The organism is Shimia sediminis, from assembly GCF_003990645.1.
GTDB lineage: Bacteria > Pseudomonadota > Alphaproteobacteria > Rhodobacterales > Rhodobacteraceae > Shimia > Shimia sediminis.
In genome coordinates this window covers 113,091-169,006 of the sequence record NZ_RYZK01000005.1, presented here as the reverse complement: position 1 = coordinate 169,006, position 55,916 = coordinate 113,091, and the positions used below count along the sequence as shown (strand labels likewise).

The 55,916-nt window shown below is 62.0% G+C and carries 57 protein-coding genes and 1 other RNA gene (2 of these 58 cut by a window edge); 25 read left to right on the top strand and 33 right to left on the bottom strand.

The features are described 5' to 3' along the window. The 5 genes from EK369_RS12870 to hmgA form a co-directional block, all read right to left on the bottom strand. Positions 1-1,029, bottom strand: the 5' portion of a protein-coding gene (locus tag EK369_RS12870) for an FAD-dependent oxidoreductase (RefSeq protein WP_127114665.1). The gene continues 585 nt to the left of window position 1, outside the view; 1,029 of the gene's 1,614 nt are visible here — the first part of the coding sequence; its start codon is at positions 1,027-1,029; its stop codon lies off the left edge, out of view. Positions 1,030-1,224: 195 nt separating this feature from the next. Next, complete coding sequence (locus tag EK369_RS12865) at positions 1,225-2,175, bottom strand: MBL fold metallo-hydrolase (protein ID WP_127114664.1); 951 nt, start codon at positions 2,173-2,175, stop codon at positions 1,225-1,227. Between the two features lie 5 nt (positions 2,176-2,180). Then, entirely contained in the window at positions 2,181-2,717 is a 537-nt protein-coding gene (locus EK369_RS12860; RefSeq protein WP_164726992.1) for a dihydrofolate reductase family protein, read from the bottom strand. A 4-nt stretch (positions 2,718-2,721) separates the two neighbouring features. Next, a complete protein-coding gene (gene fahA, locus EK369_RS12855) occupies positions 2,722-3,978 on the bottom strand; it encodes a fumarylacetoacetase (protein WP_127114662.1) in 1,257 nt (418 codons plus the stop codon). Between the two features lie 13 nt (positions 3,979-3,991). Continuing rightward, positions 3,992-5,353, bottom strand: coding sequence for a homogentisate 1,2-dioxygenase (gene hmgA / locus EK369_RS12850; RefSeq protein WP_127114661.1), 1,362 nt, complete (start codon positions 5,351-5,353; stop codon positions 3,992-3,994). A 79-nt stretch (positions 5,354-5,432) separates the two neighbouring features. Between hmgA and EK369_RS12845 the strand changes: the two genes are divergently transcribed. From EK369_RS12845 to EK369_RS12835, 3 genes are all read left to right on the top strand, one after another. Further along, positions 5,433-5,870, top strand: coding sequence for a MarR family winged helix-turn-helix transcriptional regulator (locus tag EK369_RS12845; protein WP_127114660.1), 438 nt, complete (start codon positions 5,433-5,435; stop codon positions 5,868-5,870). Between the two features lie 171 nt (positions 5,871-6,041). Then, positions 6,042-7,502 (top strand): pyridoxal phosphate-dependent decarboxylase family protein, encoded by a 1,461-nt coding sequence (locus EK369_RS12840; protein WP_127114659.1) that lies wholly within the window; start codon positions 6,042-6,044, stop codon positions 7,500-7,502. Then, positions 7,486-8,361: a DMT family transporter gene (locus tag EK369_RS12835; protein ID WP_127114658.1), complete on the top strand. Its 876-nt coding sequence runs from the start codon at positions 7,486-7,488 to the stop codon at positions 8,359-8,361. Before EK369_RS12840 ends, EK369_RS12835 begins: the two co-directional genes overlap by 17 nt. Here the strand turns inward: EK369_RS12835 and EK369_RS12830 are convergent. Then, positions 8,358-9,167, bottom strand: coding sequence for a division plane positioning ATPase MipZ (locus EK369_RS12830; RefSeq protein WP_127114657.1), 810 nt, complete (start codon positions 9,165-9,167; stop codon positions 8,358-8,360). The genes EK369_RS12835 and EK369_RS12830 overlap by 4 nt on opposite strands. Before the next feature lie 190 nt (positions 9,168-9,357). Here EK369_RS12830 and EK369_RS12825 point away from each other — a divergent pair, with 190 nt between their 5' ends. The 4 genes from EK369_RS12825 (at position 9,358) to EK369_RS12810 (ending at position 19,951) form a co-directional block, all read left to right on the top strand. Next, positions 9,358-10,788 (top strand): sulfatase family protein, encoded by a 1,431-nt coding sequence (locus EK369_RS12825; RefSeq protein WP_127114656.1) that lies wholly within the window; start codon positions 9,358-9,360, stop codon positions 10,786-10,788. 206 nt (positions 10,789-10,994) lie between these two features. Beyond that, a complete protein-coding gene (locus EK369_RS12820; RefSeq protein WP_127114655.1) occupies positions 10,995-13,355 on the top strand; it encodes a FecR domain-containing protein in 2,361 nt (786 codons plus the stop codon). Positions 13,356-13,381: 26 nt separating this feature from the next. Next, entirely contained in the window at positions 13,382-18,235 is a 4,854-nt protein-coding gene (locus tag EK369_RS12815) for a PKD domain-containing protein (protein ID WP_164726991.1), read from the top strand. Positions 18,236-18,238: 3 nt separating this feature from the next. Further along, a complete protein-coding gene (locus EK369_RS12810; protein ID WP_127114653.1) occupies positions 18,239-19,951 on the top strand; it encodes an adenylate/guanylate cyclase domain-containing protein in 1,713 nt (570 codons plus the stop codon). 126 nt (positions 19,952-20,077) lie between these two features. Here EK369_RS12810 and EK369_RS12805 read toward each other — a convergent pair whose 3' ends face one another. Continuing rightward, on the bottom strand, positions 20,078-20,662 hold the full coding sequence (locus EK369_RS12805) for an rRNA large subunit pseudouridine synthase E (protein WP_127114652.1): 585 nt from the start codon (positions 20,660-20,662) through the stop codon (positions 20,078-20,080). Between the two features lie 108 nt (positions 20,663-20,770). Here EK369_RS12805 and EK369_RS12800 point away from each other — a divergent pair, with 108 nt between their 5' ends. The 4 genes from EK369_RS12800 (at position 20,771) to EK369_RS12785 (ending at position 25,932) form a co-directional block, all read left to right on the top strand. Next, complete coding sequence (locus tag EK369_RS12800; protein ID WP_127114651.1) at positions 20,771-21,910, top strand: trans-sulfuration enzyme family protein; 1,140 nt, start codon at positions 20,771-20,773, stop codon at positions 21,908-21,910. Positions 21,911-21,974: 64 nt separating this feature from the next. Then, positions 21,975-23,195, top strand: coding sequence for an MFS transporter (locus EK369_RS12795; RefSeq protein ID WP_127114650.1), 1,221 nt, complete (start codon positions 21,975-21,977; stop codon positions 23,193-23,195). 71 nt (positions 23,196-23,266) lie between these two features. Further along, entirely contained in the window at positions 23,267-23,992 is a 726-nt protein-coding gene (locus EK369_RS12790) for a BUD32 family EKC/KEOPS complex subunit (RefSeq protein ID WP_127114649.1), read from the top strand. A gap of 107 nt (positions 23,993-24,099) precedes the next feature. Then, on the top strand, positions 24,100-25,932 hold the full coding sequence (locus EK369_RS12785) for an adenylate/guanylate cyclase domain-containing protein (protein ID WP_164726990.1): 1,833 nt from the start codon (positions 24,100-24,102) through the stop codon (positions 25,930-25,932). On the opposite strand, the gene EK369_RS12780 is transcribed toward EK369_RS12785, so the two are convergent. From EK369_RS12780 to EK369_RS21805, 4 genes are all read right to left on the bottom strand, one after another. Continuing rightward, complete coding sequence (locus EK369_RS12780; RefSeq protein ID WP_127114647.1) at positions 25,929-27,665, bottom strand: adenylate/guanylate cyclase domain-containing protein; 1,737 nt, start codon at positions 27,663-27,665, stop codon at positions 25,929-25,931. The genes EK369_RS12785 and EK369_RS12780 overlap by 4 nt on opposite strands. A 139-nt stretch (positions 27,666-27,804) precedes the next feature. Then, positions 27,805-28,026, bottom strand: a complete 222-nt coding sequence (gene rpmE / locus EK369_RS12775) for a 50S ribosomal protein L31 (RefSeq protein ID WP_127114646.1) — start codon at positions 28,024-28,026, stop codon at positions 27,805-27,807. Between the two features lie 11 nt (positions 28,027-28,037). Next, positions 28,038-28,412 (bottom strand): 50S ribosomal protein L19, encoded by a 375-nt coding sequence (gene rplS, locus EK369_RS12770; RefSeq protein WP_127114645.1) that lies wholly within the window; start codon positions 28,410-28,412, stop codon positions 28,038-28,040. A gap of 179 nt (positions 28,413-28,591) precedes the next feature. Continuing rightward, entirely contained in the window at positions 28,592-28,768 is a 177-nt protein-coding gene (locus tag EK369_RS21805) for a hypothetical protein (protein WP_164726989.1), read from the bottom strand. 58 nt (positions 28,769-28,826) lie between these two features. Here EK369_RS21805 and EK369_RS12765 point away from each other — a divergent pair, with 58 nt between their 5' ends. Next, complete coding sequence (locus EK369_RS12765; RefSeq protein WP_127114644.1) at positions 28,827-29,711, top strand: hypothetical protein; 885 nt, start codon at positions 28,827-28,829, stop codon at positions 29,709-29,711. 84 nt (positions 29,712-29,795) lie between these two features. Here the strand turns inward: EK369_RS12765 and EK369_RS12760 are convergent, their stop codons facing one another. The 12 genes from EK369_RS12760 to EK369_RS12705 form a co-directional block, all read right to left on the bottom strand. Further along, complete coding sequence (locus EK369_RS12760; protein WP_127114643.1) at positions 29,796-30,128, bottom strand: YegP family protein; 333 nt, start codon at positions 30,126-30,128, stop codon at positions 29,796-29,798. Between the two features lie 76 nt (positions 30,129-30,204). Next, complete coding sequence (gene trmD, locus EK369_RS12755) at positions 30,205-31,011, bottom strand: tRNA (guanosine(37)-N1)-methyltransferase TrmD (RefSeq protein ID WP_127114642.1); 807 nt, start codon at positions 31,009-31,011, stop codon at positions 30,205-30,207. After that, positions 31,001-31,828, bottom strand: coding sequence for a hypothetical protein (locus EK369_RS12750; RefSeq protein WP_127114641.1), 828 nt, complete (start codon positions 31,826-31,828; stop codon positions 31,001-31,003). Before EK369_RS12750 ends, trmD begins: the two co-directional genes overlap by 11 nt. Continuing rightward, the gene (gene rimM, locus EK369_RS12745; protein WP_127114640.1) at positions 31,829-32,332 is read right to left on the bottom strand and encodes a ribosome maturation factor RimM; all 504 of its coding nucleotides are present in this window, start codon (positions 32,330-32,332) and stop codon (positions 31,829-31,831) included. A 98-nt stretch (positions 32,333-32,430) separates the two neighbouring features. Further along, positions 32,431-33,060 carry a 5,6-dimethylbenzimidazole synthase gene (bluB, locus tag EK369_RS12740; protein WP_127114639.1) on the bottom strand — a complete coding sequence of 210 codons (630 nt, stop codon included), beginning with the start codon at positions 33,058-33,060 and terminating at the stop codon, positions 32,431-32,433. A 17-nt stretch (positions 33,061-33,077) separates the two neighbouring features. Then, the gene (gene rpsP, locus EK369_RS12735) at positions 33,078-33,458 is read right to left on the bottom strand and encodes a 30S ribosomal protein S16 (protein WP_127114638.1); all 381 of its coding nucleotides are present in this window, start codon (positions 33,456-33,458) and stop codon (positions 33,078-33,080) included. A 99-nt stretch (positions 33,459-33,557) separates the two neighbouring features. Further along, complete coding sequence (locus tag EK369_RS12730; RefSeq protein WP_127114637.1) at positions 33,558-33,854, bottom strand: chorismate mutase; 297 nt, start codon at positions 33,852-33,854, stop codon at positions 33,558-33,560. Continuing rightward, on the bottom strand, positions 33,847-34,452 hold the full coding sequence (locus tag EK369_RS12725) for a GNAT family N-acetyltransferase (RefSeq protein WP_127114636.1): 606 nt from the start codon (positions 34,450-34,452) through the stop codon (positions 33,847-33,849). The genes EK369_RS12730 and EK369_RS12725 overlap by 8 nt, the downstream gene beginning before the upstream one ends. Further along, on the bottom strand, positions 34,452-34,970 hold the full coding sequence (locus tag EK369_RS12720) for a GNAT family N-acetyltransferase (protein WP_127114635.1): 519 nt from the start codon (positions 34,968-34,970) through the stop codon (positions 34,452-34,454). Before EK369_RS12720 ends, EK369_RS12725 begins: the two co-directional genes overlap by 1 nt. Continuing rightward, on the bottom strand, positions 34,967-35,518 hold the full coding sequence (locus EK369_RS12715) for a GNAT family N-acetyltransferase (RefSeq protein ID WP_127114634.1): 552 nt from the start codon (positions 35,516-35,518) through the stop codon (positions 34,967-34,969). Before EK369_RS12715 ends, EK369_RS12720 begins: the two co-directional genes overlap by 4 nt. Positions 35,519-35,522: 4 nt before the next feature. Next, on the bottom strand, positions 35,523-37,034 hold the full coding sequence (gene ffh / locus EK369_RS12710) for a signal recognition particle protein (protein WP_127114633.1): 1,512 nt from the start codon (positions 37,032-37,034) through the stop codon (positions 35,523-35,525). 204 nt (positions 37,035-37,238) lie between these two features. Further along, on the bottom strand, positions 37,239-38,273 hold the full coding sequence (locus EK369_RS12705; protein WP_235871420.1) for a hypothetical protein: 1,035 nt from the start codon (positions 38,271-38,273) through the stop codon (positions 37,239-37,241). 123 nt (positions 38,274-38,396) lie between these two features. On the opposite strand from EK369_RS12705, the gene EK369_RS12700 reads away from it, so the two are divergent. Then, entirely contained in the window at positions 38,397-38,951 is a 555-nt protein-coding gene (locus tag EK369_RS12700) for a prolyl-tRNA synthetase associated domain-containing protein (RefSeq protein ID WP_127114632.1), read from the top strand. Positions 38,952-39,211: 260 nt separating this feature from the next. Here the strand turns inward: EK369_RS12700 and EK369_RS12695 are convergent, their stop codons facing one another. Then, entirely contained in the window at positions 39,212-39,754 is a 543-nt protein-coding gene (locus tag EK369_RS12695; RefSeq protein ID WP_127114631.1) for an FMN-dependent NADH-azoreductase, read from the bottom strand. A 112-nt stretch (positions 39,755-39,866) separates the two neighbouring features. Between EK369_RS12695 and EK369_RS12690 the strand changes: the two genes are divergently transcribed. Together EK369_RS12690 and EK369_RS12685 are read left to right on the top strand one after the other, a co-directional pair. Then, positions 39,867-40,751 carry a LysR family transcriptional regulator gene (locus tag EK369_RS12690; RefSeq protein ID WP_127114630.1) on the top strand — a complete coding sequence of 295 codons (885 nt, stop codon included), beginning with the start codon at positions 39,867-39,869 and terminating at the stop codon, positions 40,749-40,751. After that, positions 40,748-41,635 carry a DMT family transporter gene (locus EK369_RS12685; RefSeq protein WP_127114629.1) on the top strand — a complete coding sequence of 296 codons (888 nt, stop codon included), beginning with the start codon at positions 40,748-40,750 and terminating at the stop codon, positions 41,633-41,635. The genes EK369_RS12690 and EK369_RS12685 overlap by 4 nt, the downstream gene beginning before the upstream one ends. Before the next feature lie 145 nt (positions 41,636-41,780). On the opposite strand, the gene EK369_RS12680 is transcribed toward EK369_RS12685, so the two are convergent. Further along, a complete protein-coding gene (locus tag EK369_RS12680) occupies positions 41,781-42,110 on the bottom strand; it encodes an ArsR/SmtB family transcription factor (RefSeq protein WP_127114796.1) in 330 nt (109 codons plus the stop codon). 231 nt (positions 42,111-42,341) lie between these two features. Here EK369_RS12680 and EK369_RS12675 point away from each other — a divergent pair, with 231 nt between their 5' ends. From EK369_RS12675 to EK369_RS12650, 6 genes are all read left to right on the top strand, one after another. Continuing rightward, positions 42,342-42,671 (top strand): AtpZ/AtpI family protein, encoded by a 330-nt coding sequence (locus EK369_RS12675; RefSeq protein WP_127114628.1) that lies wholly within the window; start codon positions 42,342-42,344, stop codon positions 42,669-42,671. Positions 42,672-42,674: 3 nt separating this feature from the next. Then, complete coding sequence (locus EK369_RS12670) at positions 42,675-43,433, top strand: F0F1 ATP synthase subunit A (protein WP_127114627.1); 759 nt, start codon at positions 42,675-42,677, stop codon at positions 43,431-43,433. A gap of 52 nt (positions 43,434-43,485) precedes the next feature. After that, on the top strand, positions 43,486-43,710 hold the full coding sequence (locus EK369_RS12665; RefSeq protein WP_022572950.1) for a F0F1 ATP synthase subunit C: 225 nt from the start codon (positions 43,486-43,488) through the stop codon (positions 43,708-43,710). Between the two features lie 89 nt (positions 43,711-43,799). Beyond that, positions 43,800-44,345 carry a F0F1 ATP synthase subunit B' gene (locus EK369_RS12660; RefSeq protein ID WP_127114626.1) on the top strand — a complete coding sequence of 182 codons (546 nt, stop codon included), beginning with the start codon at positions 43,800-43,802 and terminating at the stop codon, positions 44,343-44,345. A gap of 5 nt (positions 44,346-44,350) precedes the next feature. Further along, complete coding sequence (locus EK369_RS12655) at positions 44,351-44,908, top strand: F0F1 ATP synthase subunit B (protein ID WP_206198086.1); 558 nt, start codon at positions 44,351-44,353, stop codon at positions 44,906-44,908. A 190-nt stretch (positions 44,909-45,098) separates the two neighbouring features. Next, on the top strand, positions 45,099-45,293 hold the full coding sequence (locus tag EK369_RS12650) for a hypothetical protein (RefSeq protein WP_127114624.1): 195 nt from the start codon (positions 45,099-45,101) through the stop codon (positions 45,291-45,293). Positions 45,294-45,679: 386 nt separating this feature from the next. Here EK369_RS12650 and EK369_RS12645 read toward each other — a convergent pair whose 3' ends face one another. Further along, complete coding sequence (locus tag EK369_RS12645) at positions 45,680-46,318, bottom strand: ribonuclease T2 family protein (protein ID WP_127114623.1); 639 nt, start codon at positions 46,316-46,318, stop codon at positions 45,680-45,682. Positions 46,319-46,451: 133 nt separating this feature from the next. Between EK369_RS12645 and EK369_RS12640 the strand changes: the two genes are divergently transcribed. Continuing rightward, positions 46,452-47,207, top strand: a complete 756-nt coding sequence (locus EK369_RS12640) for a DUF1013 domain-containing protein (protein WP_127114622.1) — start codon at positions 46,452-46,454, stop codon at positions 47,205-47,207. Between the two features lie 198 nt (positions 47,208-47,405). On the opposite strand, the gene EK369_RS12635 is transcribed toward EK369_RS12640, so the two are convergent. From EK369_RS12635 to EK369_RS12625, 3 genes are all read right to left on the bottom strand, one after another. Beyond that, a complete protein-coding gene (locus EK369_RS12635) occupies positions 47,406-48,323 on the bottom strand; it encodes a DMT family transporter (RefSeq protein WP_127114621.1) in 918 nt (305 codons plus the stop codon). A 144-nt stretch (positions 48,324-48,467) separates the two neighbouring features. After that, complete coding sequence (recR, locus tag EK369_RS12630) at positions 48,468-49,058, bottom strand: recombination mediator RecR (RefSeq protein WP_127114620.1); 591 nt, start codon at positions 49,056-49,058, stop codon at positions 48,468-48,470. A gap of 199 nt (positions 49,059-49,257) precedes the next feature. Next, complete coding sequence (locus EK369_RS12625) at positions 49,258-49,602, bottom strand: YbaB/EbfC family nucleoid-associated protein (protein WP_127114619.1); 345 nt, start codon at positions 49,600-49,602, stop codon at positions 49,258-49,260. 145 nt (positions 49,603-49,747) lie between these two features. On the opposite strand from EK369_RS12625, the gene EK369_RS12620 reads away from it, so the two are divergent. Beyond that, on the top strand, positions 49,748-50,872 hold the full coding sequence (locus EK369_RS12620; protein ID WP_127114618.1) for an aminotransferase: 1,125 nt from the start codon (positions 49,748-49,750) through the stop codon (positions 50,870-50,872). Between the two features lie 52 nt (positions 50,873-50,924). On the opposite strand, the gene EK369_RS12615 is transcribed toward EK369_RS12620, so the two are convergent. After that, a complete protein-coding gene (locus tag EK369_RS12615; protein ID WP_127114617.1) occupies positions 50,925-52,676 on the bottom strand; it encodes a DNA polymerase III subunit gamma/tau in 1,752 nt (583 codons plus the stop codon). A gap of 177 nt (positions 52,677-52,853) precedes the next feature. On the opposite strand from EK369_RS12615, the gene ypfJ reads away from it, so the two are divergent. Next, positions 52,854-53,690 (top strand): KPN_02809 family neutral zinc metallopeptidase, encoded by an 837-nt coding sequence (gene ypfJ / locus EK369_RS12610; RefSeq protein WP_127114616.1) that lies wholly within the window; start codon positions 52,854-52,856, stop codon positions 53,688-53,690. Then, a complete protein-coding gene (locus tag EK369_RS12605; RefSeq protein WP_127114615.1) occupies positions 53,687-54,166 on the top strand; it encodes a phosphatase domain-containing putative toxin in 480 nt (159 codons plus the stop codon). The genes ypfJ and EK369_RS12605 overlap by 4 nt, the downstream gene beginning before the upstream one ends. Positions 54,167-54,172: 6 nt before the next feature. Here the strand turns inward: EK369_RS12605 and rsgA are convergent, their stop codons facing one another. From rsgA to EK369_RS12590, 3 genes are all read right to left on the bottom strand, one after another. Continuing rightward, positions 54,173-55,195, bottom strand: a complete 1,023-nt coding sequence (gene rsgA / locus EK369_RS12600) for a ribosome small subunit-dependent GTPase A (RefSeq protein WP_127114614.1) — start codon at positions 55,193-55,195, stop codon at positions 54,173-54,175. A 239-nt stretch (positions 55,196-55,434) separates the two neighbouring features. Continuing rightward, an RNA gene (ffs, locus tag EK369_RS12595) (signal recognition particle sRNA small type) lies at positions 55,435-55,533 on the bottom strand. A 45-nt stretch (positions 55,534-55,578) separates the two neighbouring features. Further along, on the bottom strand, positions 55,579-55,916 hold the 3' end of the coding sequence (locus EK369_RS12590) for a bifunctional 2',3'-cyclic-nucleotide 2'-phosphodiesterase/3'-nucleotidase (protein WP_206198085.1). The gene runs 1,615 nt beyond the window's last position; only the last 338 of its 1,953 coding nucleotides appear in the window; its start codon lies beyond the right edge, outside the window; its stop codon occupies positions 55,579-55,581.

Below are 55,916 nucleotides of genomic sequence, written 5' to 3'. Positions count from 1 at the left end.
AAAGATCAGCTTCATTTTCCAGACAAGGTTGTCGGTGTCCTGCAGTCCCGAGTTGGCACCACGCGCGCCAAACGGCGACACCTGGTGGGCGGCATCCCCGGCAAAAAGAACGCGACCCTTGCGGAAGGTTTCCATGCGACGGCACTGGAAGGTATAGATCGACACCCACTCTAGCTCGAACTCGACATCGTCGCCCAGCATCGCCTTGAGGCGCGGGATGACGTTTTCGGGTTTCTTCTCTTCTTCCTTGTCGATGTCCCAACCCAGTTGCAGGTCGATGCGCCAGACGCCATCGGGTTGTTTGTGCAGCAGCGCCGACTGACCTTTGTTAAAGGGCGGATCGAACCAGAACCAACGCTCGGTCGGGAACTCGGCCTCCATGATCACGTCGGCGATCAGGAAGTTGTCCTCAAAGATGCGCCCAACAAAGTCCAGCCCCATCATGCCGCGAATGGGCGAGGTGGCACCGTCGCAGGCAATCAGCCAGTCTGCCTCGAGGTGATACTGACCTTCCGGCGTGTCGACGAGGATCGCAGCGTGGTCGGTTTTTTCCTCTACTTTCAACACCTTGTTGCGGCCACGGATCTCGATCGGCGCGCCCTGTTCCTGCAATTCGCGCACACGGTTCACCATGTATTCTTCGAAATAGTATTGCTGCAGGTTGATGAATGCGGGGAACTCATGACCGTCTTCGGGGAGCAGGTCGAACTGATAGACCTGACGCTCGTCAAAGAATACCTTGCCGATGTTCCACTCGACGCCCTTGTCGACCATGGGCTTGCCACAGCCCAGACGGTCCAGGATTTCCAGCGGGCGTTTGGCGTAGCACACGGCGCGGCTGCCAAAGCTTACCTTGTCGTTGTCATCCAGCACGACGACTTCGATGCCTTGCTGGGCAAAGTCGATGGCCGCGCCAAGGCCGATTGGGCCGGCACCCACCACGACCACCTTGCGGCGGACGGGGGTCTCAGCATCCTGATCCGCGCTGCGCTCATAGGCGTAAAGCGGGATTTCAAAGATCTTGTTCATGGGGTCTCCTCCCGTAAATGGGCAAATCTTCCTCGTGCCCCGGCGCGGGGATTGCGCCGGAACGATTGCGTTTAGTGTCTCATGACCCGGTCTGGCGTCACACGATCTGAATCAAATGCGACGACCGGGGGTGCTCCTCAGCCCTTGCGGGCCTCCTCGCGAGGAAAGCCCGTCAGGGCTTGAAGAGCGTCCTGTTCAGCCCTGCAGGGCTTCCCACATCTCCAGATCGCGCTGGGCGGTCCAGATGCGGGGGTGCGCGATGCCGCGCGCTTCGTCGTAGGCGCGCGCAACATTGAAGGGCAGGCAATGCTCATAGATGGCATAGTCTGCGAATTTCGGATCACAGCTCTCGCGGACGGCGTCCCATGCCTCTTTCAGGCTACCACCGCGGGCGGCCACGCGGGCCGCGGGCAGATAGGTGCTCTGGACAAAGTCACGGGTGCTTTCGATGGCGCGGCCCACGGCCTCTTTGCCAACCAATGCCCCACCACGACCCGGCGCGATGGCGTCGACGTCATAGGCCATGATGTTGTCCAGCGTCTGACCCCAATCGGCAAAGTGACCGTCACCGCAATAGCAGGCCGAGTGATCTTCGACGATGTCGCCGGTGAACATGACGTTCTGGTCCGGCACGTGGATCACGGCGTCACCGGCGGTGTGCGCACGGCCGATCTGTTTGATGTTCACGCGGCGCTTGCCCAGGAACACGGTCATTTCGTCGGTAAAGGTGGTGGTCGGAAAGGTCAGGCCGGGGATCGACTCGTGACCCTCGAACAGGCGCGGGAAGCGTTGGAACTCGCTGTCCCAGTCTTCCTGACCGCGTTCCAGCACCATGTTATAGGCGGTGTTGGACATGATGACCTGTTGTGCGTTGAACGCAGATGCGCCCAGAACGCGGACCGCGTGATAGTGGGTCAGCACGACATGGGTGATCGGCTTGTCGGTGACGGTGCGCACGCACTCGATCACCTTGTTTGCCAGGCGCGGGGTGGCTTGCGCTTCGACGATCATCACAGAGTCATCCCCGATGATGACGCCCGAGTTCGGGTCGCCCTCGGCGGTAAAAGCGTAGAGGCCTTCACCGATCTCATCAAAGGTGATTTTCTTTTCGGTCATGTCCCCTTGGGACGCGAATGCTTTTGCCATTTTGGTCAGTCCTTGATCGCGTAGTCGAGTTTCAGGATGCCGCCCGGCAGGGTGCGCGAGGCGGTCAGAGTCAGGTTGTGTTGTGGTCCGGGGGCAAAGCACGGCAGGCCTTGGCCCAGCAGGGTCGGCATGATGAAGACGCTGAGCGTGTCGAACATACCCGCGTCGAGTGCGGCACGTTGGGCCTCGCCGCCGCCCATGATCCAGATATGCTGGTGGCCATTGGCTTTGATCGCGGCGCGGAGGTGTTCAACGTCGCCTGCCGCGCTCACGTGCTGTCCTTCAAAGCCCGGATTGCGGGTCAGGACATAGCCCGCCCGCGCGCCATAGGGCCAACCCCAGCCCAACACCTGTTCATAGGTGCTGCGCCCCATCACCAAGGCGTCGACCAGTTCGATGAAGGCCGCATAGCCTCCATCTTCGCCAGCATCGCCAAGGGCGGCGTTGAACGGATCGAGCCACTCAACACTCCCTTTGGCATCCGCAATAAAGCCATCCAGGCTCATGGCGATATAGCCAACATATGTGGGGCGGTTGCTCATCAACTTACCGGGCGTAGGGGTCATCAAGTGCGGCAATCACGGTGCCAACACAGTCACCAAAGCCGATGGTGTAGCCGTCACCTTTGGCCGCACCTTTGAGGGTCAGCGTATCGCCATCTTCGATGAACGAGCGCTCTTCGCCGGTGTCGAGCGTCATCGGCTCTTTACCGCCCCAGCTCAGCTCCAGCAGCGAGCCGCGGTTTTCCTTTTCCGACCCCGAGATCGTGCCCGACCCGAGGAGGTCACCCACGTTCATCGGCGAGCCCGCCGTGGTGTGATGCGCCAGCTGCTGTGCGGCTGAGTAATACATCTCGTTATAGTTGGTGCGGGCAATCGTGGTCGGTTCTTTGCCGGCAGGGGCCATGGTGACCTCAAGGTCGATGTCATAGAGCATCGGGCCGCAGTCTTTGATGTGGTCCAGCAGTTCGAACTCACGCTCGGGCGTGTCCGTGCGGAAAGGCTCCAGCGCGGCTTTGGTCACGATCCAGGGGCTGATTGTCGTAGCGGTTGCCTTGGCCTGGAACGGGCCCAACGGCTGGTATTCCCAGGCCTGGATATCGCGTGCAGACCAGTCGTTCAGCAGGACATAGCCAAAGATGTTGTCATCCGCTTCCTGCACGGTGATCGGCGCATCCGAGGCCGTGCCAACGATAGCGCCCATCTCAAGCTCGATGTCGAACCGGGCACATTTGCCCCAGCGCGGCAGGTCATCGTTCGGGCCTTTCAGCTGACCCCAGGGGCGGCGCACATCGGTGCCCGAGACGATCACTGACGAGGCACGACCGTTATAGCCGATCGGGATGTGTAGCCAGTTGGGGGGCAGAGCGTTGGCCGGATCGCGGAACATCGAACCCACGTTCACGGCGTGGTGCCGACCTGCGTAAAAGTCGGTGTACTCCGGCACCACCAGCGGCATGTGCAGCGTGGCATCGGCCATCGGAACCAGCAGCGCCTCAACCGCGGCGCGGGCCTCGCTGCCGTCGGACAAAAGCGCGATCAGGCGCGCGCGCAGCTCATCCCAGGCGTCCGACCCGAGATCCATGAACTCGTTCCAGTAAGGCGCGTCAAAGACCGGGATCTCCGAAATCTTGATCAGGCCGGTTTCCTCTGCCGCGGCCATGTCGAGGATCATGTCCCCGATAGCGACGCCGCAGCGTTCTTCGGTGCCCTCGGTCGAGAATACGCCATAAGGCAGGTTGTTCAGCGGGAAGGGGTGGTTGGCGTCGTTGGCCGAAGCCACCCAGCTTTTCATCAATGGCATTGCTTTGTGTTCCTTATTTCTTGCCCGGAGTGCCGTCGAATTTCTTTTCGATATCGGACCAGCAATCAATGTAATCATCCTGAAGCGGCGCTTCATCTGCGGCAAATGTGGTCAGATGCTGCGGGAAACGCGTTTCGAACATAAAGGACATGGTGTTGTCCAGCTTATCCGGTCCCAGGTTTGCGTTCGATGCGCCCTCAAAGGCGTTCTTGTCAGGACCATGCGGCAGCATCATGTTGTGCAAGGACATGCCACCGGGGATGAATCCCTGCGGTTTGGCGTCGTACTGGCCATAGATGTTGCCCATCAGCTCGGACATGATGTTCTTGTGATACCACGGCGGGCGGAATGTGTCTTCTGCCACCATCCAGCGTTCCCGGAACAGGACAAAGTCGATGTTCGCGGTGCCCGGCTGGCCCGAAGGTGCCGTCAGTACGGTAAAGATGGACGGATCGGGATGGTCAAACAGGATCGCGCCAACCGGGCAATAGGTGCGCAGGTCGTATTTCACCGGCGCGTAGTTGCCGTGCCATGCCACCACGTCCAGCGGCGACTGGCCGATCTGTGTTTTGTGGAACTGACCACACCATTTCACGGTCACGGTCGAGGGCACTTCGCGGTCTTCATAGGCCGCCACCGGCGCCTTGAAGTCGCGCGGGTTGGCCATGCAGTTGGCACCGATGGGGCCGCGGCCCGGCAATTCGAATTTCTGGCCGTAGTTTTCGCAGACAAAGCCGCGCGCGGGACCTTCGAGCACTTCCACGCGATAGAGCAAGCCGCGCGGGATAATGGCGATCTCTTTCGGCTCCAGATCGATGATGCCCAACTCGGTCGAAAACCGCAGCACGCCCTCTTGCGGCACCACCAGCAGTTCGGAATCGGCCGAGAAGAAATAGTCATCCTCCATCGACGTGTTCACGAGATAGATATGCGACGCCATGCCCACCTGAGTGTTCACATCGCCTGCCGTGGTCATGGTGTACATGCCATTGATCCAGGTCAGCGCCTGGTCGCTGTGCGGCACCGGATCCCAACGGTATTGACCCAAAGAGGTCACATCCGGGTCGACATTCGGGGCCGACTTCCAATGCGGCACGTCGATCTTTTCGTACCGATGCGAATGCTTCACCGAGGGGCGGATGCGATAGCACCACGTCCGCTCGTTCTGATGGCTGGGCGCGGTAAAGGCCGTGCCCGACAGTTGCTCGCCATAAAGACCATAGTTGCATTTCTGGGGCGAGTTCATGCCCTGGGGCAGGGCGCCCGGCAGGACTTCGGTTTCATAATCATTGCCGAATCCCGGCATGTAGCCCTCGTGCGGCCCTGCAATCGACGGGGCCATCTGCATTCGGGTCGGAACAGTATGTTTTGTCATTTTTCGCGCGCTCCTGTTTCGAATTTAGTTGCTTTGGTAATAGTTCTTTTTGTAACTAACAAGGCGAAGGAGACGCAAAATGTCTAAAAAAGATGATTTCGACTTACAGGTCTTTCTGCCCTACCTGCTGAACCAAGCGGCCGAGGAAAGCAGCCTCGCCTTCACACAACTCTATAAAAACAAATACGGAATGCTGCGGACCGAGTGGCGGGTTTTGTTCCATCTCGGGGCTTTTGGACAGATGACCGCCACCGACATCGTGATCCGCGCGAAGATTCACAAAACCAAGATTTCGCGTGCTGTGACCAAACTGGTCGAGAAACGATTCGTCACCCGCGCACGATCCGAGGATGATCGCAGACAGGAATACCTGACCCTGACGCAGGCCGGCACGGCGGCCTATCTCGACCTGCGCAGCGTGGCCGAGCGTTATGACGCCGAGATCAGCAAAAAGTTCACCGATGGAGAGGTGCGCCTGTTGCGGATGATGCTCAAGCGGTTGGCCGGGATCAGTTGATTGATGCGTGGGCGTGCCTCTGGCCACGATGGTCCTACGAACCATCACATTTTTGAAATCGACAATGTGTTGAAGCCAATGTTGCGCCGTGTCCGAGGACAGGGGGTTTACTTGGCCCAAAGGAAAGGCGACTGAAATGGCAGTCGCCTTTTTCGTTCGGGACATAACGCCATGACCACCCCCATTCCCCCTGTAAGCCTTGACCCAGAGAACTGGGAGGATTTTCGCGCCTCTGCCCACGCGATGCTCGAGGCGGCGCTGGACAGGTTAGAGGGCGCAGGCCAGGGGCGGGTGTGGACGCCGCTGCCAGAGGATCAGAAAACCGCTTTTCAAGCACCCTTGCCACGTACGGGGCACGGGAACGACGCGGTGCAGGATCAGATCACCGCGCTTTTGCCGCATGGGGTGGGCAATACGCATCCGCGTTTCTTTGGCTGGGTGCATGGGGCCGGTACGCCGTCAAACATGATCGCCGAGATTGCAGCCGCCGCCATGAACGCCAACCTCGGCGGACGTGATCACGGCGCGATCTATGTCGAAAGACAGGTGGTGGACTGGTGCCGCGAGATGTTCGGGTTTCCCGAAACCGCCAGCGGTTTGGTGGTGTCCGGCACGTCCATCGCCACGGTGATTGCGCTCAAGGCTGCGCGGGACCGGGCCTTGGGGTTTGCCACGCGCACTGCGGGACTGAACGGCGCCAGGCTTGTCGGGTATACTTCGGATCAAACCCATTCCTGCGTGGCGCGCGCCTTTGACATTCTTGGCCTCGGATCGGACGCCTTGCGCAAGATTCCCACGGACGCGGAGTTTCGTATCGACCTCGCGGCTCTGCGCGCCGCGATCGCCAGGGATCAGGCGGCGGGACTCACCCCCTTTGCCCTGATCGGCACGGCCGGCGCGGTGAACGTCGGGTCCATCGATGATCTCGACACCATGGCCGACATCGCGCGGGACACTGGCATGTGGTTCCACGTTGACGGCGCCTTTGGCGCTACCGCCATGCTGAGCACCACAAGGCGCCCGTTGCTCCGTGGGCTGGAGCGCGCCGACTCGCTGGCCTTTGATTTCCACAAATGGATGCAGGTCAACTACGACGCGGGATTTGTGCTGATCCGGTCCGAAGAGGACCATCGCAGCGCCTTTTCCGAGCGCCCCGACTATCTGGTGGCCACGTCGCGTGGCCTCTCAGCTGCCAATCCATGGCCAACTGAATACGGCCCCGAACTGTCGCGCGGCTTTCGGGCGCTGAAGATCTGGGCGCAGATTGCCGAACATGGCACGGAAAAGCTGGGCAGGGTTGTGGATCAGAACTGTGCGCAAGCGGCCTATCTGGGCGACAAGGCAAGAGCCAGCACCGCGACCGAGTTGATGGCGCCCGTGGCGCTCAACATCTGTTGTTTCCGGGCATTGCGCGCAGGCTTGACCGAGGCGCAGCTGGACAGTCTCAACACAGAAATCGTGCTGCGGCTGCAGGAAAGCGGCATCGCAGCGCCCTCAACCACAAAGCTCTACGGCAAGACGGCGATCCGCGTGAACATCACCAATCACCGCACACGTATGGAAGATATCGACATCCTGTTTGAAGCCGTGGCACGGCTCGCGGACGAGGTGGCCCGTGACCTCGCAGTTTAAGGGCCTGTTGATCACATTTGCCGGTGTGTTGTTCGTGGTGCCGGACTCGCTGTTTGTGCGGTTGATTGATGCCGACCCGCTGGTGATCGCCTTTTGGCGCAATGGCCTTGCCGGGGGGCTGATCCTGATTGGCCTGCTTGCCCTGAAGGGCAGCGCGCCGTTTCGCGAGGTGCTGTCGACGGGTCGTTACGGGGCGCTCTACATCGTCACCCTGGCCCTGAGCGGTGTTCTTTTTGTGATGGCCATCAGCCTGACCAGCGTTGCGAACGCCGTGTTCATCATTGCCGCGATGCCGATTTTTGCGTCGATTTTCAGTTGGATCTTTTTGGGCGAAAGGATCAGCCTGCGGATGGTTTTGACCATTGCAGCGGTGTTGCCGGGGCTGGCGCTGATTGCCTATGGCTCGGGCGAAACCGAACACGCCTCGTGGCGCGGAGACCTGGCGGCGGTTCTGGTCGCGGCCAGTTTTGCCGCCGGGTTGACCGCGGCCAGACGGGTGCGGCACGTGTCGATGGTGCCCGCGGTGCCGATGGCCTATTGCGGGTCCGCGCTGGTGCTCTTGCCGTTTATCGAACCGATGACGATCCCTGCTGACCAGCTTGTATTTCTACCCTTTTACGCGGTCTTCATCGTGTTCAGCGCGTCACTTCTGGCGCTGGGTCCCCGGTACATCACCTCGGCCGAGGTCGCCTTGCTCATTTTGCTGGAGTCGGTTTTGGCGCCGCTCTTGGTCTGGGTGGTGCTGGGGGAAAATCCCGGCTCATGGACGTTGATTGGCGGCACCATCGTGATCGGCGCGCTGGCCGCGTCAAACCTTGTGGTTCTGATGCGAAAAAGGTCCGCCGGCGTGCGCTCTTAGAAATTCACCTCGACACCGGGCAGGTTCAGCGCTTTCAACAGGTCACGCAACTCCTGACGCGCGGCGACGTTCGAGATGTTGAGTTGCTTTACGCCAATGTCGCGCAGGTCCAGCAGGGTCAGCCCGCGTGGGAACAATTCGCGAAAGATCACCCGCTCGTTGAAACCCGGTGCCACGCGGAAACCGATGCGCCGCGCGAGGTTGTCCAGCGCCTTGCCCATCTTTTCCTTGTTGACCATCTGCTGCGCGCCCATCCGGTTGCGCAATACCACCCAGTCGATGGGCTTCAGCCCGGCCTGGGCCCGCAGCTGACGCGCGTTCCAGACCATTTCGGAATAGACCGACGGCCCGAGGATCTTTTCGCCCAGCGGGTCCGTGTGCGCCAACAGGTCGAAATCGACGAAACTGTCGTTCAGCGGCGTGACCAGAGTGTCGGCCAGCGAATGCGCCACCTGGCTCAGTCGCGTGTGTGACCCGGGACAGTCGATCAGGATAAAATCGCTGTCCGGCTCCAGCGTCGCAACCGCGGCGGACAGGCGATGATCATAGATGTTCTCGCCCGGTTTCAGCGTCGCTGGGTCGATCTCGGGCAGGTCGTGGTAGTCGGGGCTGGGCAGGTCCAGCCCTTTCTCCGCAAGGAATGCGCGGCGGTTTTCGACATAACGGCCAAAGGTTTTCTGGCGCAGGTCCAGGTCCAGCGCACTGACCTTGTGGCCCAGCCGCGCAAGCGCCGTGGCGATATGCATGGACATGGTAGACTTGCCCGCACCGCCCTTTTCATTGCCGACCACGATGATATGCGCCATTGCTCTGGTCCCCGCTTACCCTTTGAAACCTCAAAACCCGCGCTCTTTGGCGCGATTGCGGTCTTATGCACACTATATGTTGTGTCTGGCAAGAGGGGAAGCGCCGCCGCTCACCTGTCCTCGGAGATGTCGCTTTCGCGCGATACTTTTGCAGCAGTGCTGCCTAATCTGGCAAAAAACGGAGGCTCAGATGACCCGGCAGAACCTGTTGATCGTGATTTCGGATGAACATCGTCGCGATGCGATGGGTTGTATGGGGCATCCGATTGTGCAGACGCCCAACCTTGATGCGCTCGCGGCCCGTGGCGCGGTGTTCGAGCGCGCATATACCCCGTCGCCCATGTGTGTCCCGACCCGTGCGGCGCTGGCCTGTGGCGATTGGGTGCACAACATCCGCCATTGGGACAGCGCCCAGCCTTATGACGGCAAGCGGCGCAGCTGGATGCGCGAGTTGCGCGATGCCGGGGTCGAGGTGGTGTCGATCGGCAAGCTGCACTTTCGCTCGGGCGAGGATGACAATGGGTTTTCCCAGGAAATCCCGCCGATGCATGTGGTGGGGGGCGTCGGCTGGCCCATCGGCCTGTTGCGTGATCCCCTGCCCGACTATGACGCGGCAGGTGAGTTGGCGGCGGATGTTGGCGTCGGAGAGAGTTCGTACACCCGTTATGACCGTGACATCACCACCGCCACCGAAGAGTGGTTGCACGCCAGCGCGGGGCAGGACCAGCCCTGGGCGGCCTTTGTCTCGCTGGTCAGCCCGCATTATCCGCTAACCTGCCCGCAGGAATGGTCCGACCTGTATGATCCTGCCAGAATGGACCTGCCGGTGGGGTACCAAGAAACGCCCCCCGACCACCACGAAATGAAGAACGTGCAGGGCTTCTTCAACTATGACACCTATTTTGACGAACAGAAAATGCGCGAGGCCAAGGCCGCTTACTACGGGCTGACCTCTTTCATGGACAACTGTTTCGGCCGCGTGATGACCGCGCTGGAACAGAGCGGACAGGCTGAAAACACCGTGGTTGTCTACATCTCGGACCACGGAGACATGATGGGAGATCAGGGCTTTTGGACCAAGCAGGTGATGTACGAGCAATCCGCGGGCGTGCCGATGATTGTTGCCGGTCCCGGTGTGCCCAAAGGGCGCCGGGTGACGACCTGTGCCAACCTGCGCGACATTGCCGCCACGGCGTTTGACGTTCTGAATGTCGATGCCGAGGCTTCGGGCACCGCACTGACCACGCTGGCCAATGCGCCCGATGACCCCGACCGAACAGGCTTTAGCGAATATCATGATGGCGGCTCGACAACAGGGACGTTCATGGTGCGCTGGCAGATGTGGAAATACGTGCATTATGTCGGTCAGGACCCGCAGCTCTTTGACCTCGCGGCGGACCCCGACGAGCGTCAGAACCTGGCCGAGGTCAAAGATCACAACCCGCGTGTTTCTGCGGCACTTGCAGAAGGCGAACGTCGCCTGCGTGAGATATGCGATCCCGACGCGGTGAACACTTTGGCCTTTGCCGATCAGCGTGCCAAAATCGAGGAACTGGGCGGGCGCGAAGCCTGTTTGACCGCCTATCTCTTTAACCACACGCCTGCGCCGGGCCAGACCTGACAGGCAACTGGTTCTGGGTATTGTTCCCGTGGCGGCAACAGTGCATTCCAAAAATGCCTGACGGTTCCGCATTACATGACAATTTCCTGAATCTTTTGCCGGTAACATCGCTCAACGTCGCAATTTTCTTGTGTTTTTATCAAATTTGCCCAACCATATTCCTGTCGTTTCAGTGTTTTTGTTAATTGTTTTTCAGGAGGGTGGGCATGTTTAGCCCGGCGTTTGGGACATGGATTCCGCGCGTTTTAGGGGTTTTAACGCGCGTTTGGCTGCCGTTGCTGGTTCTCAGCAGCGGTGTGACCGCCGTGGCGGAAACCGACGAACTGGATGCCCCCTACGAGCTGGTTGAATATTCCGGCGACGAAACTCTGCGCGATTTTGTGGCCCGTTACCTGAACGACCCCGACCTCTGGCCCACGGTCCTGCGCATCAATCAGTTTGCCTCGCCTGCGGATCTCAGCCCGGGCGTGGTGATCCAGATGCCGGTGCGGCAGGTGATGCTGGCCGATGACGCCTTGGCGACCTCGCTGGTGGCGATCCAGAAGGCCACCGCCGAAGGCGCGCGCCTCTTTGCGCCGAAACAGATTGGCGATGCCATCGAGACCCGGGAAGAGGCCATCGACAAGCGCGGCGAGGGCGAATGGCGGCTGGTGGTCAACTATGCGGGTGACGCGACCGTCTTTGCCAACGAGGCCTTTGAAATCTCGCTGGAACAGCGCGACCGCGCGGCAGAGGCTCTGATCACCGATATCCAGGGCAATGTCGAAGGGCGTGATCCGACCGAGGCGGCGTGGTCGGACCGGGACCTCAATGACATCCTAGTGGAATTTGAGCGGCTCCGCACGTTGACCAATTCCACCACGCAGGTCACCTTTCGTGACCTGAGCCGCCTGCGCCTGAACCCCAACTCCAACGCCACGATCCAGCGCATGCGCTCGGACCCCCTGACCGGCAAAGAGGTGACCAAAGTCAGCCTTGCCAGCGGCGATTTCTATGCGCTGCTCAATCAGCTCTCGGATCAGGACAGCTTTGAGATCGACGTGCCGGGGATCAAGACCACCACCGAGTCCAACGACTTCTGGATCAAGAATGACACCGACAGCGCCCGCTTTGTGAACTTTGATGCCGAGTCGCTTGATATTCGTGCCGGCGACCAAATGGTCTCTCTGGGGCTGGACGAAGGCGTCGTGATCACCGCCGATGGCGCAACTGCCAAGACCGAAGCCCTGGATCGCGCCACATTGATTGCCCCGCTGGACAACGACGAAGTCTACGGCACCGCCGTTTCGCTGTCGTGGGAACCCTTCCCCGAGGCGGCAGGCTATTGGCTGGAACTGGCAGGTGATCCGGGCTTTAACCGCATGATTGCCACCGAATGGGGTGTCTCGACCACCGGCTTTAACGTCGCTGACCTGACGCCGGGCCTGCACTACTGGCGCGTGGCCGCTCTGGATCAGCTGGGCCTGCCCGGCAAGTGGAGCGAAACCCGCGAGTTTGACCTGCGCATCGACACAACGCCACCGTTCCTGACGCTGCTCGCCCCCGGTGACGGCATCATTGTGGAAGAGGCCAGCATCGATATTCTGGGCGCGTCAGAGGATGGCGTGACCCTGACCCTGAACGGTCAGAATGTGCCGGTGGCCTCGGACGGCGGCTTTCTTGTCAACCTGCCGCTGCAACCGGGCATGAACACATACGTGCTGACCGCCACGGACCGCGCAGGCAACCGCAGCCAAAAGCGCCAGACCATCGACTACCGTCCCCGTCAGGCCGCCACGATCACGCTGGACGCCGATCTGCCGCGCGAAGGGGACACGATCGTGACCCGGAACGCCGAACAGACCGTGACCGCAACCACCACCGCCAATGCCGGGCTGGATGTGCTCTTGCAGGATGCGGCTGGTGACCTCGTCGGCCAGACCCGCGTCGAAACCGGCGGGCGGATCGCTCTGACCGCGCCCGCGACGGATACGTCGACCCCATTCACGATCACCATTCTTTCGGACGGTGGTGCGCCGCTGGGTCAAACTGGCTTCAACCTTGTGCGCGACACCCAAGCGCCCGTTCTGGTGCTCGATGAACACCCGCCGCGGTCGTCGTTCGAGGAAACGCTGACACTCAGCGGCACGGTTCAGGATGCCGCCGGGGTGACCCTGGGGGGCACGCCCTTGGAATTGGACGACACGGGCGGCTTTGAGATCACGGTCACGCTTGCTCCGGGCAGCAACGCGTTCGAATTGCGCGCTCTGGATGCGGCGGGCAACGTGACGCTTCTGGCGCTGGAAACCGCGCTCGACATCGACCCGCCCGAAATCCTTGCCGTACGTGCTGAACGGCCCGAGGGCGACAACGGCCCGATCGAGATCGAGGTCGAGGCACGCGATCCTTCGGGCCTGCGTCAGGCGGCACAATTCATCGTCGAAATCGGCGCAAACGAGCGCGAGGGCTACCTGCGCTGTGACAGCGATACGGGTCTCTGCCGGGCCACGCTGCCTGCCGAGGCGGGCGAGGTCACGGTGATCGAGGTGGTGGTTCTGGACTACGCAGGAAACGAGGCATTCTGGTAATGGGGAAGACAATGGGGATGGCTCGAATGGCTGGTCTGAAGGCTTGGATTGTCGCTGCTCTGTGCTTGGGGGGACCTGCCTATTCACAGGACAGATCACCCGCACCCGAGGATGGGTTGCTGGTGGTTTATGGCCTCAACGCGCCCACCCGCGAAGGTGACATCGACCACCGAGAAACCATCTTTTTCAGCGTGCCCAAGGATATGCGCGACCGGGTCTATGTGCGTATCTTTGATCCCGAAATGGGCGGCGCGCATGACTTCCGTTATGGCCGCTACGGCGGCACCGCTACGCTTTATCGCGTCTTTGGTGGCGACGATGCCTTCAGCGGGGCCACTCTGCCGGAACCCGTCACATCAGGGAGCGTACCGCGCAAGGTAAAGCGCGCCGACGTGCTGGCCATGGGCCCCGGCAAGGTGCTGCACGAAAAACGGTACGAGGCCGACACCGCGACGGATGGCACCTGGGTCTCGCTCGGGGCGGTACGTGCCCGTCAGGGTCAGGTGATCGGCGACAAGGCGTGGTTCCGCCTGGAAGTGATCGGAGTGGATGGTGATGACGGCAACGGGTTCAACGTCGACATCAGCCTTGCACGCGACCGCCACAAACCGTCCGATGAAATCGACGTTGTGGCCTATCAGCCAACCATCCGCTGGCCCGGCGGCACCACCGGCACCCGGGTCGAGTTCCTGAACACCGCCGAAGGCCCCCTGACCATCCAGAACTTTGACGGGGCGGCTGCTGATTTGCGGCTCAACCAGATGTATTCCGACATCCGCCTGCGCGCGTCCGGTCAGAACACCTGGATCTCGGAAGAGGTCACAACAGACGAAGACCTGCTGGCCATCACACTCAAAGGTGGGTTCGAGACGCCGAACGACGTGACGCTCTCGATCTTTGATGCCGACGGGCAGGCCATGCCGATCCTGATGCCACCCCGCCGCGCACCAGACCCCGAGCGCCCCAAGGCGTTGCCACGCGCCAGAGAGCTTGCGGATTGTGCTTCGGTGGCCTTTGACGGCAGCTTTGAAGAGGCAAGCCCGCTTTTGGCTTATCGCTGGGACTTTGGCGATGGCGGCACCTCGGATGAACCGGTGATTGTCTACAGCTACGCCCAACCCGGCAAACCCGACGTGCGCCTGCGCGTGCTGGAACCCGGCACCCGCGCCGCGCGCGGCAATGAGGCTCTTGTTCCGGTGCATGTGCGTGTTGCCCCACGCGCCGAGGCCGGTGCGGACATCGTTGTGGCACCCGGCGATCTTGTGCCGTTTGACGCCACCGGATCGGCCCCCTCGGACCTGCCTATCTCGCGCTATCTCTGGACCTTTGGCGATGGCGAAACCGCCACCAGTGCCACGTCGCAGAAAGTGTACACCAACCCCGGCAGCTACCGCGCACTGCTGCGGGTGATGGATGACAGCAACCATCCCTGTAACTTCGGTGTTGCCAGCCGCATGGTGCAGGTCAACTTTGCCCCCGTGGCCGAGGCTGGCACCGATCTCACCACCATTGTCGGTCAGGAAATCCGCCTCAGCGGCGCAGCCAGCTATGACGTTGACGGCGCGATCCAGCGTTTTGAGTGGGACATGGCCGATGGCACCACGCTGACCGGCCCCGACATCCGTCACGCCTTTCAGCAATCCGGCACCTACACCGTGACCCTTGCTGTCACGGATGACAGCGGCGTGTCGAACGCCACGGCCACCGACACGGTCACCATTCGCGTCAACGCGCCCCCCGTGCCGGTTGCCAAAGGCCCCGCCGAACAGATCGCTGTGGGCGAAGCCGTGCTGCTTGACGGCGCTGACTCCAGCGACGCTGATGGCGCGATCATCACCTATCTCTGGGATTTCGGCGATGGCGCCATGGGCGAAGGCCCGATGGTGGAATACGCCTGGGCCGCGCCGGGCATCTATGACATCACCCTGACGGTGATCGACAACTCCGGCACCGCCTCGGCCTCGCAAAGCACCACCATTCCGGTGATCGTCAATACCCGTCCCGTGGCGCGCGCGGGCGAGGACCAGTTTGTGACCACTTCCGAAGTGCGGTTCAACGGCGCCCGTTCCAGCGACGTGGACGGCAAGATCATTGCCTATCTCTGGGAGTTCGGCGATGGCCGGACCGGAGCCGGGCCAACACCGGTGCACAGCTATCAGCGCCCCGGAGTCTACGAGGTTGCGCTGACGGTCAAGGATGACAGCGGCGCGCCACAAAGCACCCACCGCGACACCATGGTCGTGACCGTCAACGCCGCCCCAATTGCGGATGCCGGACCTGCGATGACCGTCGCACCGGGCGAAGAGTTTACACTGGACGGCGGGGCCTCGGTTGATCCCGACGGCAAGATCGCGCGCTATGAGTGGCGCTTTGATGATGGCAGCACCAAGCCGGGCAAACGCCTGCCCATGGCCTTTGATACCCCCGGTATGCACCGCGTTCTGCTGACCGTGTCGGATGATTTCCGCGGCGGCTCTGCCTCGGACGAGGCCGAAGTGCTGATCCAGGTCAATGCCACCCCGACAGCCATTGCCGGGGCCGACCGTCTTGTCGCGCCGGATCAGACCATCCGCTTCAACGCCCTGCGCTCGCATGACCCGGATGGCGGGCTAGCCACTTACGAGTGGGAGTTCGACGATCTCAGCCAGGTTCTCGAAGGCGCCGTCATTGAACGGGCCTGGCCGACACCCGGCATCTACAACGCCCGCCTGACGGTACGTGACGACAGCGCGGTGGCCAACAGCACGGCGGTCGACTCGGTGACGATCCGTGTGAACCACGCCCCCGTGGCCGAGGCCGGACCCTCCATTGACACCGACCGCCTGCAAGTGCGGCTGGATGCCGGGGCCTCCAGCGACGCTGACGGCGATGCGCTGATCTACAAGTGGGACTTTGGCGACGGCTCGCCCCAGGTGCAGGGCCGCGAGGTTGTGCATGTCTTCCCCAATTCCGGCCGCTTCCCGGTGACGCTCTGGGTGGATGACGGCACCGGCCTGTCCAACTCTGGCGCAATTGATGCCACGACGGTCACGATCAACACACGCCCCGTTGCCGTTGCGGGCGGCAATCGCGAGGTTTGCTCGGGACAGTCGATCCTGTTTGACGCCTCCGGCTCCACCGACGCCGACGGCGATCTCCTGCTATACACTTGGGATTTTGGCGACGGCTCAGAGTCCGACATCATCAACCCCACCAAAACCTACGAGATGCCCGGCACCTACCCGGTCACGCTCAAGGTTATGGACGAAAGCGGCTCTGAGCGTGGCGAAGACCTCGACCGTGTCGCGGTGATCGTCCAAGAGGGCCCGATTGCCCGCGCAGGCGAGGATATGACCGTCTGCGTGAACCAGTCCGTGCGGCTCGACGGCACCGCCTCGACCGACGCGGATGGCTCGGTGAATGCCTATGAATGGACCTTTGGCGACGGCAGCCGCACCAGCGGTGCCACCCCGACCAAGACCTTTACCCGCGTGGGTACGCAGGTCGTGACCCTCACCATCACCGGCGATGCGCTGGGCCAGTGCAGCCCGCTTGATATCGACTCGATGAATGTCACGGTGCTGCCCGCCAAGTCGCAATCCATCGACGCCGTGCGCCGTGCCCCCGTGGGCGAGCCGGTCAGCTTTACCGCTGTCCTTGGCGATGAACCCGGCACCGGCGATCCCACCGGCTTTAGCTGGACCTTCTCGGATGGCGGCAGCGCCACGGGGCAATCGGTGGATTACACCTTTGCCGAACCCGGCGTTTATTTCGCCACGCTCGTAACCGCCCTGGAAGGCGGGCAGAAAGACTGTGGCAACCTCGAAACCCGCCACAAGATCATTGTGAACGCAGCCCCCGAGCCGCTGATCGACGCTCCGGCCAAGGTGGCCGTCGGCACGCTGGTCGCTTTTGACGGCGCCGAGTCGATTGATCTGGACGGGGTCATCACCGGCTTTGCCTGGGACTTTGGCGACGGCAACACCGCCACCGGCGTGGCCCCCGGCCACCGCTATGAACAGCCCGGCACATACACCGTGAAACTCGCGGTCACCGATGACGCCGGCATCGCCAACAGCCTCGTCACCCGCGAGCACGAGATCATCGTGAACCCGGTGCCGCTGGCAGGTTTGTCCAACCCGGCACCCTATTGCCCGGCCAAACCGCGCCAATGGCAGGCCAATGTCGCCGCTGGCACGCTGGTGCAATGGCAGTTTGGCGATGGTCAGACCGCCGAAGGCGCAGAGGTCTCGCACAGCTTTGCCAAGCCGGGTCTCTACCCGGTGTCGGTGATGACCGATGATGGCCTTGGCCTTGCCAACTCACGTCACCGAGAAGAGGTCTATGCCCGCGTCAACGCCGTGCCTCATGCCGACGCTGGCCCCGATCAGGTTGTCTGCCCGGGGCAAGAGGTCAGCTTTATGGCCAATGCCAGCGACAGTGATGGCGACGTGACCAGTGTGCGCTGGGTCTTTTCTGACGGTATCACCCTCGAAGGCGCCAAGGTCAGCCGCAGCTTTGACAGCGCAGGCCCGGTCGAGGCGCTGTTGCAGGTCACGGACGACAGCGGTTCGGACTGCGCCGTGGGACAGGACGTGGCCATGGTGCTGGTGAACACCCCGCCCAGTGTTGAGGCCGGACCTGACCGTGACACGCCCGTGGGCGCGGCCCATGACGTGTTGCGCTTTGATGCAAGTGGGGCCTCTGACCCGGACGGGCAGGGCGTGCGCATCACCTGGGACTTTGGCGACCAGACCAGCACCACGGGCGCCGTGGCGCGGCATCGCTACGCCAGCCCGGGCAGCTACACGGTAACCGTAACCGCCAGGGACAGTACGGGATTGACCTGTGGCGTGTCCACCGATACGGCCACCGTAACTGCCACCGCGCGAGACGGCTAAAACATGCGTTTCCCCCTGACGCTGAAATTCTTCCTGTTTGCAGCCCTCGTGGCCGTGGTGCCGCTTGCGCTTGTGGGGGAAAACCTGATCCGCATCGCGCGGGACGAGCTGAAAAGTGCGGTGAACGAAGACCTCACCGGCGTTGCAGCACAGGTCAGCAACGAATTTGACTCGCTTTATCAGGGCCAGTGGCTCGCCCCGCTTGCGGTGATCCGTTCGGGCGTCGACAACCCGCAGCTGGATGTCTCGCAAAAAGTGTCGCTCCTGACCGAAGGCATGGAGCAGATGGCGGACGTTGTTGCCCTGCAGCTCAGCGTCCAAGGCGCGGCCCTGCCGCTCATGGTCACCGATCAGGACTTCAGCCAGGAACTGGCCGCGGCCGGTCTGGACCCGGTCAGGATGCTCTCGACCTCTCCCGAACTGGTCGCCAATATCGAAAGTACGGGCCAATATGGCCGCCCCATCATCTCGCGCATTGCCGAGACCGGCGACTGGATCGCCACGCTGACCCTGCCGATGGAAAGCAAGATCGCCGGACGTAAGCTCACGCTCGCGGCCAAGATCAACCTGACCACGCTGCGGGATCGGGTGGAACGCCATCCGTTTTATCAGCGCGGCCAGATCACCGTTGTCGATCATGCGGGCCGGACCGCGCTGGTGGATCAGGTGCGCGTGATCTCGGATCGCTCCATCGTGGCCTCGGCCATGCCCCTGATCGTGGCGGGCGCGCGGGCCGACGCGCTGGAAAGCTACGTCCGCGATGATGGCACGCTCATGCTGGGGGCCTATGCCTTTCCCGATTGGTTCCCTTGGGCCGTAATCACGGAACTCTCCGAGAAAGACGCCTACGCGGTGGTCGATGAGATGATGAAAAGCATCCTTGTCGTCGGCGCCTTGGGGTTTGCTGCCGCCTCAGCCGCCGCTTTGATCTTTTCCCGAGGTCTCACCGGCCCCATCCTCAAGATCGGGCGCGTGGCGGACCAGATCGCGCGCGGCGAATTTGCGGCCCGCGTCAAAAACGTCCGGTCACGGGATGAAATTGGCGACCTCGCCAAACGTGTGAACGTCATGGCGGGCGAGTTGGGTGAGCGGCTGGAACTGATGAAATTCGTGAGCCACGAAACCGTCTCTGCCATTCAGGCTCAGGGCAGCGAGGGCATCTCGCGCGGGGGCGAGCGCCGCGCCGTGACCATGTTGTTCTCAGACATCCGGGGCTATACCGCCTTTTCCGAAACCGTCTCGCCCGAGCAGGTCATCGAAGTGCTGAACCGCCTGTTCGAGGCCCAGGCGGCTGTGGTCGAGAAACATGGCGGCGACATCGACAAATTCGTAGGCGACGAACTCATGGCCATGTTCACCGGAGAAGACAAGGAACTGCGCGCCACGCTCTGCGCGGTCGAGATTGAACAGGCCCTCTCTGAGACTGTCGACGATCAGATCGGCAGCGCGCTCGAGGTTGGCATCGGAATTGCTTCGGGCGACGCGGTGCTTGGCGCCATGGGGGCGCGGGACCGGATGGATTATACCGTGCTCGGCTCGACCGTGAACCTTGCGGCCCGGCTTTGCAGCAAGGCGGGGCCGGGCCAGGTCCTGATCGAAGGCGCGACACAGGCCTTTGTGAAAGATGCCGAGGGCGTGGTTCTGACCACCTTGGAGCCGGTGCAGCTCAAGGGCATCGCCGCGCCAGTACCGATTTTCTCGGCAAAACTGGCCTGAGCAAGAGCCACGAAACTGCTTTGGAGCCAGATGCTGTCTGGCAACGTTGGTGACCGCCCGGTTCGACATCACTGGCATTGAAAAGGCTGTTGCGCCCCTACACGAGTCTTACAGCTGGTAGCCCTGTCAACGGGCTGACCCCGGCCCCGGCACCCGGTGCAGCGGCGCGTCGTTCCACTGGCCGCTGAGCAAGCCGTCAATCGACCAGTCGCCAACCGCGTAGCGGATTAGCCGCAGGGTCGGGTGCCCCACCGCAGCCGTCATGCGCCGCACCTGACGGTTGCGGCCTTCGGTAATGGTCAGCCGCAACCAGCTGTCGGGCACTGATTTGCGCACCCGGATCGGCGGATTGCGTGGCCACAGCCCCTCGGGTTCCGCGATCCGTGTCACCTTGGCCGGTTTGGTCATCCCGTCCTTGAGCGTCACGCCCTTGCGCAGCTGGCCCAGGGCGTCGTCCGATGGCACGCCCTCGACCTGGACCCAATAGGTCTTGGGCCATTTGTTTCGGGGGTTGGCAATGCGCTGCTGCAACTTGCCGTCACTGGTCAGCACCAGCAACCCTTCGCTGTCACGATCCAGCCGCCCCGCCGCATAAACGCCCGGCACGTCAATGAAATCCGACAGCGTGCGTCGGGCGCTGCCCTCGGTGCCCTTGTCGGTAAACTGCGACAGCACATCATAAGGCTTGTTGAACAGGATCGTGCGGGCCATGGGAACTCCGACATGTTGCCCCCCTCTCATACGGTGCGCAGCGCAACCCTTGCAAGTCACCCCGGTTTCAAGACAGATAGGCAGGTCTTGCAACAAGGAGCCGCGCCCATGGACCCCAAGGATATGCACCCCGCGACGCTGGCCGCGCAGGCAGGTGGCGTGATTGATGCCCAAAGTGGTGGCGTGGTGCCGCCGATCCAGCCTTCGACCACATTTGCACGTAACCGTGATTATGCGCCGCTGAACCCGCAGAATACCTACGCGCGCGACCACAATGATGCCGTGCGCCAGGCCGAGTCGGTTCTGGCGGGCCTCGAGGGCGGCGCGCAGGCGCTGCTGTTTCCCACGGGCATGGCGGCCATAGCGGGACTATTCCGTACGGTGCCGAATGGGGGGCGTGTGGTGGTGCAATCCGGCATCTACTGGGGCACCACCCGTTGGATTCGCGACTTCTGCACCCGCCGCGACGTGACCCTGACCGAAGTCGACGCCTCGGACGTGGCTGCGCTTGCCGCTGCCTGCGCCACGCCGGCGCAACTGGTCTGGATCGAAACGCCCTCGAACCCCTGGCTCAAGACCACCGACATCGCCGCCGCCGCCGGGGCGGCAAAGTCTGCAGGTGCCTTGCTTGTGGTGGACAGCACCGCCGCGACCCCGATCCTCAGCCAACCTCTGGCGCTTGGGGCGGACATTGTCATGCATTCCGCCACCAAGGCCATCAACGGCCATTCTGATGTGTTGGGCGGCGTGCTGATCGCCCGCGAAACCTCGCCAACCTGGGAGGCGATTGCCGAAGACCGCGCCACCGCCGGGGCGGTGATGGGCCCGTTCGAGGCCTGGCTGTTGCTGCGCGGCATGCGCACCCTGCCGCTCAGGGTGAAACAGATGTGCGCCAACGCCGCTGCCATCGCCGACTATCTTGCGGATCATCCCCGTGTCGATGCGGTCCTCTACCCCGGCCTTGCCAGCCACCAGGGTCACGAGATCGCCAGCCGCCAGATGCAGGGGGGTTATGGCTTTCTCATGTCCTTTGTCGTCAAAGGTGGCCGCGACGCCGCCCTGGCGGCCGCTGGCAAACTCAACCTCTTTCACCGCGCCACCTCGCTTGGTGGGGTCGAGAGCCTCGTGGAACACCGCGCCACCATCGAGCCGCATTCAGGCATCCCCGAAGGCCTTTTGCGCATCTCTGTCGGCATCGAGGACGCAGGCGATCTGATCGCGGATCTCGGACAGGCTCTGGGGCAGTAAACCTTTGCCACACACCGGGTTTCTACGGCTATACAGAGGTTCCCCGGCACACTAGCGTGTCGGGATGTACAGCGACACGCACCTAGACAGCCGATACTCATGGATACGCCTTGGCATTACGCTTGCCATTGCGCTGGTGATCAATGTCGGCATGTGGGCGGTGATCGTGGTGATGCCTGCCGTACAGGCCGAATTCGGCATCGACCGGGCGGATGCGTCGATGCCCTATACGCTGACCATGATCGGCTTTGCGCTGGGCAACCTGTTGATTGGACGTGCGGTGGATCGCTTTGGCGTGGCATGGTCCCTGATCGGCTCAGCTTTGCTGGCGGCCTTTGGTTATCTCGCCGTGGCCTTCAGTGGCAGTGTTGCCATGATCTCGGCGCTGCACCTTGCGCTGGGGTTTGGCACGGCGGCCGGGTTTGGCCCGCTGATCGCTGACATCTCTCTGTGGTTCCACAATCGTCGCGGCATCGCTGTCGCCATTGCGGCCAGCGGCAACTATCTGTCAGGCGCGATCTGGCCGATCCTCCTCAGCGGTGTGCTGGATGCCTATGGCTGGCGCGAGGCCTATATGGTGCTTGCAGCCCTGACCCTGATCGTGGTGATCCCGCTGGCGCTGATGCTGCGCCGCCGCGCGCCGCTCGAGGGGGCAGATGGTGATGCGGCCAGCCCCACCGCCCACACCCGCGCCTTTTCTCCGCGCACGCTGCAATGGATGCTTTTTCTTGCGGGCGTAGGATGTTGCGTTGCCATGTCCATGCCGCAGGTCCATATCGTCTCGTTCTGTGTCGACCTTGGCTATGGCCCGGCCATTGGCGCCGAGATGCTGTCGCTGATGCTGCTGGGCGGCGTCGGGTCCCGGCTGATCTCGGGTCTGCTGTCTGACAAACTGGGCGGGGTCATGACGCTGTTGATCGGATCAACCCTGCAATGTCTTGCGCTGTTTCTCTATCTGCCCTTTGACGGGCTGGTGCCGCTCTATGTCATCAGCCTGATCTTTGGCCTCTCGCAGGGCGGCATAGTCCCCGCCTATGCGGTGATCGTGCGCGAGTACATGCCCGCGCGCGAGGCCGGGGCGCGGGTGGGTCTCGTCATGATGGCAACCATCCTCGGCATGGCGCTGGGCGGCTGGATGTCCGGCTGGATCTACGATGTCACCGGCAGCTATCAATGGGCTTTCCTCAATGGCATTGCCTGGAACTTCCTCAACATCGGCATCGTTCTCCTGATATTCCTGCGTGGACGCTCTGGCCCGCGCCGCACCGCGCCGGTGCCAGCGTGACCCGCAATCACCTTGCCATCCCGCAGGGCAGGGCGTTATAGCGGCGCCCAACCCTTCAACAGGCTGACCGCATGACCGACACACCTCCTACCCAGGCCAAACCGGCCCCCCTCCGCCGGATCGGGCAGGTCGAGGTGGATGGCCGTCTTGGATGGCGCAAACAGGTGGAAACCCTCGGTCTGTCACTGCGCCTGCGCAAAGGTGATCCCCAAAAGGGGTTTGACCGCGAAAAGAACACTTACCTGGCGTTGCAGGGCAAAGGGCTACCAGTGCCCGATCTGTTGGACGTTGGGGATAGTTTCTTTGTCACAGCTCATGCTGGCCCCAACCTGTTTCACCTGCGCAAAGGCAATCCCGAACACCCCGAAGTGTTCAACAACGCCCTCGTCGAAGCCGCCACCGCGCTGGCCCATCTGCACGCCGGAGGCTTTTGTCATGGACGCCCCGCGCTCAAGGATATCTGCTGGCAGGACGGTCGCGTGACCTTTATCGACCTCGACCGTGCGGGACCCGGCAGCGCCGACGGGCAGGGCTATGCCCGTGATATCTTGATCTTCTTTTTCAGCGCCATCACCGAAACCGGCGGCACCGGCCCCGAGATCGCCGCCGCGGCTCGGGCCTATCGTAACGCGGACACCGGTGGCCACTGGAACCGTGCCGTTGCCCGCGCGCAGCGGCTCAATCGCTACCGTTGGGCGCTGGCCCCCCTGTCCAAACTCCTGAAAAACAAGCGCGAATTTCGTGCGATCCTGCCGTTTCTAGGTTTTATGACTCGCGAACCGGCGGTCTTGCCCTAGACCTGCCCGATGGCATGGCTATAGACTGGGCCACCGGCGAGAATTGACCGTCGGCGCATGACATGATGCGATATTTATTAAAACAAACGACAAAAACCTGGCTCCATATGCGCATACCTCTGACATTCAGCATTTTCTCTGTCATCCTCCTGATCGGCCTGACGCTGTCGTTTTCCATCGTCGGCTACAGCTACACGCGCCAGAAAGAGGCCGCCTTTCTCGCCACCACTGCGTTGATGGAACGCTCAGCCGAGAACCTGCGCCTGCGGACCGAGATGCTGATCGCCCCCATCGACCAGGTGGCGCGTCAGTCCAACTCCTGGCCCGGCGTGACCCGCGAACCCACGCACCAGGGGCATCCGGCCCTGCGGCGCCTGATCGCTGTCCTGCAACGCCACCCCCAGATCGCCGCAGTCAACTTTGGCTATGACACCGGCAGCTATTACATGGTCGCCGCCGCCAGCTCGCGCAGCCCCGACGAAATGGACCGCATGGGTGCCCCGGCCGAGACCATGTTCATCGAACGGGTCATCCTGCGTGGCGAAGGCGGTGATGGCCGTCCGCTCACCCGCTTTATCTCGGCAGAGGGCGATTTCCTCGGCGACACCCGTGTCGGCCCGCGCAGCTATGACCCCCGCAACCGCCCCTGGTATCAATCCGTGCGCGAAGGTGCCTCCGAGGCCCGCTCGCAGGTCTACCTGTTTCACGCCAGCCGTCAGCCCGGCCTGACGATCAGCCAACGCAATGAAACCGGCGTGGTGGGTGTCGACATCACCCTGCGCCAGATGGAAGAGTTTCTGAAATCCGACGATCTTGCGCGGGATGGCGTGTTGGCGGTTCTGGGGCCAGAGGGCGCAGCCCTTGCCCGTGCCGGTGCGCATAGCGCCGGGGATGATGTGCTGGCAACGCTGTCCGCCCGGCGTGCGCAACAGGACGGTTTCCGCTCGGGCGCGATCAAGGTCGGAAACGAGTTCTGGATCGCGCATATCGACCCGGCCCCCTTTGGCGAAGGCACCAACGAAGCGCTTGTGCTGGCCATGCCGATCCGTGTGCTGGCGGCCCCGATCATTCGCGTTTTCCGCAATGCCATCCTGATGTCGCTGGCGATCACCCTGATAAGCGTGCCCCTGATCTGGTTCATCTCACGCGGCCTCTCAAGCCCGCTCAAGGCGCTGTCCAGAGATGCCGAACGCATCCGCCGCTTTGACCTGACGCAGACTGACTTCAAACCCTCTCGGGTCGAAGAGATCTTTCAACTACAGGTCTCGCTGTCCCGCATGACCAACAGCCTCAGCATCTTCACCAGCTACGTGCCCAAGGCGCTTGTGCGCGGCTTTCTGGAACGTGATGCGACGCCGCAGCTGGGTGGTGAGAACAAGGATCTGACCGTGTTCTTCATGGATCTGGAGAACTTTACCGCCATGTCCTCGGACCTGCCACCCGAGGAAACCATGCGCCGCATGTCCAACCTCTTCGAAGAGGTGACCCAGGTGCTGCAGGCCCACGGCGCCACCATCGACAAATACATCGGTGACGCGGTCATGGCCTTCTGGAATGCGCCCGAAGACGTCGAAGATCACGAGGCCAAGGCCTGTCAGGCCGCGCTGGCCGTGCGCGATGTTGCCACTGCCGAGATCGCCAAGTGGAATGTTCAGGGCCTGCCCCTGCGTCCGCGGATCGGCCTGCATTGCGGTGAGGCCATTGTCGGCAACGTCGGCAGCTCGGACCGCATGAACTACACCGCGCTTGGCGCCACCGTGAACCTTGCCGCCCGGCTCGAGGCCGCGAACCGCGCGCTTGGCACTTCGATCCTGATCAGCCCCGACCTCAAAGCCCGTGTCGAAGGCCGAATAGATATGGTTTCTGTCGGTCAGGTTGATCTGAAAGGCTACAAGGAACCGGTTGAGGTCTTTGAAGTCACCGGTGTGGTCGAGGATTAATCCGGCATCCCGGCGCGGCGCAGCCCCTCAAGCCAGTGCTCATGATCGTCCGGATAACGGATCGGGACAATGTCGCGCACCATTGTCACGGTCAAACCCGGCATGACCTGCAGCAGGTGGGCCATGGTCTTTTCCGCCTCGGCCTGAGATCCCGACATCGCCTGGGCCGCCGCAAGCTGCCGCAGCGCCGACGCATAGCTGGGAAACTCCGCCAGCACGTCCCGGCAGATTTCAATGCACCGCGCATAGTTCCGGTCCAGATAAGCCGCGATGCCATGGCCGCCATACCAAAAGGCGCGATAAGGGTCGCGAGGGCTGAGCATGGTCGCGCGTTCCGCACTGGCGCGCGAGGCTTCATAGTCGCGGCTCACGCCATGAAAGGCAGCCATGACACCATGGGCGTTTGACAGGTTGGGATTAAGCTTCAGCGCCCGGTGCAAATGCAAAGGGCCCTTGTCATAGTCACGCCCGAACATCAGCGCCATGCCCAGAATGGAATGGGCATTGGCGTCGGAATCGTCAATACGAACGGCGTCCTGCCCATGGGTGATGGCCTCGGCAATTGCCGCTTTGGTATCAGGGCGCCAAATGTGCAGCATGGCGTGCAACTTGGCGAGCGACAGGATTGCATGGGCATCGGACAGGTTTGGGTCCAGCGCAATTGCGTCGCGGGCATATTGCTGTGCGAGGTCAATATCCTGCTTGCTCAGACGCCCGATATGCCACCGGCCCAACAGCATTTTTTCCCAGGCGCTGGTCTCGGTCGCCGCCTTGCGTTGCGAGCGGTGGGTTTCAGCCCGCAGCGCCTCGGGCGCGACAGCTGCCACGATGGCCTGGGTGATTTCGTCCTGCACCGCAAAGATGTCATCCAGATCCCGGTCGAACCGCCCCGCCCAGATATGCGCCCCCGTCGCGCCTTCGATCAGCTGCGCGGTGACGCGAACCCGGTTGCCTGCCTTGCGCACCGACCCCTCCAGAAGATAGCGCACCCCCAGTTCGGAGCAGACCTCCTCGGTGCGGACCGGTTTGCCCTTGTAGGTGAAACTGGTGTTGCGGGCGATGACAAAGAACTCGCTGAAATGCGACAGCTCGGTGATGATGTCTTCGGATATCCCGTCCGAGAAAAACTCCTGATCCGCGTCCCCCGACATGTTGTCAAAGGCCAGCACCACGATAGATGCCTTGCGGAACTTTTCCTGCGCGACCTTGGTCGGGGCCGGCACAGCTTCGGGCGACCAGGTCAGCACCTCAACGGGTGTCGGGATGTTCTTTAGCGCCAGCGCGCCAATGCTCTGAAACTTTTCGGCCAGAGATGCGGCCAGATGGGCATGCGCGGCGGCAGAAATGGCAATCCCGCCTTCTGGGGCCTCCGCCTCCAGTCGGGCCGCGATGTTGACACCATCGCCAAAGATGTCCTCGCCGCGCTTGATGATGTCCCCGACATTCAGCCCGATCCGGAAACTCAAGTGGGTTTCCAGCGTCTCAACTGGTGTCGCTGGCCCCGTCTGCAGGACCAGCGCACACTGTGCTGCATCCTGAATGCTGCCAAACTCCACCAGCGCGCCGTCACCCAAGAGCTTGACGATCCGCCCGCCATGGGACCTGACCGCGGGCTTGAAAATCTCGATCAGGTTGCGGCTCAGCGCGTCCAGCGTCGCGGTTTCATCCCGCGCCATCAGCCCGGAAAACCCGACCACGTCAATCGCAAGTATGGCTGCCAGTTTGCGCTGCAAAGAAGGTCCTCAGGTTTATCTATTTATCAATGCCTTACCTTGGCACGACGAACCGGATTCACAAAGCGCCATCTGGCCAAACGAAAAACGCCGCCCCGATCCCGGAGCGGCGTTTCTTTTCGAAACCATAAAGCGGTGCTTAGAAGCCCAGACCTTCGTATTTCTTTTTGAACTTCGACACACGGCCGCCAGCGTCCAGCAGGCGCGAGGTGCCGCCGGTCCAGGCCGGGTGCACGGTGGGGTCGATGTCCAGCGACAGGGTGTCGCCCTCGGCGCCCCAGGTCGAACGCATCTTGAGCATCGTGCCATCGGTCATCTTGACGTCGATGAAGTGGTAATCGGGATGAGTGTCTTTTTTCATGATACCGCTCCTCAGGCTTTCTTGGGCTTGTAGTGGGTGTCTTCTGCGATACGCGCGGATTTACCACGGCGGGCGCGCAGATAGTACAGTTTGGCGCGACGCACACGACCACGACGCACAACAGTGATCGAGTCGATGTTGGTCGAATGCAGCGGGAAGTTACGCTCCACGCCTTCGCCAAAAGAAATCTTGCGGACAGTGAACGAACCGGCAATGCCACTGCCGTTGTTACGGGCGATGCAGACGCCTTCGTAGTTCTGAACGCGCGAACGCGAACCTTCGGTCACTTTATAGCCGACACGGATGGTGTCACCGGCTTTGAAGTCGGGGATGTCTTTCCCCAAGGCGGCAATTTGCTCCGCCTCAATCTGTGCGATCAGATCCATCAGACCTTCTCCTATATGCTTGCGGTTTCTCCGCAAAGGTTTCTGCCGTCCAAGAGCTCCGCGTCTTCACCGGGTCCACTGTCGTGCCCGCAGGAGATAGGTCGTCGTTTCTTTGATGTCGTTTCCGCTTTGACATTGGCATGGAAGGACATGCCCAAAACAAAAACGGCCCGCGCGACTCAGGACGAGTTGCCGGACGAGCGGGGTATAGGGGCAATTCGGGTCTGGATCAAGGCGTTTTCTGCCAATCCGGGCAGGCCGCGCCAGGGCAAGAGGGCGCCTTGCAGCCTGCCATCCACGGCTTTGATTTGCCAGCAGAAAACCAATGCGGCACAGCGTTTTGCGTGTGGTGCCATCTGTACATTCCCTCTATGAGGGAATATACTATCTGCCGTAGAGTGTGGAGTTTTGCCCGTGTTGACCTTCTTTTGGATTGCTCTTGCCGGTTTTGGCACAATGGCGCTTGTCGATATTCTGGATGACGACTCTGACGCGCCCAACGAGGACCCTTGCGAGGACAGCTGTGAAGAAGACTATGCAGACTGGCCCGGCGATGACCTGCGCGTCACGCCCGACGGTGGGGATGCCAGCTTTGTCGACGCGCCGGGCGGCACTGATGCGGATGAGTTGATCGAAACCAACATCACCGATGACGTCTACCAAGGGGTTGACGCTGGCGACGGGCTGGACGAGGTGATCATGGGGCTCGGGGACAACGTAGACACACTCAGCGATGATCCGACCGCCGATCACGGCGATGACGTCGCAGGCGAAGAGGGCGATCATGTGATCGTGCGATTGTGCTGTGATGATCTCGCAGGCGCCGCGCAACTCGGGACGGAATACTCTGACACTCTGGACACCTACAGGGTGCAGGAAATCGAAGGTGAAATACCGGTGTTCGAGGCCACGATGGGCAGCGCAGATACGCTGGAAATCCAGATCCCCGACTCCGCAGACGGCGCTGTTTTTGCCGTGGAGGGAACGGATACTTACATATCCGGCTCAGGCAGCCTTGGACCCGAGTTGGAAAATGACTACGCCTATGTCCTCTATTCGGAAACTGGCTCGATCCCTGACGGTCTGCGCACTGACGAAGGGTCAATCTGGTATGACACAAGCTTCGGGCCACTGGAAGAGAATGCCCTCGACGGCATCTATGTGATTGGCCTGGTTGACCTTGGTGACAGCTACTATGCCTACAACCCGGACACCGATGAAACCACCACGTGGGACCGCACCATCGATCTGCCCTCAATCACCCTGACACAGCCCGCAGCCCCCGCTGCCATAGCCTGACGGCAATTTTTTCTAGAAAAAATTGCACCAAGCAGAACTTTCTAGAAAGTTCTGCCCAGCGCTTCATGGGACCCGGAGCTTTGCTCAGGTCAGGTCTTTGGTTTCCGCGTCCGGCGCGTTCTTTTTTACCGACTCGATACCATTGTCGCGCCCCGAGGTGCTCTCGTAGCTTTCCGAGGTGCCGATCACCTGGCCATTGGTGGCCTTGAGGTTGAACATATGCTTGCCCGATTTGGTTTCCTTGCGCTCGTAGCGCGCATCTTCGGGGGCATTTTTCTGGACCGAGGCGATACCGTTCTCGGCGCTGGCGCGTTGCTTGTAGCCTTCGCTTGCCAGAATGATCTCGCCGTTGCCCGCCTTCAGACGGAAGCGAAACTCACCAGCCTTGTCCTTGTAGAGTTCGAATTTCCCGGCCATTGCCAAATCTCCCAATAATCAAACTGTTCGGGGCGATATAAACATGGGCAGGCGGTGGCGTGCAACGACTTCCGGTTTACCCTTGGTCATCCTCGCCCTTGTCCTCATGGGCCGCCCACATGTCCGGGCGACGCTGGCGGGTCAGGGCCCGGGACTGCGCTTTGCGCCATGCCTCGATCTTGCCGTGATGGCCCGACATCAGAACATCGGGGATCTGCCGTCCCATCCACTCGGCCGGCCGGGTGTACTGCGGATGCTCCAACAGGCCGTTGGAATGGCTCTCGTCCTCGATGCTCTCGGCGTTGCCCAGCACATCCGGCAACAGCCGCACCGTGGCGTCAATCATCGCCTGCGCCGCGATCTCGCCGCCGGTCAGCACAAAATCCCCGAGCGACACCTCCTGGATGTTGTAGTGATCCAGCACCCGCTGATCGACGCCCTCGAAACGCCCGCACAGCATGGTGATGCCATCGCACTCTGCCCAGGCCCGTGCCATCTTTTGATCGAACCGCCGCCCGCGCGGGGACAGGTAGACCAACGGCCAGTTGCCGCGCGCGCCGCGCATCGTGTGTTCGATCGCATTGCCCAGCACATCGGCCCGCAGCACCATGCCCGCGCCGCCACCCGCTGGCGTGTCATCCACGTTTCGGTGCTTGCCGATGCCAAAGGGCCGCAGATCGGTGGTCTCAAGCTGCCACTTGCCATCCTTCAGCGCCTTGCCCGTCAGGCTCTCGCCCAGAACACCCGGAAAGGCCTCGGGGAACAGCGTGATGATCCGCGCCGTCCATACCCCGGCCAGCCGCGGATTGTGGCTCATCAACTCGCGCGGCTTGAGCGAGACCGAAATGGATTTGCGCCCATGGGATCGCGGCTTATCCGTCATGACTGAGATCTTTCTCGCTGTTGTCCTGTGTCAACGCCCATCGGTCCCGCGCGGCCTGTTTCGCAACCGGCACATCCTTCCAGGACATCTCGCTCTGATTGATTTCCAGAAACTCCTGTACCAGCTCCTCTGGCAAGGCCTGATTGGTGACCGGAACAGGCTGCAGCTTGTCGCGCACCGCCGGTGAAATGTCGAGCAGGTCCAGGATCGGCGTGACCGGCCCCAACGGCAGAGGTCCGATCTCTTCCAAACGGGCCGTTTCCACCCGATGCGGCTTTACCGCCAAACGCACCATGTCGATGATCCGGCCCAGCTGCGCCGACTCGGCAAACAACTCTTTGTAGCGGTCGGTTGTCATGGTCATGCGGACTGCCCGCAGGTGCTGTGAATGGCAGGATTTCAGCCAGGGTTCGGCATCGCGGGTTGAAAAGTAGAACACCATCTCGGGCGGTTCTTTCATCACCCGCTCGACCGTGTGCACAAAGGCCTTCATCAGGATCGGCGCGGCGTCATAGGTCTTGAGCCCGCGCCGCCCCGGCATGTGTCCAAGCAGGTTTTCAGAACTCAGACAGACATTGCGCTCGAGCTTGCCTTTGAAACGTTCCAGAAACTCCGCCAGCTCATAGGTAAAGGCCAGCAGGTCCAGCAAATCCCGGCTGACAGAATAAGACCGGGCATTTTCGCTGACGGCAGGCATGTGCGAATGGTCAAAAACCAGACACTCGCGGCTCAGGATGCGGCGGTTCTTTTTCAGCATCCTTTGAACCGTCGATGTGCCGGTCTTGTGGAACCCGGCATGGATCACCATGCGGGCCATTCAGAATATCCCTTCGGGTGGATCCGCAATGATACGCCCCGAGGCCAGATCCACCGTGGGCACCGCCTCTCGGGTGAAAGGCAACAGCACCGTGACCGTCAGACCGGGACCATGGATTTCCAACAGGTCGCTCGAACCATGGTTTTGCACTGACTTGACCGTGCCCAGCACCGTGCCCCCGGTGTCGCGCACCTCGAGCCCGATCAGATCGGCGTGGTAGTACTCGTCTTCGGGCAGATCGGGCAGCCGGTCACGCGGCACATAGAGCCGCAGGCCCTTCAGCGCATCGGCGTCTTCCTTGGTGGCAACCCCGGACAACCGCACCGCCAGACCATTCTTGATCGCGCGGGTCACGCGCAGATCAAAACTCTGGCTGCCGTCTTCATTTGTCAGCGGGGCATAGTCGGCAATCGCCTCGGCCTCAGCCGTGAAGCTTTTCAAACGAACCTCGCCGCGCACCCCGTAGGCCCCCGCAATGGCCCCGACACAAACCATGTCTGTCATATGACTCTCGCTACAATATGCCCGTTAGTTTTCCCCGATACGGACGGCAAGGGCAAGCCATCCGCCGCTGCCGGGTTGTCGCGGCTGTTGGTTTTACGTCACCGGCGGGTGATCGGCAGCGCCTTGCGCCGCGCTTCCCAGCCTTTGCGCTCCAGTTCCGGCGTGTCCGAGACATCCTGCGGATACCCAACACAGAGATAGGCCACAAGGCTCCAGTCCTGCGGCACCGCAAGATCACGGTTCAATCGCACAGGGTCAAGCACCGAAACCCATCCCACGCCCAGCCCCCGTGCACGGGCGGCCAGCCAGAACAGGTTGATCGCGCTCACCACCGAATACCGCCGGGTCTCGGGCATGGTGGCAGCTCCCAGGCCTGCCCCCTTGTCGGTCGCGTCATCGCAGTAGATCGCAAATTGCACCGGCGCCTCGGTCATACCCGAGAGCTTTAACTTGGCATAAAGCGCCGCCTTGTCACCTTCGTAACCGGCCAGCGCCTCGGCATTGGCTGCGCGAAAGTTCTGCAAGGCCGCGTCGCGTGCGGCGTCACTTTCGATCCGGATCAGCCGCCAGGGTTCGGACAGCCCCACCGAAGGCGCTGTCTGAAACGCGTCGAGGCACTCCTGCAGGAGTGCCTCGTCCACGGGATCTGTCCTGAAATGGCGCACGTCGCGGCGCCATTCCATGAGCTGTCGAAGATCGTTCCGGAAGACTTCGGAAAAGACGTGCATTCCGGATCCTGACCTTCTTACTCTTCGGCGGCTGCTTCTTCAGCAGGCGCTTCGGCAGCTTCAGCAGCCTTGGCGGCTTTTTCTTCTGCACGGTCCTTGGCTTTCTGGCCAGGCTCGGCTTTCTTGGGGTTGTTGCGCTCGGTTTTGGCGATGGTGCCCGAGGCTTCCAGGAAGCGTGCAACACGATCGGTCGGCTGTGCGCCCTGGTCCAGCCAGTACTGCACACGTTCCATGTTCAGCTTGATGCGCTCTTCGCTGTCTTTCGGCAAGAGCGGGTTGTAGGTGCCGAGTTTTTCGATGAAACGGCCGTCGCGGGGCATACGGCTGTCAGCCGCAACAACGCGATAGAAGGGACGTTTTTTCGAGCCGCCGCGGGCGAGACGAATTTTCATAGCCATGGTGTGTTACTCCTGTTCCTAAGCTACTTGAGGGGCGATGCCCCGTCATTCCTGTTGTGTCAGGTAGGTCGGACAAGATTGTCCGACCTACGGTTGTTGTTATTCCTGATGCTTCTTGTGGTGTCTGATGACCTCATCAATGATGAAGTTCAGGAATTTCTTGGCGAATTCCGGGTCGAGGTTGGCGCGGACCGCCATATCTTCGAGCCGGGCAATCTGTTTGGCCTCCCGTGCGGGGTCTGACGGCGGCAGGTCATGCTCTGCCTTCAGCTGTCCCACAGCCTGCGTGTGCTTGAACCGCTCGCCCAGCGTGTAGACGAGGATCGCGTCCAGCCGGTCGATGCTTTCGCGGTGTTCCTTCAGCACGTCGGCTGCGCGGGTGGTGGCGTCAGTCAAGGGCATATCCTTTCGGTTTGAACATCGGGTCGGCGTAGTGGCTGATCTCCATCTCGATCCCGTCGTTGATCTGGCTGTGGGCCAGTTGCTCTGCGCTCGGGTGGCGATAGACCACGTCGTTGCCGTCCACAGACGGCGCGTCCTTGTCCTTTTTGGCACCCAGCCGTTCGGCCAGACGGATCGAATCCAGGTTCTTGGGATCGAGGTAGGACACCGCGCCCTCCCAACCCTGTTCGGCATAAAGATACTTGCGCGCGGCATGGGTCGCCTCAAGCGCATAGCCGTGACCCGCAGCCGACGGCCAGATGATCCAGGCGATTTCCTTTTCCGGCCAGGCCGCGGGCATCCAGCCACCGGCCATGCCATAGGTCTCGTCCGTGTCCTTGTCGTGGATCATCCACATGCCATAGCCGCGAATGTTCCAGTGACCGATCTCGGCCGCATATAGCATCCAGGTTTCGTAAGGATTGAGCGGGCCGCCCATGAACCGCGAGCGGTACGAGGCAAAGGTTGCCTTGAACGCGGCATAGTCCTCGGCTTCGGGGCCACGCAGGACCAGCCGCTTGGTTTCCAGAATGGGGATGTTCTTTGTCGCCATTACACTGTCTCCACTTCGGGATGACGATAGATGTGGCAGGATTTGCCCATCAGTGAATGTTCGCGCTCAAATTCTGCACCCAGCCGTTTGGCCATGGCAATCGACCGGTCATTGGCCGGGGCGATATAGCTCATCAGATGCGGCAACCCGAAATGCTGCGCCGCATAGGCTCGCGCCGCTGTCACCGCTTCCGAGGCAAGCCCCTTGCCTTCGCCATCCGCCATCACGCTCCAGCCCAGTTCCGGCTCGTGCCAGCCGGGGGCGTCGATGATGCCCGCCCAGCCCATGAAGGTGCCGCTGGCCTTGTCTTCAAAGTGCCAGAGACCAAAGCCGCGCACCGCCCAGTGGCCGATACGGCTGGTCAGGCTGGTGAAACAGGCCCCCGCGTCACGCGGACCACCCACATAGGCGCTGCGCTCGCTGGCAAAGAACGCTTCCATACGCGGCAGGTCCGACAGTTTCGGCGCACGCAGGATCAGGCGCTCGGTCTCAACCCTGGGGATGGTGAAAGAGGTCATGCGTAAGCCTCCACGCCACCGTTCACGATGTCCTCGGGCGCGAGATGCCGCCAGACTTCGATCTCACCGAACTCAGGATCTTCGTACATGGTCTCAAACGACGCGCCCAGACGGCGCGCGACAGCCTTGGAGGCTTCGTTCTCCGGCGCGATCTGCGAGATTGCCGTGTCCCACCCCAGAACGTCATAGGCATAGGCGCGCGACGTCAGCGCAGCCTCGGTGGCATAACCTTTGCCCTGAGCTGCTGGCATCAGCGTCCAACCGATTTCGCGCTCGTACCAGCCATGCGGATACCACAGACCCACCCGGCCCATGTAGCCGCCGGTGTCCTTGTCTTCCAATGCCCAGAAACCATACCCACGGAACGCCCAGTGCCCGACCATCATCGCCTGGTTGCGCCAGGTCTGATGCGGCGGCTTGGGGCCCCCCACAAAGCGCGAAGCCTCTGTTTCGTAAAACGCCGCCTCGGCCTCGAAGTCCGCCTCGCGCGGGGCGCGCAGGATCAGCCGTTCGGTTTCCAGCGTCGGGATGGAGAAGGTCGTGGTCATGCGGTTACTTCTTCTTCCCGAACCCGCTGAGACCCGGAGGCAATCCGCCGCCGCCCAGACCGGGCAATCCGCCGGGCAATTTGCCGCCCAGCGCCTTGGCTGCGGCTTCCATCTGTTTGGGGTCCATCGCCGAGGGGTCCATGCCCGCCATCGGGTCGCCGCCCTTGCCGATCATGCCCTTCATGGCCTGTTTCAGCATGCCGCCTTTGCCCATCTTGCCCATCTTCTTCATCATGTCGCCCATCTGGCGCTGCATTTTCAGCAGCTTGTTGAGGTCACTGACCTCCATGCCAGAGCCTGCGGCGATACGTTTCTTGCGGCTGGCCTGCAGGATCTGCGGGTTGGCGCGCTCGATCTTGGTCATCGACTGGATCATGGCGACTTGCCGGATGATCATCTTGTCGTCGAACCCTGCGTCCTGCACCTGCTTGGCCATCTTGCCCATGCCGGGCATCATGCCCATCAGGCCTTCCATGCCGCCCATCTTCTGCATCTGTTCCAGCTGCATCTTCATGTCGTTCATGTTGAAGCGGCCTTTGGCAAAGCGCTTCATCATGCGTTCGGCCTGTTCGGCCTCGATGGTTTCCTGTGCCTTCTCGACCAGCGCAACAATGTCGCCCATGCCGAGGATCCGGCCCGCGATCCGGTCTGGCTCGAAAGTTTCGAGCGCGTCCATCTTTTCGCCAAGACCAACGAACTTGATCGGCTTGCCGGTCACCGCGCGCATCGACAGCGCCGCACCGCCACGGCCATCGCCGTCCATCCGGGTCAGGACCACGCCAGAGATGCCGATCTTGCCGTCAAACTCTTCGGCAACCTCCACGGCGACCTGACCGGTCAGGCCATCGACCACCAGCAGCGTTTCGCGCGGGTTGACCGCGTCGCGCACATCTTCGACCTCTTGCATGAGGACTTCGTCGATCTGCAAACGACCGGCGGTGTCCAGCATGTAAACGTCGTAGCCCCCCAGCGTCGCCTGCTGCTTGGCGCGTTTGGCGATCTGCACGGCAGTTTCACCGGCCACGATCGGCAGGGTGTCGACGCCGATCTGCTGGCCGAGAACCTGCAACTGCTGCATCGCGGCCGGGCGATAGATGTCGAGACTGGCCATCAGCACGCGCTTGCCGTTCTTTTCGGTCAGACGTTTGGCCAGCTTACCGGTGGTGGTGGTCTTACCCGAGCCCTGCAGACCGACCATCAGGATCGGGGCAGGGGGGTTGTCGATCTTCAACTCGCCGGGGTCTTCGCTGTCGCCGGCCAGAACATGTTTCAGCTCGTCGTGCACGATCTTGACGACCTGCTGACCGGGGGTCACGGACTTGGTCACCGACTGCCCGGTGGCCTTTTCCTGCACGGCTTTGACAAAATCGCGGGCGACAGGCAGCGAAACGTCCGCCTCCAGCAGCGCAACACGCACCTCGCGCAGGGCGGTCTTGACGTCATCCTCGCTCAGCGCGCCCTGTTTGGTCAGACGGTCAAAGACACCGGACAGGCGTTCGCTTAGATTTTCAAACATCGCTCACCGGCTCCTTTACACCGTTTCCAACATGGCCCGTACTTAAGCACGAACCGCCCAAACGCCAATGTCCCCCGTGGGCGCAACGCGCTGACGGGGGGCGATCCCGGCCCAAGGGCCATGGGACCGGAAGCTTTGACGGACTTCCGGAATTGAAGGGGGATTTACGCGCCTGTACGCAAGGAGTCAAGTGGCGCGGGCGCGCTACGGCGCCTTGGTGTAGCGCGCGCGTTCATCGCGCACCAGATCGGCGGCACAGGCCGAGACTGCGCGCACCTCGTCCTCTCCTGCCAGCCAATCGACATTGGTCTCGCGCCGCACCAGCACCACGCGGCGCAGGGCCATCAGCCGGGCGCGTTCACTGCTCAGGAAAACCTCCTGCGGAATGACCCGCTCCAGGGGGCTGTCCGTGCGGATCACCTCGTAATAGCCGCCGGTAAAGGCCAGCATCGCAAACCCGCAATCAGCCGCCGCTGTCTCATCCTCACAGGCCGCGCGGCAGAGATCGGCAATGGGCCGCGTCGCAGGTGCCTGCATCACCCAGCCCGCAACCGTGACGCGCCAGCGGTTGTCCGGCTGCATGTCACCATAGGGATACCCCAGCGCCAGAATACCGGCCATGCTCAGGGTCTCGTCATCATCGGCCCGCACCTCGGTCGCCAGATCCGGCGCCATATGCCGCAGGGCTGCCATCCCGTCGCCGCGGGGTTCTGCGGGGCCGGACAAATAGGCGAGATAGGGGCGCAATTCCTCCAGCAATGCCGGGCTCTGGCCCAGCGCGTCGCGTTGCGCCGGGGTGCCATAAAGCGCCAGAATACGCGTCGGATGATCGGTGGCCTGAACTTCGCCCATCCTGGCGAGCCTTTCGATCAGCTCCGGATCAGGCTGTGCCTCGCGCGCCGCCAGCAGCGCCACCGCCAGCTCCGCGCCATTTTCCGCCTCGACTTTCAACCACCCGCGTGGCTGGGAATGCCCCAAAGGCGGCGCCCGAAACAGCGCACGCGCCTCTGCCCGGCTCAGCCCGGCCCGATAGGGCGACGGACCAAGATCGCGCAGCTCGATGCGCGCCAGCAGGATCCGCGCGTCTTCGTGCCCCTCGGCGGCCAGGTCCGCCAGCACCGGCAGGCTCTCGCGGTCATTGCCGTCCAGCCACTCTGCCACGGCCCGGTCAAACGCCGACTGGGCCAGAGCCTGCGAGGCAAGCACGACCAGCGCGAAGATCCCCGAAATCACCCGCATGCTGCCTCTCCTGTGGTTGGTCTTGTCATGGTGAAAAGATGATGCAAGAAACCATGGCCCGTGCGGGCGGTCAATTCGTCTGCGCGTCATCTCTGTAGCAGTGGATCAGCAAAGGACCTGCCCATGGACGCCTCATCTGCCTATCAGGACAGCCTGCCGCTCAGCTCTGACGCCCTGCTCGACCGCCTGCGCGGCTGGGATCTGGCCTTTACCTACCACGAACATGTGCCCCTGCGCACCGTGGTCGAGGCCAAGACAGTCGAGGCCGCGCTGCACATCGACGGGGAAACCCCCTTCCGGCTCAAGAACCTCTATCTGCGCGACAAGAAAAAGCGCAACTACCTTGTGACCCTGCAACAGGATCACGAGATCGACCTCAAGGCGCTGGGCGCCACGTTGGGTGTCGGCAACCTCTCGTTTGGCTCGGCGGACCGCCTGTTGCAAAACCTTGGCATCCGTCCGGGTGCCGTCAGCCCGCTGGCCATGGTGAACGGGGTGGAAAACGGTGTTCAGTTCTTCATGGACGCGCGCGCAAGGGTCGCAGATCGCATCTATATGCACCCTCTGGTCAATGACCGGACACTCGGCATGACGCCGGTCGACATGATGGCGTTTTTTGACCGCATTGGGGTAACACCGGAATGGCTGGAGCTGTCCCAGGCGGAGTGTGGAAACTGAGTATCTGCAACCGCAAGGAACGGCATTTCACCCACATTTGAAAAGGATGTGTTGTGGCAGTCTGACCTGACCGCCCAGGACCAGCGGTTCGTTAGCCGCATCATACAAGGGGTCGCACCGCTCAGCCCCGCCCTCGCCGATCCACATGGCCGCACCAAAGCGCGCCACATCGCGCCAGCCCCACGCTGCGGGAATAAAAAATCCCGAAGGCCAACGGCCTCCGGGGTCTCCAGATCGGTACTTTTGTACGCTGCGCCGGATCAGGCGGCCTGCGCTTCCAGCGCGTTGCCATCCTTGTCCAGAATGGTGACGTCGGTGATGCCCAGGAACCCCAGCGCAAAGCGCAGATAGCCGCTGGCAAAGTCGAAATCCGATCCCAGCGGCGTGCCGCCGGTGGCGATGGTGATGATGGCCTTTTTGCCCTTGAGCTGCCCCTCGGGGCCGTTCTCGGTATAGGCAAAGGTCACGCCCGCGCGGGCAATCTGGTCGATCCAGGCCTTCAGCACGGCCGGGATTGCAAAATTGTACATCGCGGTGCCGATCACGATGGTATCGGCCTCCTGTACTTCTTTCACCAGCCTGTCCGACAGCTCCAGCGCCTTGGCCTGCGCGGCATCGCGCTCGTCCGGGGCGACAAAGGTCGACTGCACCCAGACCGGATCAAGAAACGGCAGCCCGTCGGCCAGATCGCGGCGGATCACGGTGTCAGCGCCTGCGCCTGCGACGATCTCGGCGGATTTGATGCGCGACAGCGAACCTTCGTGGCGGGCCGAGGCGTCGATATGCAAAACAGTGTAGGTCATGGGGGGGTATCCTGAGGTTGGTTTTCCGGTGTCCCCTTGAATTAGTTATTGCATTGGCGAACGCAATTTGGAAATCTGCACGGACATTGTGGAGATTTGCACAGGAGCATCCATGGACAGCTGGGACGAGATCCGCACCGCCTTTCAGGTCGCCCGCAAGGGCACGGTCAGCGGCGCGGCGGATGTGCTGGGGGTGCACCACGCCACGGTGATCCGCCATATCGACGCGCTCGAGGGCAAACTGGGCGTGAAACTGTTCCAGCGCCACGCCCGGGGCTACACCCCGACCGAGGCCGGTCAGGATCTGCTGCAGGTGGCCAAGACCACCGACGATCAGTTCAGCCAGCTCGAAGGCCGTATCAAGGGCGGTGGCGAAGGTGTGGCCGGGGAACTGGTGATCACCGCACTGGAAAGCATGGCACCGCTGATGGCACCGATCATTGCCGATTTCCAACGCGAGTACCCCGAGGTGATCGTGCGGTTTCGCGCTGGCGCACGGTTGTTCCGGCTGGAGTATGGCGAAGCCCATGTCGCCCTGCGTGCCGGGCCGCAACCGCAAGAACTGGACAATGTGGTGCAGTCGCTTGGCCGCCTTGCCATAGGGCTGTTTGCCAGCACCAGCTATCTTGAAACCCATGGCCGCCCCAGCAGCGAAGATGACCTCGCAGGGCATCGCTTTGTCGGCCCAGACGAAGGCCGCAGCCGGGCGCCTTTCCTGGATTGGCTGCACGCCAAGGTCCGCCCCGAACAGATCGTGTTCCGCACCAATGACGCCTTTACCAGCGAACAGGCCGTGCGCGCCGGGGCCGGGATCGGCTTTCTGCCGTTCTGGACGGTACATGGGCAACCCGACCTGCACGAGGTTCTGCCGGTGCAGGAAGACTGGAGTGGCCAGCTCTGGCTGGTGACCCACGTGGACCTGCACCGCACCACCAAGGTCCAGACCTTTGTGAGCTTCCTCAAAGAGCGCGCGGCACGCGACTGGGTCTGCATATGAGCCCGCAGGCCCGCGGCCACCTTGCCATGTTGATGTTTTCCGCCCTGGTGGCGGGGTCGTTTTCGCTTGGCGCGATGGCCGCGAACGAGATTCCCCCAACCGCGCTCAATGCCCTGCGGTTCCTGATCGCCGCCGTGGTGATCGGTGCCGTGGCGCTGGCAACAACCGGGCTTCCACGGTCTGCCTGGCAGGCACCCTGGCGCTATCTGGTTCTCGGAGGGCTGTTCGCCGCCTACTTCGTGCTGATGTTCGAGGGTCTGAAAACCGCAACCCCCATCAGCACGGCTGCGGTGTTCACCCTGACGCCGCTGATGTCCGCAGGCTTCGGCTACGTGCTCTTGCAACAGATCACCACCCGCCGCATGGCGCTGGCGCTCAGCATCGCGGCCCTCGGCGCGTTATGGGTGATCTTTCGCGCGGACTGGGCGGCCTTCCTGCGGTTTCGCCTGGGGCAGGGCGAACTTTACTACTTCATCGGTTGCATTGCACATGCCCTCTATACACCCTTGATTCGCAAACTGAACCGCGGTGAACCAGCGGTGGTCTTTACCTTTGGCATGTTGATCGCAGGCATGGTGTTGCTGACGGTTTATGGCTGGGGGGACATCCGCGCAACGGATTGGACCGCGCTGCCCGGTATCGTCTGGATCACGGTCTTTTACCTCGCGATCTTTGCCTCGGCCGCTACCTTTGTCCTGCTGCAGTTTGCCTCGCTCAACCTGCCGTCGGCCAAGGTCATGGCCTATACCTATCTCGTGCCCACCTGGGTGATCTGCTGGGAAATCGCGCTTGGTCATGGCGGCCCCACCGGGCTGGTCCTCGTCGGCGTCGCACTGACCGTGGCCGCCCTGTTGTTGCTGCTCAGAAACGAACATCCCACTTGAGCCGGATCAAGGTTGTCCTGCCAGCTGCCCGCGCGCATGAGTCTTGAAGACGAGCGCCAGCGCAGCGGCACCAAGGCCTCTCAAAACAGCTTAGGGCTGGATCGCGGAGGGCCCTGCGCCTCGCAGGGTTCTGTCTCGAACCCCGTTACGCCCCGTCGTCCAACTCCCGCTCCAGAAACCGCTCGAACGCCTCCAGGTTCACCGGTTCGAACTGGCCGAACCCCTGCATCCAGACGCTGGCCGACCTCAGGGCATCCGGTTCCAGCTTGCACCATTTCACCCGGCCACGTTTCTCCTGAGAGATCAGCCCGGCCTTGGTCAGGATGCCCAGATGTTTGGAAATCGCCGCCAGCGAGATGTCGAACGGCTCGGCCACATCCGTGACCGCCATGTCGTCTTCCAGCAACATCGACAGGATCGCGCGCCGGGTCGGATCGGCCAGCGCGGCAAAGACGGTATCAAGGGCCTCGGTCATGTCTGCGTTAAACCCGGACCCCGGATAATCGTCAACCATTTGGTTGAATATGCCATTTTGAGCGGAATTCCGAAAGCCACGCCTGCGACAGACTCGCCGCGCCTCTCGCCTCTGCTAAAAAACATATAAATAACAACGCATTACCCCAATGTGCCACGACGGTTTATCGCGGTTGACTCAACCCCTCCTGCGCCGTAGCAATGCGCCAAGTCCACAAAGGGGCATTTTCGCGTGACCGATCCCGACCAGAAAGAGCGTATGGCGCAGCTGGAAGCAAAGATCGAAGCGGCCAAACTGGCCCAGGCACCGAAACCTCGGGTGGACGAACACTATTCGGCGGCCAATCTGGCCTGGCGCATGGTGATTGAATTGGTGGCCGGTCTGGGGATCGGCTTTGGCATCGGATACGGGCTTGACCTGTTGTTGGGAACCATCCCGATTTTCCTGGTGCTGTTTACAATGTTGGGTCTCGCGGCCGGTATCAAGACGATGCTGCGCAGCGCCAGGGAGATCCAGGAAGAACAAGAGGCCGAACAGGCCGAGAGAGACGAAGGGAACTAGAACGTGGCAAGCGAAGCACACGGCGCCGAACAAGGCGGTCTCGTATTCCACCCGATGGATCAGTTCATCATCAAACCGCTGTTTGGTGGCGATCACATTGGGCTGTTCACCGTCACCAACGCGACCCTCTGGATGGCACTGGCCGTTCTGGGCATCATCGCGATGATGGTTCTGGGCACCCGCAGCCGCGCCATCATTCCCAGCCGCTCGCAGTCGGTTGCCGAACTGGCCTATGGCTTTATCTACAAGATGGTCGAAGACGTGGCCGGCAAGGACGCGGTCAAGTTCTTCCCATATATCATGACCCTGTTCATGTTCATCGTGTTCGCCAACTTCCTTGGCCTGATCCCGACATCCTTTACCCCGACGTCGCACTTTGCCGTGACCGTGGTGCTGGCCATGCTGGTGTTTGTCACCGTGACCATCGTCGGGTTTGTCAAGAACGGCATGGGCTTCCTTGGCCTGTTCTGGGTGTCCTCGGCGCCGCTGGCGCTGCGCCCGATCCTGGCCATCATCGAACTGATTTCCTACTTCGTGCGCCCTGTCAGCCACAGCATTCGTCTGGCTGGTAACGTCATGGCAGGCCACGCGGTGATCAAGGTGTTCGCAGGCTTCGCCGCGATCGCTGTCGTCAGCCCCGTTTCGGTGGTTGCCATCACCGCCATGTACGGCCTTGAGGTCCTCGTGTCCTTCATCCAGGCCTACGTCTTTACCATTCTGACCTGTGTGTACCTGAAAGATGCACTGCATCCGTCGCACTAAGGTCTGAACATCCACACTACCTATTAACTTCCAATCGTAAGGAGATACACCAATGGAAGGTCAACTCGCACACATCGGCGCAGGTCTCGCAGCAATCGGTTCCGGCGCAGCCGCAATCGGTGTTGGTAACGTAGCCGGCAACTACCTCGCAGGCGCTCTGCGCAACCCTTCGGCAGCTGCTTCGCAAACTGCCACCCTGTTCATCGGTATCGCATTCGCGGAAGCACTGGGCATCTTCTCGTTCCTGGTTGCACTTCTGCTGATGTTCGCCGTCTAAACCGACTGGACTTATCCTTACGTGCGGGTGCGGGCGCGTCCCTGATTGCGCCCCACCCGTAACCCAACGGAAGTTCCACGGAGGACGACATGGCATCGACAACGACAGAAGCCGCAGGCCACGCTGCTGACGCCGCCGCGTCCGCGCCCGGCATGCCGCAGCTCGACTTCTCGAACTGGGGCAACCAGATTTTCTGGCTTTTGGTCACGCTGGTCGTGATCTACTTCGTCCTGTCGCGTATCGCGTTGCCGCGCATCGCGAACGTTCTGGCCGAACGCCAGGGGACAATTACCAATGACATCGCCGCAGCCGAAGAGCTGAAGGCGAAAGCCGCTGACGCAGAAGACGCCTATAACAAGGCGCTTGCAGATGCCCGTGCGGAAGCACAGCGCATCGTTGCCGAAGCCAAGGCCGAGATTCAGGCCGATCTGGACGCAGCCACCGCCAAGGCGGATGCCGAGATCGCTGCCAAGGCCGCCGAGTCGGAAAAGGCAATCGCCGAAATCCGCGCCGGTGCCCTGGAAAGCATCAAGGAAGTTGCGACCGATACGGCCACCGAGATCGTGACCGCCATGGGCGGCAAAGCCGACGACAAAGCTGTCGCCGGTGCGATCACCACACGGATGAAAGGGTAAGGATCATGCGTAAACTTGCGACCCTCCTCGCCCTGACCGCCGCGTCGCCCGCCTTTGCGGCAAGTGGCCCGTTCTTCTCGCTGAAGAACACCGACTTCATCGTGCTGCTGGCCTTCATCCTGTTCATCCTTGTGCTCTTGAAGTTCAAGGTTCCCTCGATGCTGGGTGGCATGCTGGACAAGCGCGCCGACGGCATTCAGTCCGAACTGAACGAAGCCCGTGCCCTGCGTGAAGAAGCCCAGACCCTTCTGGCCTCTTACGAGCGCAAGCAGAAAGAAGTGGCCGAGCAAGCCGACCGTATCGTCGAGCATGCCAAATCTGAGGCTGCCAACGCTGCTGATCTGGCCAAGGAAGAGCTGAAAACCTCGATCGCGCGCCGTCTGGCCGCGGCTCAGGATCAGATCGCCTCGGCCCAGGCTTCGGCTGTCAAGGAAGTGCGCGATCAGGCGATCGCCATCGCCGTTGGCGCCGCCAAAGACGTGATCGCCAAGCAGATGACCGCTGCTCAGGGCAACAAGCTGATCGAAGAAGCGATTGCCGACGTGGACGCCAAGCTGCACTAAGCTGGCCCACCTGCGAAACATTTGAAAACCCGGCCCATTGCGGCCGGGTTTTTCTTTGGGCGGCATCCCGCGCGAAGACCATCCGCATAAAAGATGTAAAGAAGAGGTATCTTTTAAATTGATCCGATTGGGCTTAAATTAAAACCTAAGCGTGTATTTACTCCGGATCACCGCCACGGAAGGCACCCAAATGGCCGCGACATCGCCCCATCGCCCCGCCTCTGAAACCGAGGCCCCCGCCACGTTTGGCCGCAGGTACAACATGTCTCGTGAAAGGCACAGCCGACCGCCTGCGAAATCCGGATTGAACAAAGCTGCGCTCTTTCTGGTGTTGGTGATTGCCCTTGCCGGCCTCCTCAGCCTCACCGCATGGCTGACGCCCTAGCGGCCCCACCCGATACCTTCTGCGCTACCCCTGTGTCTTCATTGTCCCGAGGTCGCCCCGGCAGCGCACCATGCACAGCGCCGTGGAACGCCCGGATACCATGTTCCCGGCAAAACCCGGCCTCAGACTGGCCGCAAGAACCGTGTGGCGGGACAACGTCATGACGGGTTTCCTCGGATGGGGTAGGTCGGACAATCTTGTCCGACCTACGGGATACGAAGCCGGGGCTGGCCTGTCCGCCCCATGCCCCCGGCCCATAGTGCGCACAGGGCCAAACCTGACCAAGATCTCACCAAATCGCAAAATGACCATTTTGTACAAAATGGAGAGTCGCGCCTTGGAAAGATGTACAATCTGGTCACTTTGCGCAAATCGCCCCCTGTCGACTAGCGCACAGGTTCAAATACCGCGTCGCCCAAGGTGCAATCCCGGATCACGTCGCGCCCACAGGGCACAGGGGTCAGATCGCGGCTCAGGCAGACCCGTGCCTCCTGAATGTAACCGTCCCGGCAGGTGATCGTCAGCATGTCCTTGCCCAGCTGCGGATTGGCCTTGAGAAAGGCCTCTTCGACAACGCTTGCAGGCAGTTTCACCGACTTGTCCAGCTTGCGGAAAATCGCCGGCCTGACGACGCTTTCATAGGCCTTGCGCGACAGGGCGTAATAGTCTTCGCCCGACAGCCCCGAGCACCGCCCGTGTTTCTTCCATTGATACCAGGCGAGGCCAGATGTCCCCATGATATCAACCATTTGTTCGGTCATCCAACGGGGCGGATTGCGCTCGGACGTGCTGCAATGCTCGGGCCAGCCACGGTGATATTGCGGCCAGAGCCCGTGCAGCACCCAGCCGTAATCCTCTGCCGCGTCACATTGCGGCGAGCCCTTCTGATCACCCTCGATGGCACACCAGTTCGGCGACCAGCTCAGCGCCATCACATAGTAGTCAAACGCGCCCGCCACATGGCTCTGGGCGCCTGCAGCCCCGCCGCAAAACAAGGCCATCGCCAGAATCTTTACAAATCGCATTCACTCTTTCCTTATGCGTCGAATGCCACTATATAGCCCCCAAGTTCCCCGACAACGGAAACCGTCCCGGCCCCGCCAGGACCGCCTGCAAAGCCAGGCAACGGGGAAGATATGTGATTTAGGAGACCTGCAAATGACCAAATTGCTGCACCCCAAGGCCACCGCCGTCTGGCTGGTCGACAACACCACGATCAGCTTCAAGCAGATCGCTGATTTCGTGGGCATGCATGAACTGGAAATCCAAGGCATCGCCGATGGTGATGTCGCTACGGGCGTCAAGGGGTTCGACCCGGTTGCCAACCAGCAACTGGACCAGGAAGACATTGATAACGCTCAGGATAATCCCCTGTTCAAACTCAAGGTCAAGTTTAACGCCGCCGCTGCTGGCGAAGAAAAACGCCGTGGCCCGCGCTATACGCCGCTCTCGAAACGCCAGGACCGCCCGGCGTCGATCCTGTGGCTGGTCAAGTTCCACCCGGAACTCAGCGACGGTCAGATCTCCAAGCTTGTCGGCACCACCAAACCGACGATCCAGGCCATCCGCGAGCGCACCCACTGGAACATCGCCAACATCCAGCCCATCGACCCGGTGGCCCTGGGGCTGTGCAAACAGTCCGAACTGGACGCCGTTGTGCAAAAAGCCGCCGCCAAAAAGGCCGCTGACGGCGAAGTGATGACCGATGACGAGCGCCGCAAACTGGTCTCGACCGAGACCTCGCTGGGCATGGAAGCCGAACCCAAGATCCCCTCGGCCATCGAAGGTCTGGAAACCTTCACGCTCTCGAATGACGAAGACGAGGACGACGAAGACAAACGCGGCGACAGCGATTTTGCCGACGCCGACAGCTTCTTCAACCTGCCCTCAGGCGACGAAACCGAACAGCCCTGATCCGTCAGACAGATTTTCCCAAGGGGGCCGTCCAGAGTGGGCGGCCCTTCTTCTTTTGGCCGGAAATATCCTTGGGTGAATTGGCCCTCGGGGCCAAGAGGGGCAAGGCCCCTGAAACAGGCTCAGCTTTGCTGAGCCACGCCCAACCAAAGGCGGCGCCGTCAGGCGTCAACGATGGGCGGGAGCGCCCCCGCCGTCCTATCGCCTGACCGACAGGCCTCCGGCAACCGAGATCAGAACAATGCCCGTCAACGCGCTGGCGTTCGGTATGTCTGAGAACAGAACCAGCCCCCAGATCACGGCAAACCCGACATAGGCAAAATCGAAAATGCCAACCACCGACGGCGGACCCTTTTGATAGGCCAATGCAGCGCCAAAACTGCCAATCAGAATGCCCGCGGCCATGATGCACAGGGTCAGCCATCCGCCCGCGTCGACCGGGCTCCACCGGCTCATCAGAAAGCCGTCTTCGGGCAGGGCCGGGGCCACGCTCAGGACCAGCGACGCCACCGCACCGACCACGATGAAACTCAGGTTCAGCAGCAGCGCCAGGGTCAGAGGATGCTCGGCCTGACACTTGCTGCGCGTCAGGATCATCGACAGCGCATAGAGCATGGCCGAGATCAGGGGCAAAAGGGCGTAGGCATTAAAGTCCCCGACATCCGGTTTTAGAATCAACAGGATACCGGCAAATCCAAGGGCAACCGCCCCCCAGCCCAGGCGGCTGATGCGTTCGCCCAGCAACAGCGCTGAGAACAGCGTGATGAAAAACGGCAGCGTGTAGAATGCTGCGGCGGCCACCGGCAATTGCAGATGGGGCAGAGCGCCGTAGTAAACGATCCACATCGCCACCAGCATCAGGCTGCGCAACAGGCTCCAGAACGGCTGCACGGGCCAAAAGGAAACGCCCCGCAGCACCGCCAGCCCGATGCCCACCAGCACAGGAATCGCCAGCACGGACCGCAGCACAAAGATCTGCCAAAGCGCGAAACTGTTGCTGCTCAGCTTGATCAGCGCGTCCCCCAGCGAGAGGGCAAAGACCGAAAACAGGATGGCGCCAATGGCCAGACCCAGATGGTCACCGGAGGCTCGCGGGTTGGTTTTCGGCGCTTGCATATTGCTTCCCTCCCAAAGCTCCGGGCCAACAGTCTGGCCAGCCGAAACCTTAACGCCGATCCGCGCCTTCGCAATCCCTGACAGGGCGGCGGGTCTGCCGTTGCATTGTGAGGCCTCGGCCCTATGCCCGCCGCGACGAAAGCTTCAGATGGTTTTGCGCGCGTTGAGGGCCGCGCTGATGGTGCCCTCGTCGAGATAGTCCAGTTCCCCGCCAATCGGCACACCCTGCGCCAGCGAGGTCAGCTTGACCCGCGTCTCCAGCTGGTCGGCGATGTAATGCGCCGTGGTCTGGCCATCGACCGTGGCATTCAGCGCCAGGATCACTTCGGAAATCTCTTCCGACACCACCCGGTCCACCAGCTTGGGGATCGACAGCTCTTCGGGGCCGACACCTTCCAGCGCAGACAATGTCCCGCCAAGCACGTGATAGCGCCCCTTGAAGACATTGGCACGCTCCATCGCCCAGAGGTCCGAGACATCCTCGACCACGCACAACTCTCCGGTGGCGCGTTTGTCGTCATGGCAGATGTCGCAGATATCCGAAGTGCCGACATTGCCACAGTTCAGGCATTCGCGCGCTGTGGCGGCCACCGCCTGCATGGCGTCTGCCAGAGGGGTCAGCAACAGGGCGCGCTTGCGGATCAGGTGCAGCACCGCGCGTCGTGCACTGCGCGGTCCCAGCCCCGGCAGCTTCGCCATCATTTCGATCAGGGTGTCGATGTCCGAACTGCTCATGGGCCTGCCTCATATGACACCGGCGGCCTGAAGTGTTTCGACTGATTGCCAATCATTAGCAATAAGGTGAAACACTCAGAACCTGCTGACGTTGTGAGCGCTCTGAAATAAACTTGATCCTCAGGTTGATCTCGAAACGCTGAAAGCCGCCGGAAATTTGAGTATTTATAGCAAGATGAAGCCCGGGTAGGGCAAGAGCTTAGAACGGCAGCTTGATATCCGCAGGCAGGCCGAGGCTCTCGGTGATCTTGCCCAGCTCTTCCTGGCTGCGGTCGGCGGCCTTGGATTGCGCGTCCTTGATAGCGGCGAGGATCAGGTCTTCGACCACTTCCTTGTCGTCGCCGTTAAAGATCGAGGGGTCGATGTCCAGCGCTTTCAGCTCGCCCTTGGCCGAGGCCGTGGCCTTGACCAGGCCCGCGCCGCTTTCGCCGACAACCATGATGCTGTGCAGGGCATCCTGCATCTCGGTCATCTTGGACTGCATTTCCTGCGCCTGTTTCATCATCTTGGCCATATCGCCAATGTTGCCAAGCCCTTTGAGCATGTGTGATCTCCTGATCGGGGTTCCGTTTGTTGCCGCCTAGATAAGGCGCGCGTGCCTTGTGGGCAAGGTGAAACGGGCGCTGGCCTTTTGATCGCGCCACCGCTAGCGTCAATCCGCTGGACTGGAACCACGGGGAGGTGGGCAGATGCATATTGAGCCCTTTGGCGTTGAAATCTGGATGAATGAATGGGAGACGCGCTGCGACTGGAACCTTGCCGAGACCTGCGTTGAAAGCATGACCATTGCCGAGCTGATGGCGCTGGCCGGCAAGAATGAGACCGACCTGTCCGACCTCTTGCCGATGAAGATGACCTATGGCGCCATCGAGGGCTCGGACCGGCTGCGCAGCGCCATCGCGGCGCTCTATGAGAACCAACAGCCGGAAAACCTGATCGTGACCCACGGCACCATCGGCGCCAACATGCTGGTGCACAAGACACTGGTGTCACGCGGCGACCGCGTGGTGGCGGTGGTGCCGACCTATCAGCAGCATTATTCCATCCCCGAAAGCATCGGTGCCGAGATGCACCTGCTGCATTTGCGCGAAGAGGATGGCTGGCTGCCTGATCTTGACGCGCTGCGTGCGATGGTCACGCCAGAGACAAAGCTGATCGCCATCAACAACCCCAACAACCCCACCGGCGCGCTGATGGATCGCGCCATGCTGGAACAGATCGCCACCATTGCGCGTGACGCTGACGCCTGGGTGCTGTGTGACGAGGTTTATCGCGGCACTGGCCAGACCGGCGATGGCATGGGACCGTCGATGGCGGATATCTATGAAAAGGGCATCAGCACGGCGAGCACGTCCAAGGCGTTTTCCCTCGCGGGCCTGCGTCTGGGATGGATCGCCGCCCCGCGTGAGGTGATCGAAGCGGTCTCGATCCACCGCGACTATGACACGATTTCGGTTGGCGTGCTCGACGATCACTTTGCCACGCTGGCGTTGGAAAACGCCGACCGCCTGCTGGCCCGCAGCCATGCGATCACACGGGGCAATCTGACGATCCTGACCGACTGGATTGCCACAGAACCACTGATGTCATGGGTGACGCCCAAGGCGGGCACCACGGCCCTGCTGAAGTATGACCTGCCCCAGTCATCCCGCGAATTCTGCGTGGCACTGCTGGAGGAAACCGGCGTGATGTTCACGCCCGGCTCGGCCCTGGGCATGGAAGGCTACGTGCGGATCGGGTTCGCCAACAACCCTGAGGTTCTGAAAGAAGGGCTGCAGAGGGTGTCGACGTTTCTAAAAGGGCGCGGCACCTGACCATTTGTGCGATGCGGGCGCGCAGGCGTCCCAAAGAGCGGCCACACAGCACTCAATCCTCTTCGAAGGGATCCCACTCGTCCTCGACTTCGGGCAGGGCCTCTTCATGGGCCTGTGCGGTGATTTCCTGCTGGCTCTTGATCGTGGTGATCTTGGCCTTGGGAAAGGCTTCGAGAACGGCCTGAACCATCGGATGTTGCGCTGCCTCGGCCTTGATGGCGTTCTCGGCGGCGTTGCGTTTTTCAACGATGGTGTCACCGCCACCTTCGCGCACGACGATCACCGCCCAGCGATTGCCGGTCCAGCTTTGCAGCCGCGATCCCAGCCGTTGGGCCAGGTCGGCATGGGCTGTTTCCGTGGGCACGAACTCGATCCGCCCGGGCCGGTACGAGACCAGCCGCATGTCGGCCTCGACATCCATCAGCAGCTTGGCGTCACGGTTCTTGCGGATCAGCTCGATCACATGGTCAAAGGTGGCAAAACGCGCCAGCGCGGTTTCCACCTGCGGGGCCAGCGCGGTCACCGTGCCACCCGGTCCACCGGCCACCTGCGTGGTCGCATAGGCCTGTGTGCCACCGGCGGGACCACCCGCGGGCATACCCCCACCCGGACCACCATTGGGTGGCGGCGGCGGCATGTCCTGCAGCTTCTTCACCAGCTCTTCGGGGCTGGGCAGATCAGCCACATGGGTCAGGCGAATGATCGCCATCTCGGCGGCCATCATGGCGTTGGGGGCCGCGCCGACCTCTTCCAGCGCCTTGAGCAGCATCTGCCACATGCGGGTCAGGATACGCATCGGCAGCTTGTCGGCCATGAACTGCCCGCGAGAACGCTCGTCAGGGTTGATCGTCGGGTCCTGTGCCGCGTCCGGCGTGATTTTCACCACGCTGACCCAATGGGTGATCTCGGCCAGATCGCGCAGCACCGCCATGGGATCGGCCCCATCGGCATATTGCGCGCTGAGCTCGTTCAGAGCCCCACCCGCGTCGCCTTTCATGATCATGTCGAACAGATCGAGCACACGGCCCCGGTCGGCCAGACCCAGCATGGCGCGCACCTGATCGGCGGTGGTCTCTCCGGCACCGTGGGAAATGGCCTGATCCAGCAATGACTGCGCATCGCGCGCCGAACCTTCGGCGGCCCGCGTGATCAGCGCCAGTGCGTCATCGCTGATCTCGGCCTTTTCCGCCGTCGCAATCCGACGCAGCATGGCGATCATGTCTTCCGGCTCGATCCGGCGCAGATCAAAGCGCTGACAGCGTGACAGCACCGTCACCGGCACTTTGCGAATCTCGGTTGTTGCAAAGATGAATTTGACGTGGCTCGGTGGCTCTTCGAGCGTCTTCAACAGCGCGTTGAAGGCGCTGGTCGACAGCATGTGCACTTCGTCGATGATGTAGATCTTGTAGCGCGCCGAGGCCGCGCGGTAATGCACCGAGTCGATGATCTCGCGGATGTCGTTGACGCCAGTGCGGCTGGCGGCGTCCATCTCCATCACATCGACATGGCGGCCTTCCATGATCGCCATGCAATGCTCGCATTTGCCACAAGGCTCGGTGGTGGGGCCACCGGTCCCATCCTCGCCGATACAGTTCATGCCCTTGGCGATGATCCGCGCGGTGGTGGTCTTGCCCACGCCGCGAATGCCGGTCATCACGAAAGCCTGCGCGATCCGGTCCGCCGCAAAGGCGTTTTTCAGGGTGCGCACCATGGCATCCTGCCCGACAAGATCGGCAAAGGTCTCGGGGCGGTATTTGCGCGCAAGAACCTGATAGACGGTGTCGGACGTGTCAGTATCGCTCATACGGGATCGCTCATGGGAGGCCTTCGGGATTCGAGTGTCCGGAACAACCTAAGCCGGGCAGGGCGGCGCGTCTACCGGATTGGCGGGGGTATGTGTCATACGCGCCGCGCGGCAGCCTTGGCGCGCGGGGCAGCCTGGGGTAATCCTTGCGGTGAGTTTGGGTTAAGGGTGGCACACATGCGGTTGAAAGGCATCCGGCGCAGCCGGAACATCGAGGATCGTCGCGGACGTGGCGGCAAGGGCGCGGCAGGGATTGGCGGCGTTGGCTTGCTGGTGATCCTCGCCATCGGATACTTTGCCGGGATCGATGTGACCCCCTTGTTGAACGAAGCCGCCGCCCCGCAGACACGCCAAGAGCGCCCGCTGTCGCCCGAAGAGCAACAGGCGGGCGATTTCAGCGCGTCGGTTCTGGCCACCACGGAAACCGTCTGGGCCGGGATTTTCGATACCCAACTGAACCGCAGCTACACGCCACCGACGTTGGTTCTGTTCTCCGGCGCCACGCGCAGCCCCTGTGGCGGGGCCAGCGGCGCGACAGGGCCGTTTTACTGCCCTGCGGATCAAAAGGCATACCTCGATACGCAGTTCTTTGCCACGCTCGCCCGCCAGCTTGGAGCCAAGGGCGACTTTGCGGCGGCCTATGTCATCGCCCACGAGGTCGCGCATCATGTCCAGAACGAACTGGGCATTCTCGGGCAGGTCCACCAGCTGCGCCAGCAATCCACCCAGGCCGAGGCCAACGCTCTCACCGTGCGGCTGGAGTTGCAGGCCGATTGCCTCTCGGGCATCTGGGCGCGGGCTGTGAGCGACCTGATGGAGCGCGGCGACCTCCAAGAGGCGCTGAACGCCGCCCGCATGATCGGCGATGACCACCTGCAGAAACGCGCGGGCAAGGTACCGCAGCCCCACACCTTTACCCATGGCACTTCGGCACAACGCGCACGCTGGTTCCAGCGTGGCTACGACAGTGGCGATCTTGAGCGTTGCGATACCTTCGCAACCAACCGCCTGTGAGCTTTGCCATCGCGTCACTATCAGCCGGGCAGGGCACGCTCGGCATCTGCCCGGCCCCGGGGCGGTTTGACGACTATGCCGGTGATCTCGCGACCATCCTGGACTGGTCCCCGTCGCTTGTCCTGACCATGACCGAGTCCATGGAGTTGGAGTGTCTGGGCGCCGAAACCTTTCCGGATGACCTGAACGCCGCGGGCATCGGCTGGCTGCACCTGCCGATCCGCGATTTTGGCGCACCGGGCCCGGAAGTGCAGGCGCGTTGGGCGGATGCTTCGGCGCAGGCGCGCGCCGCGCTGGCGGCCGGAGGCCGGGTTCTGGCCCATTGCTACGGTGGCTGCGGCCGCTCGGGCATGGCACTGTTGCGGCTGATGGTCGAGATGGGCGAAGACGGCCCCGCCGCATTGAAACGCCTGCGACAGGTCCGGCCATGTGCCGTGGAAACCAAGGCGCAGGCCGCCTGGGCCATGCGCCTCTGAAACGCCTCAGCGGCGGTTCTTTTTCTCTTTCATCACCGACCGCACCATCTTGCCGAACGCCTTGTCCTTGGCGCGCGCCTCGTGCAGCGTGGCCGAGTTGTGGGCATCCTCGCGCAACAGCTTGCGCCAGCGGTTCAGACGGTCTTCGTCCAGCGCGCCACTGTCCAGCGCCGCCCTGATTGCACAGCCCGGCTCGGTTTCATGGCCACAGTCCGAAAACCGGCATCCCCGCGCCAGCGCTTCGATGTCCTCGAACACCGCCTCGATGCCCTCAGAAGCATCCGTCAGCCGCAAGGCTCGCATGCCGGGGGTGTCGATCAGCCAGCCACCAAAGCGCGTGGCAAAAAGCCCGCGCGCCGTGGTGGTGTGCCGCCCCTTGGCATCGTCTTCACGAATGCCCTGGGTGTCGACCCCGATACCGGTCAGCGCATTGGCCAGCGTTGACTTGCCCACGCCGGACGATCCCACCAGCGCCAGCGTCTGCCCGCCCCGGCACCATGGCGCCAGCGCCTCGGCCTCGCTCCGGTCCAGCGCGTTCAGCGCCAGCGCCGTGACCAGCGGCGACAACCGCTCGGCCCGACGCTGATACGCGCGGGCATCCCCGGCCAGATCGGCCTTGGTCAGCACCACCAGCGGCAGGCACCCGGCACTGGAGGCCAGCGCCAGATACCGTTCAATGCGCGCTTCGTTAAAGTCGGCGTTGCAGCTGGTCACAATGGCCAGCGTATCGACGTTGGCCGCGATCAACTGCGCCTCGGCCCCGGTGCCCGCTGCCCGTCGGGTCAACGCCGTCACCGGCGTCAGCCGCCGGACCACCCGCACACCGTCAGAGCCGAGACTCACCCAGTCGCCCACGGCAAACTCTGCCGTTGTCATGGTCGAAGGCGGCAGGACGATGCGCGCGCCCTCTGGTGTCAGGGCGAACAGGCGGTCGCGCGCGACCGATGAAATGCGCGCGGCACGGGGGCCTTCGCCCTCGTCAATCTGCGCGTCGAAATGCGCCGACCACCCAAGGCCGGCAAGTGTCATATCTGTCAATGGACTATTCCCGATATGTAAGAAAACATACGCGATCCCATCCAAGGGTCACGTGGCTTTATTACGGTCGGGCGGTGGTTACCTTAGCTGGTAACGACGGCCCGAAAGGATGCGACAATCTCCATCAATCCTCCGGGTCATTGAGTAGTCTTAGGGCACCCTTTCGGCAGAGTTTTCGTTGAAAACGCGCCTGTCGGGTCGTTCGGAACCTGCTGCGCAGAACCCGAACTGGGTGAGAGGTTGGACATCGACCCAAGCGGGGCTCGTTGTGGCTGCTACCTTCCGGTCCTGACCAGGTTGGCGAGGCGCTTGCCCGCGCCAACCCCTCGGGGCCTGATATAGTCGCCCCTTGCGACAGATGCAAGCTGGCGTGGTCACTCAAATCGCAGGCGCATTTGCAAAAACCCATCGGGTGTTTCGCCCAGGATCTCGACCCCCTTCACAGGGGCGCCCCTCAGCATCTCCCGCATGTCCGGGCTGCTCAAAAACACGGCCGTCGCGCCCTCAATCGGGGCAAAGCGGGCCGGGGGTGGGGTTTCCGACACCGACGGGTCGCCCTCGGCAAAGGCCTGCACCAGCAGGTCGCGAATCTTGGTCTTTTCCTGCAGCAGGATGCGCTCGGGGGTGGCATATGGAAAATTGCCGCCGCCGCCCGCGCGGTAATTGTTGACCGCCAATGCAAAGTTCTGATCGGGTCGCAGCGGTGCACCCT

Excerpts from the sequence above, each read along its gene's own strand:
- EK369_RS12865 (WP_127114664.1), bottom strand. The coding sequence starts at position 2,175 with ATGGCAAAAGCATTCGCGTCCCAAGGGGACATGACCGAAAAGAAAATC.
- EK369_RS12860 (WP_164726992.1), bottom strand. The coding sequence starts at position 2,717 with ATGAGCAACCGCCCCACATATGTTGGCTATATCGCCATGAGCCTGGAT.
- fahA (WP_127114662.1), bottom strand. The coding sequence starts at position 3,978 with ATGCCATTGATGAAAAGCTGGGTGGCTTCGGCCAACGACGCCAACCAC.
- hmgA (WP_127114661.1), bottom strand. The coding sequence starts at position 5,353 with ATGACAAAACATACTGTTCCGACCCGAATGCAGATGGCCCCGTCGATT.
- EK369_RS12845 (WP_127114660.1), top strand. The coding sequence starts at position 5,433 with ATGTCTAAAAAAGATGATTTCGACTTACAGGTCTTTCTGCCCTACCTG.
- EK369_RS12840 (WP_127114659.1), top strand. The coding sequence starts at position 6,042 with ATGACCACCCCCATTCCCCCTGTAAGCCTTGACCCAGAGAACTGGGAG.
- EK369_RS12830 (WP_127114657.1), bottom strand. The coding sequence starts at position 9,167 with ATGGCGCATATCATCGTGGTCGGCAATGAAAAGGGCGGTGCGGGCAAG.
- EK369_RS12825 (WP_127114656.1), top strand. The coding sequence starts at position 9,358 with ATGACCCGGCAGAACCTGTTGATCGTGATTTCGGATGAACATCGTCGC.
- EK369_RS12820 (WP_127114655.1), top strand. The coding sequence starts at position 10,995 with ATGTTTAGCCCGGCGTTTGGGACATGGATTCCGCGCGTTTTAGGGGTT.
- EK369_RS12815 (WP_164726991.1), top strand. The coding sequence starts at position 13,382 with ATGGCTGGTCTGAAGGCTTGGATTGTCGCTGCTCTGTGCTTGGGGGGA.
- EK369_RS12810 (WP_127114653.1), top strand. The coding sequence starts at position 18,239 with ATGCGTTTCCCCCTGACGCTGAAATTCTTCCTGTTTGCAGCCCTCGTG.
- EK369_RS12805 (WP_127114652.1), bottom strand. The coding sequence starts at position 20,662 with ATGGCCCGCACGATCCTGTTCAACAAGCCTTATGATGTGCTGTCGCAG.
- EK369_RS12800 (WP_127114651.1), top strand. The coding sequence starts at position 20,771 with ATGGACCCCAAGGATATGCACCCCGCGACGCTGGCCGCGCAGGCAGGT.
- EK369_RS12795 (WP_127114650.1), top strand. The coding sequence starts at position 21,975 with ATGTACAGCGACACGCACCTAGACAGCCGATACTCATGGATACGCCTT.
- EK369_RS12790 (WP_127114649.1), top strand. The coding sequence starts at position 23,267 with ATGACCGACACACCTCCTACCCAGGCCAAACCGGCCCCCCTCCGCCGG.
- EK369_RS12785 (WP_164726990.1), top strand. The coding sequence starts at position 24,100 with ATGCGCATACCTCTGACATTCAGCATTTTCTCTGTCATCCTCCTGATC.
- rpmE (WP_127114646.1), bottom strand. The coding sequence starts at position 28,026 with ATGAAAAAAGACACTCATCCCGATTACCACTTCATCGACGTCAAGATG.
- rplS (WP_127114645.1), bottom strand. The coding sequence starts at position 28,412 with ATGGATCTGATCGCACAGATTGAGGCGGAGCAAATTGCCGCCTTGGGG.
- EK369_RS21805 (WP_164726989.1), bottom strand. The coding sequence starts at position 28,768 with ATGGCACCACACGCAAAACGCTGTGCCGCATTGGTTTTCTGCTGGCAA.
- EK369_RS12760 (WP_127114643.1), bottom strand. The coding sequence starts at position 30,128 with ATGGCCGGGAAATTCGAACTCTACAAGGACAAGGCTGGTGAGTTTCGC.
- trmD (WP_127114642.1), bottom strand. The coding sequence starts at position 31,011 with ATGACGGATAAGCCGCGATCCCATGGGCGCAAATCCATTTCGGTCTCG.
- EK369_RS12750 (WP_127114641.1), bottom strand. The coding sequence starts at position 31,828 with ATGGCCCGCATGGTGATCCATGCCGGGTTCCACAAGACCGGCACATCG.
- rimM (WP_127114640.1), bottom strand. The coding sequence starts at position 32,332 with ATGACAGACATGGTTTGTGTCGGGGCCATTGCGGGGGCCTACGGGGTG.
- bluB (WP_127114639.1), bottom strand. The coding sequence starts at position 33,060 with ATGCACGTCTTTTCCGAAGTCTTCCGGAACGATCTTCGACAGCTCATG.
- rpsP (WP_127114638.1), bottom strand. The coding sequence starts at position 33,458 with ATGGCTATGAAAATTCGTCTCGCCCGCGGCGGCTCGAAAAAACGTCCC.
- EK369_RS12725 (WP_127114636.1), bottom strand. The coding sequence starts at position 34,452 with ATGGCGACAAAGAACATCCCCATTCTGGAAACCAAGCGGCTGGTCCTG.
- EK369_RS12720 (WP_127114635.1), bottom strand. The coding sequence starts at position 34,970 with ATGACCTCTTTCACCATCCCCAGGGTTGAGACCGAGCGCCTGATCCTG.
- EK369_RS12715 (WP_127114634.1), bottom strand. The coding sequence starts at position 35,518 with ATGACCACGACCTTCTCCATCCCGACGCTGGAAACCGAACGGCTGATC.
- ffh (WP_127114633.1), bottom strand. The coding sequence starts at position 37,034 with ATGTTTGAAAATCTAAGCGAACGCCTGTCCGGTGTCTTTGACCGTCTG.
- EK369_RS12705 (WP_235871420.1), bottom strand. The coding sequence starts at position 38,273 with ATGCGGGTGATTTCGGGGATCTTCGCGCTGGTCGTGCTTGCCTCGCAG.
- EK369_RS12700 (WP_127114632.1), top strand. The coding sequence starts at position 38,397 with ATGGACGCCTCATCTGCCTATCAGGACAGCCTGCCGCTCAGCTCTGAC.
- EK369_RS12695 (WP_127114631.1), bottom strand. The coding sequence starts at position 39,754 with ATGACCTACACTGTTTTGCATATCGACGCCTCGGCCCGCCACGAAGGT.
- EK369_RS12690 (WP_127114630.1), top strand. The coding sequence starts at position 39,867 with ATGGACAGCTGGGACGAGATCCGCACCGCCTTTCAGGTCGCCCGCAAG.
- EK369_RS12685 (WP_127114629.1), top strand. The coding sequence starts at position 40,748 with ATGAGCCCGCAGGCCCGCGGCCACCTTGCCATGTTGATGTTTTCCGCC.
- EK369_RS12680 (WP_127114796.1), bottom strand. The coding sequence starts at position 42,110 with ATGACCGAGGCCCTTGATACCGTCTTTGCCGCGCTGGCCGATCCGACC.
- EK369_RS12665 (WP_022572950.1), top strand. The coding sequence starts at position 43,486 with ATGGAAGGTCAACTCGCACACATCGGCGCAGGTCTCGCAGCAATCGGT.
- EK369_RS12660 (WP_127114626.1), top strand. The coding sequence starts at position 43,800 with ATGGCATCGACAACGACAGAAGCCGCAGGCCACGCTGCTGACGCCGCC.
- EK369_RS12655 (WP_206198086.1), top strand. The coding sequence starts at position 44,351 with ATGCGTAAACTTGCGACCCTCCTCGCCCTGACCGCCGCGTCGCCCGCC.
- EK369_RS12650 (WP_127114624.1), top strand. The coding sequence starts at position 45,099 with ATGGCCGCGACATCGCCCCATCGCCCCGCCTCTGAAACCGAGGCCCCC.
- EK369_RS12645 (WP_127114623.1), bottom strand. The coding sequence starts at position 46,318 with ATGCGATTTGTAAAGATTCTGGCGATGGCCTTGTTTTGCGGCGGGGCT.
- EK369_RS12640 (WP_127114622.1), top strand. The coding sequence starts at position 46,452 with ATGACCAAATTGCTGCACCCCAAGGCCACCGCCGTCTGGCTGGTCGAC.
- EK369_RS12635 (WP_127114621.1), bottom strand. The coding sequence starts at position 48,323 with ATGCAAGCGCCGAAAACCAACCCGCGAGCCTCCGGTGACCATCTGGGT.
- recR (WP_127114620.1), bottom strand. The coding sequence starts at position 49,058 with ATGAGCAGTTCGGACATCGACACCCTGATCGAAATGATGGCGAAGCTG.
- EK369_RS12625 (WP_127114619.1), bottom strand. The coding sequence starts at position 49,602 with ATGCTCAAAGGGCTTGGCAACATTGGCGATATGGCCAAGATGATGAAA.
- EK369_RS12620 (WP_127114618.1), top strand. The coding sequence starts at position 49,748 with ATGCATATTGAGCCCTTTGGCGTTGAAATCTGGATGAATGAATGGGAG.
- EK369_RS12615 (WP_127114617.1), bottom strand. The coding sequence starts at position 52,676 with ATGAGCGATACTGACACGTCCGACACCGTCTATCAGGTTCTTGCGCGC.
- ypfJ (WP_127114616.1), top strand. The coding sequence starts at position 52,854 with ATGCGGTTGAAAGGCATCCGGCGCAGCCGGAACATCGAGGATCGTCGC.
- rsgA (WP_127114614.1), bottom strand. The coding sequence starts at position 55,195 with ATGACACTTGCCGGCCTTGGGTGGTCGGCGCATTTCGACGCGCAGATT.